The 57,671-nt window shown below is 44.3% G+C and carries 46 protein-coding genes, 1 tRNA gene, 6 pseudogenes and 1 CRISPR repeat array (1 of these 54 running past the window's edge); of the genes and pseudogenes, 29 read left to right on the forward strand and 24 right to left on the reverse strand.

Annotated elements, in window-relative coordinates:
- Positions 1-184 precede the first annotated feature (184 nt).
- Positions 185-487 (forward strand): hypothetical protein, encoded by a 303-nt coding sequence (locus ACVA54_RS00005; protein ID WP_446643119.1) that lies wholly within the window; start codon positions 185-187, stop codon positions 485-487.
- Positions 488-801: 314 nt separating this feature from the next.
- Here the strand turns inward: ACVA54_RS00005 and csx2 are convergent, their stop codons facing one another.
- The 6 genes from csx2 to cas1 all read right to left on the reverse strand — a co-directional run bounded on the left by csx2 (position 802) and on the right by cas1 (position 7,222).
- Entirely contained in the window at positions 802-1,986 is a 1,185-nt protein-coding gene (gene csx2 / locus ACVA54_RS00010; RefSeq protein WP_099078974.1) for a TIGR02221 family CRISPR-associated protein, read from the reverse strand.
- 8 nt (positions 1,987-1,994) lie between these two features.
- A complete protein-coding gene (locus tag ACVA54_RS00015; protein ID WP_099078973.1) occupies positions 1,995-3,209 on the reverse strand; it encodes a hypothetical protein in 1,215 nt (404 codons plus the stop codon).
- 16 nt (positions 3,210-3,225) lie between these two features.
- Positions 3,226-3,513: a CRISPR-associated protein Csx16 gene (gene csx16 / locus ACVA54_RS00020; RefSeq protein WP_099078972.1), complete on the reverse strand. Its 288-nt coding sequence runs from the start codon at positions 3,511-3,513 to the stop codon at positions 3,226-3,228.
- 159 nt (positions 3,514-3,672) lie between these two features.
- Positions 3,673-4,401: a CRISPR direct-repeat array (repeat unit 35 nt; unit sequence GTCTTAATCCCGTCTAAACCGGGCAGTCTTAATAG).
- A 174-nt stretch (positions 4,402-4,575) separates the two neighbouring features.
- Positions 4,576-4,854 (reverse strand): CRISPR-associated endonuclease Cas2, encoded by a 279-nt coding sequence (gene cas2 / locus ACVA54_RS00025; RefSeq protein ID WP_099078971.1) that lies wholly within the window; start codon positions 4,852-4,854, stop codon positions 4,576-4,578.
- Positions 4,855-4,862: 8 nt separating this feature from the next.
- Positions 4,863-5,150 carry a CRISPR-associated endonuclease Cas2 gene (cas2, locus tag ACVA54_RS00030; RefSeq protein ID WP_172438099.1) on the reverse strand — a complete coding sequence of 96 codons (288 nt, stop codon included), beginning with the start codon at positions 5,148-5,150 and terminating at the stop codon, positions 4,863-4,865.
- The gene (gene cas1, locus ACVA54_RS00035; RefSeq protein ID WP_446649282.1) at positions 5,150-7,222 is read right to left on the reverse strand and encodes a CRISPR-associated endonuclease Cas1; all 2,073 of its coding nucleotides are present in this window, start codon (positions 7,220-7,222) and stop codon (positions 5,150-5,152) included. Before cas1 ends, cas2 (ACVA54_RS00030) begins: the two co-directional genes overlap by 1 nt.
- A 497-nt stretch (positions 7,223-7,719) precedes the next feature.
- Between cas1 and ACVA54_RS00040 the strand changes: the two genes are divergently transcribed.
- The 8 genes from ACVA54_RS00040 (at position 7,720) to ACVA54_RS00075 (ending at position 17,878) form a co-directional block, all read left to right on the forward strand.
- Positions 7,720-9,669, forward strand: a complete 1,950-nt coding sequence (locus ACVA54_RS00040) for a hypothetical protein (protein WP_446649283.1) — start codon at positions 7,720-7,722, stop codon at positions 9,667-9,669.
- On the forward strand, positions 9,666-10,271 hold the full coding sequence (locus ACVA54_RS00045; protein WP_099078967.1) for an RAMP superfamily CRISPR-associated protein: 606 nt from the start codon (positions 9,666-9,668) through the stop codon (positions 10,269-10,271). The genes ACVA54_RS00040 and ACVA54_RS00045 overlap by 4 nt, the downstream gene beginning before the upstream one ends.
- 1 nt (position 10,272) lies before the next feature.
- Complete coding sequence (locus tag ACVA54_RS00050; RefSeq protein ID WP_099078966.1) at positions 10,273-11,967, forward strand: hypothetical protein; 1,695 nt, start codon at positions 10,273-10,275, stop codon at positions 11,965-11,967.
- Complete coding sequence (locus ACVA54_RS00055) at positions 11,964-13,427, forward strand: RAMP superfamily CRISPR-associated protein (RefSeq protein ID WP_446643890.1); 1,464 nt, start codon at positions 11,964-11,966, stop codon at positions 13,425-13,427. The genes ACVA54_RS00050 and ACVA54_RS00055 overlap by 4 nt, the downstream gene beginning before the upstream one ends.
- A complete protein-coding gene (locus tag ACVA54_RS00060; RefSeq protein ID WP_099078964.1) occupies positions 13,424-13,948 on the forward strand; it encodes a hypothetical protein in 525 nt (174 codons plus the stop codon). Before ACVA54_RS00055 ends, ACVA54_RS00060 begins: the two co-directional genes overlap by 4 nt.
- Positions 13,945-16,116 carry a TIGR03986 family type III CRISPR-associated RAMP protein gene (locus tag ACVA54_RS00065; protein WP_099078963.1) on the forward strand — a complete coding sequence of 724 codons (2,172 nt, stop codon included), beginning with the start codon at positions 13,945-13,947 and terminating at the stop codon, positions 16,114-16,116. Before ACVA54_RS00060 ends, ACVA54_RS00065 begins: the two co-directional genes overlap by 4 nt.
- A complete protein-coding gene (gene cas6 / locus ACVA54_RS00070; protein WP_446643122.1) occupies positions 16,116-17,003 on the forward strand; it encodes a CRISPR system precrRNA processing endoribonuclease RAMP protein Cas6 in 888 nt (295 codons plus the stop codon). The genes ACVA54_RS00065 and cas6 overlap by 1 nt, the downstream gene beginning before the upstream one ends.
- Before the next feature lie 641 nt (positions 17,004-17,644).
- On the forward strand, positions 17,645-17,878 hold the full coding sequence (locus ACVA54_RS00075; protein ID WP_099078961.1) for a helix-turn-helix domain-containing protein: 234 nt from the start codon (positions 17,645-17,647) through the stop codon (positions 17,876-17,878).
- A gap of 206 nt (positions 17,879-18,084) precedes the next feature.
- On the opposite strand, the gene ACVA54_RS00080 is transcribed toward ACVA54_RS00075, so the two are convergent.
- Positions 18,085-18,159: transfer RNA gene (locus ACVA54_RS00080), tRNA-Gly, on the reverse strand.
- Between the two features lie 279 nt (positions 18,160-18,438).
- Here ACVA54_RS00080 and ACVA54_RS00085 point away from each other — a divergent pair.
- Together ACVA54_RS00085 and ACVA54_RS00090 are read left to right on the forward strand one after the other, a co-directional pair.
- Positions 18,439-18,966: a DUF4136 domain-containing protein gene (locus ACVA54_RS00085; protein ID WP_099078960.1), complete on the forward strand. Its 528-nt coding sequence runs from the start codon at positions 18,439-18,441 to the stop codon at positions 18,964-18,966.
- 163 nt (positions 18,967-19,129) lie between these two features.
- Positions 19,130-19,471 carry a hypothetical protein gene (locus ACVA54_RS00090; protein WP_446608400.1) on the forward strand — a complete coding sequence of 114 codons (342 nt, stop codon included), beginning with the start codon at positions 19,130-19,132 and terminating at the stop codon, positions 19,469-19,471.
- 101 nt (positions 19,472-19,572) lie between these two features.
- On the opposite strand, the gene ACVA54_RS00095 is transcribed toward ACVA54_RS00090, so the two are convergent.
- On the reverse strand, positions 19,573-20,214 hold the full coding sequence (locus ACVA54_RS00095) for a murein L,D-transpeptidase catalytic domain family protein (RefSeq protein WP_099077918.1): 642 nt from the start codon (positions 20,212-20,214) through the stop codon (positions 19,573-19,575).
- A 477-nt stretch (positions 20,215-20,691) separates the two neighbouring features.
- Positions 20,692-21,609: pseudogene (locus ACVA54_RS00100) on the reverse strand (IS5 family transposase).
- A gap of 757 nt (positions 21,610-22,366) precedes the next feature.
- Here ACVA54_RS00100 and ACVA54_RS00105 point away from each other — a divergent pair.
- Positions 22,367-23,125: a 5'-methylthioadenosine/adenosylhomocysteine nucleosidase gene (locus ACVA54_RS00105; RefSeq protein WP_119463776.1), complete on the forward strand. Its 759-nt coding sequence runs from the start codon at positions 22,367-22,369 to the stop codon at positions 23,123-23,125.
- Between the two features lie 77 nt (positions 23,126-23,202).
- A pseudogene (locus ACVA54_RS00110) lies at positions 23,203-23,482 on the forward strand (transposase); the annotation flags it as partial.
- A gap of 43 nt (positions 23,483-23,525) precedes the next feature.
- On the opposite strand, the gene ACVA54_RS00115 reads toward ACVA54_RS00110, so the two are convergent.
- The 3 genes from ACVA54_RS00115 to ACVA54_RS00125 form a co-directional block, all read right to left on the reverse strand.
- Complete coding sequence (locus tag ACVA54_RS00115; RefSeq protein WP_099077916.1) at positions 23,526-23,681, reverse strand: DUF3012 domain-containing protein; 156 nt, start codon at positions 23,679-23,681, stop codon at positions 23,526-23,528.
- A 375-nt stretch (positions 23,682-24,056) separates the two neighbouring features.
- Complete coding sequence (cueR, locus tag ACVA54_RS00120) at positions 24,057-24,443, reverse strand: Cu(I)-responsive transcriptional regulator (RefSeq protein WP_446649284.1); 387 nt, start codon at positions 24,441-24,443, stop codon at positions 24,057-24,059.
- Positions 24,444-24,647: 204 nt separating this feature from the next.
- The gene (locus tag ACVA54_RS00125; RefSeq protein ID WP_099077914.1) at positions 24,648-24,890 is read right to left on the reverse strand and encodes a YgjV family protein; all 243 of its coding nucleotides are present in this window, start codon (positions 24,888-24,890) and stop codon (positions 24,648-24,650) included.
- A 338-nt stretch (positions 24,891-25,228) separates the two neighbouring features.
- Here ACVA54_RS00125 and ACVA54_RS00130 point away from each other — a divergent pair.
- Positions 25,229-25,450: pseudogene (locus ACVA54_RS00130) on the forward strand (hypothetical protein); the annotation flags it as partial.
- 230 nt (positions 25,451-25,680) lie between these two features.
- On the opposite strand, the gene ACVA54_RS00135 reads toward ACVA54_RS00130, so the two are convergent.
- Both ACVA54_RS00135 and yccS read right to left on the reverse strand, forming a co-directional pair.
- Positions 25,681-25,842, reverse strand: coding sequence for a hypothetical protein (locus ACVA54_RS00135; protein ID WP_172438033.1), 162 nt, complete (start codon positions 25,840-25,842; stop codon positions 25,681-25,683).
- Positions 25,843-25,994: 152 nt separating this feature from the next.
- Positions 25,995-28,148 (reverse strand): YccS family putative transporter, encoded by a 2,154-nt coding sequence (gene yccS / locus ACVA54_RS00140; protein WP_446649285.1) that lies wholly within the window; start codon positions 28,146-28,148, stop codon positions 25,995-25,997.
- 291 nt (positions 28,149-28,439) lie between these two features.
- Here yccS and helD point away from each other — a divergent pair, with 291 nt between their 5' ends.
- Entirely contained in the window at positions 28,440-30,509 is a 2,070-nt protein-coding gene (gene helD, locus ACVA54_RS00145) for a DNA helicase IV (protein ID WP_446597025.1), read from the forward strand.
- Positions 30,510-30,566: 57 nt separating this feature from the next.
- Here helD and ACVA54_RS00150 read toward each other — a convergent pair whose 3' ends face one another.
- The gene (locus ACVA54_RS00150) at positions 30,567-31,022 is read right to left on the reverse strand and encodes a methylglyoxal synthase (protein WP_099077910.1); all 456 of its coding nucleotides are present in this window, start codon (positions 31,020-31,022) and stop codon (positions 30,567-30,569) included.
- A 64-nt stretch (positions 31,023-31,086) separates the two neighbouring features.
- On the reverse strand, positions 31,087-32,130 hold the full coding sequence (gene torT, locus ACVA54_RS00155) for a TMAO reductase system periplasmic protein TorT (protein WP_446643314.1): 1,044 nt from the start codon (positions 32,128-32,130) through the stop codon (positions 31,087-31,089).
- A gap of 49 nt (positions 32,131-32,179) precedes the next feature.
- Here torT and torS point away from each other — a divergent pair, with 49 nt between their 5' ends.
- Entirely contained in the window at positions 32,180-35,143 is a 2,964-nt protein-coding gene (gene torS, locus ACVA54_RS00160) for a TMAO reductase system sensor histidine kinase/response regulator TorS (RefSeq protein ID WP_119463780.1), read from the forward strand.
- Positions 35,144-35,255: 112 nt separating this feature from the next.
- Here torS and ACVA54_RS00165 read toward each other — a convergent pair whose 3' ends face one another.
- From ACVA54_RS00165 to ACVA54_RS00180, 4 genes and pseudogenes are all read right to left on the reverse strand, one after another.
- A complete protein-coding gene (locus ACVA54_RS00165) occupies positions 35,256-35,447 on the reverse strand; it encodes a hypothetical protein (RefSeq protein ID WP_099077907.1) in 192 nt (63 codons plus the stop codon).
- An 18-nt stretch (positions 35,448-35,465) separates the two neighbouring features.
- Positions 35,466-35,860: pseudogene (locus ACVA54_RS00170) on the reverse strand (fatty acid cis/trans isomerase); the annotation flags it as partial.
- Positions 35,859-36,020 (reverse strand): annotated as a pseudogene (locus tag ACVA54_RS00175) (fatty acid cis/trans isomerase); the annotation flags it as partial. The pseudogenes ACVA54_RS00175 and ACVA54_RS00170, both read right to left, overlap by 2 nt.
- A gap of 279 nt (positions 36,021-36,299) precedes the next feature.
- Positions 36,300-37,871 carry an arylsulfatase gene (locus tag ACVA54_RS00180; RefSeq protein ID WP_099077905.1) on the reverse strand — a complete coding sequence of 524 codons (1,572 nt, stop codon included), beginning with the start codon at positions 37,869-37,871 and terminating at the stop codon, positions 36,300-36,302.
- A 344-nt stretch (positions 37,872-38,215) separates the two neighbouring features.
- On the opposite strand from ACVA54_RS00180, the gene ACVA54_RS00185 reads away from it, so the two are divergent.
- From ACVA54_RS00185 to ACVA54_RS00235, 11 genes and pseudogenes are all read left to right on the forward strand, one after another.
- Positions 38,216-39,763 carry an arylsulfatase gene (locus ACVA54_RS00185; RefSeq protein WP_099077904.1) on the forward strand — a complete coding sequence of 516 codons (1,548 nt, stop codon included), beginning with the start codon at positions 38,216-38,218 and terminating at the stop codon, positions 39,761-39,763.
- Between the two features lie 158 nt (positions 39,764-39,921).
- Positions 39,922-42,228, forward strand: a complete 2,307-nt coding sequence (locus ACVA54_RS00190; protein WP_446596273.1) for a multiheme c-type cytochrome — start codon at positions 39,922-39,924, stop codon at positions 42,226-42,228.
- Between the two features lie 99 nt (positions 42,229-42,327).
- Entirely contained in the window at positions 42,328-43,311 is a 984-nt protein-coding gene (locus tag ACVA54_RS00195) for an AAA family ATPase (RefSeq protein ID WP_099077902.1), read from the forward strand.
- 12 nt (positions 43,312-43,323) lie between these two features.
- A complete protein-coding gene (locus tag ACVA54_RS00200; protein WP_099077901.1) occupies positions 43,324-44,286 on the forward strand; it encodes a DUF58 domain-containing protein in 963 nt (320 codons plus the stop codon).
- Positions 44,287-44,838, forward strand: a complete 552-nt coding sequence (locus ACVA54_RS00205; protein WP_446608406.1) for a DUF4381 domain-containing protein — start codon at positions 44,287-44,289, stop codon at positions 44,836-44,838.
- Positions 44,831-45,922: a vWA domain-containing protein gene (locus ACVA54_RS00210; RefSeq protein ID WP_446581502.1), complete on the forward strand. Its 1,092-nt coding sequence runs from the start codon at positions 44,831-44,833 to the stop codon at positions 45,920-45,922. The genes ACVA54_RS00205 and ACVA54_RS00210 overlap by 8 nt, the downstream gene beginning before the upstream one ends.
- Complete coding sequence (locus tag ACVA54_RS00215; protein WP_099077898.1) at positions 45,915-47,666, forward strand: vWA domain-containing protein; 1,752 nt, start codon at positions 45,915-45,917, stop codon at positions 47,664-47,666. The genes ACVA54_RS00210 and ACVA54_RS00215 overlap by 8 nt, the downstream gene beginning before the upstream one ends.
- A complete protein-coding gene (locus tag ACVA54_RS00220; RefSeq protein ID WP_446649286.1) occupies positions 47,663-48,982 on the forward strand; it encodes a BatD family protein in 1,320 nt (439 codons plus the stop codon). The genes ACVA54_RS00215 and ACVA54_RS00220 overlap by 4 nt, the downstream gene beginning before the upstream one ends.
- Positions 48,983-49,116: 134 nt before the next feature.
- The gene (locus ACVA54_RS00225) at positions 49,117-49,542 is read left to right on the forward strand and encodes a bifunctional diaminohydroxyphosphoribosylaminopyrimidine deaminase/5-amino-6-(5-phosphoribosylamino)uracil reductase RibD (protein ID WP_099077896.1); all 426 of its coding nucleotides are present in this window, start codon (positions 49,117-49,119) and stop codon (positions 49,540-49,542) included.
- Between the two features lie 138 nt (positions 49,543-49,680).
- Positions 49,681-50,583 (forward strand): LysR family transcriptional regulator, encoded by a 903-nt coding sequence (locus ACVA54_RS00230; RefSeq protein ID WP_119463787.1) that lies wholly within the window; start codon positions 49,681-49,683, stop codon positions 50,581-50,583.
- A 52-nt stretch (positions 50,584-50,635) separates the two neighbouring features.
- Positions 50,636-50,797: pseudogene (locus ACVA54_RS00235) on the forward strand (lipid kinase YegS); the annotation flags it as partial.
- A 56-nt stretch (positions 50,798-50,853) separates the two neighbouring features.
- Here ACVA54_RS00235 and ACVA54_RS00240 read toward each other — a convergent pair.
- The 3 genes from ACVA54_RS00240 to ACVA54_RS00250 all read right to left on the reverse strand — a co-directional run bounded on the left by ACVA54_RS00240 (position 50,854) and on the right by ACVA54_RS00250 (position 53,874).
- Positions 50,854-51,189 (reverse strand): YgiW/YdeI family stress tolerance OB fold protein, encoded by a 336-nt coding sequence (locus ACVA54_RS00240; RefSeq protein ID WP_446596397.1) that lies wholly within the window; start codon positions 51,187-51,189, stop codon positions 50,854-50,856.
- A 159-nt stretch (positions 51,190-51,348) separates the two neighbouring features.
- Complete coding sequence (locus tag ACVA54_RS00245) at positions 51,349-53,046, reverse strand: alkaline phosphatase family protein (protein ID WP_099077894.1); 1,698 nt, start codon at positions 53,044-53,046, stop codon at positions 51,349-51,351.
- A 39-nt stretch (positions 53,047-53,085) separates the two neighbouring features.
- Positions 53,086-53,874, reverse strand: coding sequence for a formylglycine-generating enzyme family protein (locus ACVA54_RS00250; protein WP_119463789.1), 789 nt, complete (start codon positions 53,872-53,874; stop codon positions 53,086-53,088).
- Between the two features lie 176 nt (positions 53,875-54,050).
- Between ACVA54_RS00250 and ACVA54_RS00255 the strand changes: the two genes are divergently transcribed.
- Together ACVA54_RS00255 and ACVA54_RS00260 are read left to right on the forward strand one after the other, a co-directional pair.
- A complete protein-coding gene (locus tag ACVA54_RS00255; protein ID WP_446649287.1) occupies positions 54,051-55,373 on the forward strand; it encodes an anaerobic sulfatase maturase in 1,323 nt (440 codons plus the stop codon).
- A 10-nt stretch (positions 55,374-55,383) separates the two neighbouring features.
- Entirely contained in the window at positions 55,384-56,436 is a 1,053-nt protein-coding gene (locus tag ACVA54_RS00260; protein ID WP_446649288.1) for a tetratricopeptide repeat protein, read from the forward strand.
- Positions 56,437-56,438: 2 nt separating this feature from the next.
- On the opposite strand, the gene ACVA54_RS00265 is transcribed toward ACVA54_RS00260, so the two are convergent.
- Positions 56,439-57,671, reverse strand: partial view of a VRR-NUC domain-containing protein gene (locus tag ACVA54_RS00265; protein WP_446649289.1) — the 3' portion only. The gene runs 402 nt beyond the window's last position; the window shows 1,233 of its 1,635 coding nt (coding positions 403-1,635); the start codon falls outside the window, past its right edge; it ends in the stop codon at positions 56,439-56,441.

The following is a 57,671-nucleotide window of genomic DNA, read 5'->3' on the forward strand; positions in this document are numbered from 1 at the left end:
TCATGCGTTCTCCGTTTGTTTCAGTGTAAACGGAAAACCTCTAATTGCGAGCGACCAGTTTTTCGGGGAGGGTTACAGATGTACTTCATCGGGCGTTTTGTATTTTAAGGCTGTATGTGGCCTATACCGATTATAGATTTGTATTGATTCGGCTAATTCGGTCGAGTTGCCTCAAGAAGGTAATTTGGATGCCAATAAATTTGCATTTCACTTAGATATACTTGTTTTCGATGCTGAAGGTAATGTTAAAGGTGATCATATCAGTGATACAGGTGAAATGGGGGATGGCGCTTGGACAACTAAAGTTGGACTAAATGAAGATGGGTTGCTCATCGAAGTGGATGAAATAGCGGCAGTTGACGAGTTTGATTACTGCGCGATTAACCTCAGCCATGATTTGTTCGTATGTGCATATAATAATATGCAAGATGGTGTGGAAGTAGGGCAGGGTTTCGCTATTGGTGTAAAAGAGTTAACCGCTGAATAGAGTTGTCGCTGAAAGTACTTGTGGCGCAACATATTGCGATGCACGGAGGATATTGCGCTTCAAGAAATAGAATAACCCCGACCAATTGCGTTGGGGTTATCACTAATTTTAGTTTTCTAAAAGACGCTCACACTTAATGATCGACAAGAATGCAATAAGTCTAAAGTCGTCGATTAAAAATGAGAATGCTTGTTTATTCGGTTTCTTGCCGAAACAACCCCTGAAATGTAAGACTAGAATGCAAAAAAAAAGCAAGGACCCACTATTTAGAGAGTGGCAGCAATAAACAATGTGATTAACTCATTACCTTTTCACTACCCAATGTCTAATGACTTAAATAGAGACGCAATCAACGCTGGTAACATCTCGCTGTCAGTGAGCGCTTTGTTTACTTGTTCATGAATTTCACGGTTTTGCTTGCCCATCGTATTGGTTGGCTTGGTTCGCACGCCATGAACAAGATTGTTACGCAGTGCACGTAATACTTTATACTCGTTACCATAGAGCCCAGTTAAACTATTTTTACTCCATTCTCTGTCTGCATAATCATTGCTAGTGGCGTGGCGACTGACAAGTCCTTCGAAGCCATAAATAACCGCACGTAAATAATCGTGACGTTTTAGGTACTGAATGGCCAACAGACATTCACGAGAAGAACGGTCATCTTTGCGCACCCATTCAATTCTAGTTGCGAATTCAGATGACATAAGCTGACCAATGGTGGTTTTCCATGGTTCGTTTAAAACATCACTCAACGCAGCTTTAGCGATGCTGGAATTTGTCGTGCGTTCAAAAAATGCGCCTTTTTTAAGTTGATTTATCTTACTTTTCGGCCAGTCTTGAGCTTGTAACAATTCTGTAAATACGCCTAAGTCGCCACTGTGATCGTATTGACTGAGTGCATTCACCCATCTATCCAATTCAATACTTTGCTGTAGTGAAAAGATCAATGAGATATCTTGGTTTGGGGTATACATCGCGTAGAGTAAATTTTGGACTTTTACCTGTTTTACAAATTGCAAAAATTGTAAGGATGAAAATGCCAAAATAGGCATAAAGCGAAAACCATGTGTCACATCCAGAACGATAGACTCATTGGGATGCACGGCCGTAGTAAATGTGGCAAAAAATTCAGCTTGTTCATGTTCTGTCGCACCATCTGGCACCAATATAAGCGAGTAAGGAATCGAGCTTTGTTGATTTATTTTAGACTCTAACTTATGCAGTAATTTGCTATCGACACAATGTTGTTGGCAATGTTCAAGTAGCTCAATATGAAAATCATCCCCGATTTCGTTAAAGCAGATCTCATCCCACATGCTGCCAGGTGTGCCAATAATGACTACTCTCTCAGGCTTAAGTTTGTCAATAAGAACTCTACCCACGTAAGAGACAGGCTCAGAAAGACTACCATCAGGAAATTGGTAAGACGTTTTCCTATACCCAGAGCCATCACTGTTGTGAAAGCTTCGTCCAATAAAAGTGACGAGTGTCGTCATGATTATCCTTATTTATAACGAGCTGGTGACGCAGCTAGTTGCAAATCTTGCTGATAGATTTCGTTCTCACCAATGGTGCTAATATATTGAAACTTCGTATCGCGATGTATGGTTGCGAGCGCCGCTGCTGCACTCATTGCGGACGTGCCACCTGTGATGTCAAGGCATATATCTTTCTCTGAGAGGCCTTGATTAGTGACTAAATCGTCAAGTATCTCAGAAAGTCGATAATAAGTTTCTCCAACATCATTAGGATCTAAGTACGTGTGGCAAGCGCTAATCTGGCAATGTTCTGGATTGATGTAGAGATTCAAGAATTCGGTGATTGAATCGAGCTTATGCCGAGTTCCTCGAGTATCATCAGAGGTTCCGACATCTTCAGTCGATAACAGAATGATTTTCTTAACCTTGGGAAGATGTTTGCTCAACCCTCTCAGTAGTTGGGTACCATTCCAACGCTGGCCGTCAAGAAGCGTGATATCTTGCTCAATGGAGCCGGTGAGTTCAATAGTCGTGTTTTGACGATTTTGATAGATTGCCACTCCGTGCGCAATTGAAAGCCCCTCGATTTTTGAAACCGTCAGCAGCAAGATTTTCTTAGGCTTAGGATTGTTGGTGACATTGACTCTACGGAGTGATGGTAAAAATGCGCGTCCAAGCTTTATTAAAGAATACGAACAAAAGACATATACAGCGAATAGGATAAACGTTGGCGCTATTGCAATGGTTTCTGTTTGGCTTGGCTTTAGGTTTTCGGGTAACCAGGGAAATAAAGATTCCCCAGCTAAGAGATCCCCTAACCACGCAAAAGAGGCCAAGGATAAAGTGGTTAAAAGCCAGATCAACCAAGCAGAGGTTTTCCATTTTTGCCAGTTTTGCCGGATCACTTTTTTCATTACTTTATACCTATTGAACATATTGATTCTTAAAGGGATGCCGTGATCCTGAAATTGATGCTCACTGATATCAATATTGATACCATCGAGGTACTTCATTGTGACTTCATCAGGGGACAGATTGCTAGGTATAGAGGCTGTAATATGGAGGTAAGGGATACGTTTTTCCGACAAAACTCTACTGTCTTCAACTCTCAACTGACCGTAAATAACATCCGACCTAGTGTAAGACTCGGGTGAAAAACGATGGTGTACATGGTCAATAATGATCCCTTGTTTTTCTAGCTTATCTTTTAAAGCGGGGTAAGGTGATATAAGAATATTCAAAGCTCGAGACCTATCTTTAAAGTGGTTGAATATTGAACTCCTGCATTCTCACATGCGCTTTTTCCAACTGTTTTGCATCTAATTCTTGGCCTCGCAAGTGTTCTGGCATGTCTAGAATAAGATGAAAGTAGCGAGCGTCACGCTTGCAGACCTCTGCCGCAAGATGGACGGGCAAAGTGCCATACACAATATCTCCGGCATTGATGTCTTCAATATCAAGATGATCAACAAAGCGATCAATATAGGTATTGGTCGATTTAATCCAATTGATAGCCCCCACATGGCGAGAAACAAACCAACGCATTGCTACCTTCCCCCTAAATTGTACTGCACTAACCTTTGTTGTTGCTCGTCCCTTAGACGCCGACTCTAGGAGGCCAGTTTAACGTGCTTTCTTATGAAACAAGTTTAGTAAATTTAGCCTAGAAATTGAAAAATGCAAACAAGGTTTGATGAGCTAGTACACCTCCTCCGGTCTAAACCGGGCAGTCTTAATAGACATAAAGGAAGTGAGCACTACAACACCTACGCGTCTTAATCCCGTCTAAACCGGGCAGTCTTAATAGAATGCTCAACCGTTGTGACTGCCCTGCTAAGCTTGTCTTAATCCCGTCTAAACCGGGCAGTCTTAATAGGTACTTGAAAACAAAAAGGTCAGCCTCGACAAAGTCTTAATCCCGTCTAAACCGGGCAGTCTTAATAGAAGGAGGGGTACGATCTTCGCTACGGAGACGGAGAAGTCTTAATCCCGTCTAAACCGGGCAGTCTTAATAGCTGGGTTCAAAAGAGTTGTACAAAACTCTTAAGGTCTTAATCCCGTCTAAACCGGGCAGTCTTAATAGACCTGGGTCAGATGTGACCATGTCGGATATTACGAGTCTTAATCCCGTCTAAACCGGGCAGTCTTAATAGAAATCTCAGCGCGCGTATGGGGTGTCAACACCCTGTCTTAATCCCGTCTAAACCGGGCAGTCTTAATAGACCACCCCATGCACATGCATAAACACCGCCCACCCAAGTCTTAATCCCGTCTAAACCGGGCAGTCTTAATAGAAGTGAAGTGCGTAAAATAAAAGAGTTACTAAGAGTCTTAATCCCGTCTAAACCGGGCAGTCTTAATAGAACAAGTGACGGTAAAACTCTTGCAGAGTTCTTGCGTCTTAATCCCGTCTAAACCGGGCAGTCTTAATAGTCTAGTCGCTACAGCCCTTATGTTGCAAGCTCTCTGAGGGGGCTGTGCTGCAAAAATGTCAATGTCTGACTAATTATGTTGCATTGTAGCATATTAAATCATGTGGGTGGATTTTAGATTAGTGCAAAATGAACTAATGTATTGTTTTTCATGGTGTGCTTCAAAAATAGCGTATTATTCATCAATGATGTGTAATGCATCTGGCCAGTGCACTTCACCCTGCCCATCAGCATAACGCGTTAATACATCCTTTCCGCACAGCGGGTAGTACAGCACTCGATCTGTTGGTTCGATGATGTGCTTCAATTGGCGCTGTAAACGACGCAGTTCTTTCCGTCTTAACAAGCATTCAAATACGCTGTATTGTACTCGGTTACCATAGCCAAGTATCGTTTTAACCGCTCGCCTGCGGCGTTTATTATCACTGATGTCGAAACTGACTAGCCAGATCATTATGCGCCTTACCCATCAATATATTCATAAGGGGTACTTTGCCAAGCAATCATAGAGCCTTGGGTTAGGCGTCTTCGCTGGCAGTGGGAGCAAAGACGGTAGTAATTGATTTTGTCGCTATCAGCAATGTAGCTCACTAAGGTCGCTCGAAGCCTCAAAAATTCGGCTTGGCTTAATCGACACTCAAACACGCTATACTGAACGCGCTCACCGTAGCCAAGCAGCTCTTTTTCTACATGATAACGAGCTCGTCTGTCACTGATGTCATAGCAAATTACAAAATGCTCACCGCTCATTAACGAATCCTCTGTTGAGTTAAGCTCCATTGGCCTGTGAGTAATTGGTGCCGAAACTCAAGAATTTGAATGTCCATCAATCGCCTTACGTCAGCCTTAATTTTCAATGTGGGATGCTGATGTTCTGAAAGCATCTTTTGTTCAAATGATTGAATCAATACTCGGCGCCCATCACGGTTAAGCCAACAGCCAGACGAATTGTAGGCGAATTGTTCTGGTGTAATAAGTTTTTTGCTTGCAAGTTGTAATATGAGTTCATCGACTAACCAAGGACGATAGCCTTCCATTAAATCGAGAACCAGAGAGGGTTGGTTGGGTTGATCCCCATGTAAATAACCAATATGTGGCAAAAGACCTCGCGCCTCTAGCAACGCTCTCAAGTTATGAAACAGTAGGGTATAGCCATAGGAGAGCATCGCGTTGATCGGATCTTTAGGTGGTTGGCGATTGCGTGTTGTAAAGTTCCATTCGGCATCAAACTGCTGCTTATACCAGCTAAAGTATGCTCGGGCAGCCGCGCCTTCAGTGCCTCTAATGCTAGGCAGCGTGCCTTTCTTGTCGAGGCTGTCTCTTATGGCTACGATTTGCTTTTCACTACTTTTGTCTCTTTGTTGTTTTCTTCCAAAGCGACGCATGACCCCTAGGCTATTATTGATTTTGCTCCGTACGAAAAACTTACTGAGTTGAATTCTAACTTCGCTATTGGCTTGGCTGTATATTTGTGCTTGAGTTAACTTGGGATCGCCTTGGTATGGGGCAGCCAAGCAACCTAAGTATTGCCCTGATTGCGTTAGCCAGATAACCGTGATTTCATTTGTTAAGCAGAACCGTTGCACAGCGTGGGTAAGATGAATACTACCAAAGCAGAGGATCATATCTATCGTATTGGCGGGAATGGAAGAAAGCGGCTTGCCATTGAAAAAGATATTGAGCCGATTGCCACTTTTGTGTACGGCGGCTCCTTGTTTATGTAAGTAGACCAGTTTTAGCCGAGCAATGTGGTTTACAGCGAGTCGCTTCATCCGTTCGATATCCGGTTCTGTGGCAACAAAACTATCGTCATCGTAAATCGCTGCCTGTAAGCTTCGTAGCGCGGGTGGCAGGCTTGCATGCCAAAGTGTGGCATTCAAACTCTGATCTTCATCACTGCGGATCAGTTCTGCTTCATCTTCAGATAGCTCAAACTCATATTTGCCAAGGCTAACCAGCGATTTTTCGGTATGCGCTTTGAGTGGTAGTACCATATTGTCTAGAAACGTGACTCCAAGAAAGGTAAATCCTTGCTCAAAAGAGACAACTCTCGTTTTTTCAGCGTTCAAATTTAACTTTAATTTGGCTAAGTATTGGGTCACAAAATTGAGGCAACGTTGTGCTTTTTGCTCGTCTGCCACCAAGACGACAAAATCATCGGCGTAGCGAATAATTTGTTCACCTCGGTCGATCAATGCTTCATCAAAGCCATCAAGATATAAGTTCGCAAGCAGAGGCGATATAGGAGAGCCCTGTGGAATGCCAATACCGTTTTCTCTACCGAAGGCGAGTCGTGATTGCTCTTCTTGCTGAGTCAGGAGTAAGTTCAACAGAGAATCCGTCCAAGTATTCGAAAGGTATTTATTGAGGATCAGTTTGAGGATGTCATGGCAGATGTTATCGAAGTAGCCTTCAATATCGGCATCTAACACGAAGTAATAACCTTGGTTTCTTAACTGCTCTATATGTCGGATAGCATGGGTATAGGATCGATTGGGGCGATAGCCATAACTGATGGACTCGAACTCGGGTTCAAAATACTGCACCAGTTGCGTCGCGATAGCGGTGTGAAGGATGCGATCCCTAACTGTTGGTATCGCGAGCTTACGTGTGCGATTGTCAGATTTAGGAATGGTAACGACTTTGTAAGGGTGAGGGACAAAGTCACCTGAATTCCACTGGGTAAGCAAGCGCTTCAAGCGAGAGTCAACCCCCTGTTGGTAAGTCTGGACGCTGACACCATCTACACCCGGAGCCCCTTTATTAGCCGCGACCTTTTTCCAGCCGGCTTGCAAATCATCAAGCGTTAACGGAATCGTCATAATGGCTCCTGTGTATTATTTGGCGATGTCTTCTTGTTTTGTTGAAAAGCAATTGGGCTTAAATCTGACAGAGTGCACAGTGTTTTTTACGTCGCGAGCCACCTACCGAACATTTTGGATGCTGGTTCAGTAATTCGCTGAAATAGAGTAAAGAACGCTCGGTTCTTATTCGTTTTATACGGGACTGAAAATGTTACATTGAATTAAAAACACAGATGGACATGTGTGCTGTGTGTGTTTACGAATGTAGCGTTCAGTTATTGGATATATGTTAGGTAAAAATAGCCCATGAGTTGGAAAGTGCAAATAGCGAAAAATGGCATTAAAAAATTGAGTTTGTTTTGTTTATTTTCAGCACTTATTTAAATTAGCATTGGAGACAATAAAGTGTTTTTATCCGATTGTGGCAAATAGATTTATGAATTGGTTTCGCAGATCTTTGAAATTAAGTCTACGCTTATTTAATTCTTTTTATTTCAATGTCAGAAGGAGTTGGCATGTACTATTGTTATCTATTCGAAGCCAAGTCGATACAGGCTTACTTATTTAAAACGAATAAACTGCGTGATGTTATAGCTGCCAGTGAGCGTTTAGATAGATTGGTTGATTCGAATCACAATAGTGTGCTTGGGCAAGTACTGCAAAGTGCGGGCTTATCCTCTGATATTGATGATGAGCAAGAGAACGAAGCAGAATTAAGTTCAGCGTTGGATGTGCATTTTATCCGTTGTAAAGGTGGTGCGTTTTACGCTTATGCGAAATCAAAGCAACCACTGCTAATGCTCCGTTCTGCTTGGTCACTGACATTGAGCCAGCTATTTCCTTCTCTTGAGTATACTGATGCTTTTAGTGAAGGTGATGATCTGCAAGCAACCATTAGCGAAGCAATGGGGAAGCTACAAGCAGACCGCAATTTACCTAAATTGACGTTGCCATTGTCTACCACAATAATGGCAAGAAGTGAGCGTACGGGCCAAGCACAGATATTGACAAGCCAATTTGCTAAAGAGGGCAGCGGACCGGAACGGAATAACTTGGTTGTGGATGTTGATACAGAAAGGCATCGCCAAGCTTACCATTTATTCGGGTTAAACCAGACCCATTCGGCGGATGTTATTAGCGAAGGGGAATCCACGGTTAATGACGCGGATATATCGCCCCTTTTAAAGCGTTTCACGCCTGATCATTTGCTGCATTTGGTTCGGTACCCGCTCAATTTCGACACTCAATTTCCTTACCATGGTGACAAATCGAGACTCACCCGCTTTGAAGGCGAAGCCGTGAAGAATATGGCGATGATCCATATTGACGGGAATGGCTTGGGCATTTTGCTTCGTCAGCTAAAAGTGGTGATGGCTCAATTTAATAACAACGATGACACAGATGAAGCAATCTTCCGTACTACGTTTCGTCGTTTTTCCGATACCTTAGCTAAAGCGACGGAGGCCGCTGCGAAAATAGCGACCTTAAAAGTGTACAACCAAGTCGCGGCGGCAGAGCAACGTGAAGAAGTGGTCATGCCGATGCGTCCTATTGTGCTAGGTGGGGACGATTTAACGCTGTTCTGCCGAGCAGACATTGCGTTGGAATTTGCTGAAACCTTTTGCGAACAGTTTAAAGTGGAGTCCGAACATGCCCTTAAATCACTGTTTGATGAAAACCATAAGCTAGTCGAAGAAAGAAATTGTGGCCATGGTGACCAATCAGGGAAAACGTTAGTGAGTTTACGTGGCTCAGGCATCAAAGAATTTTTGACCGCCAGCGGAGGGATTTTGTATCACAAAGGGGGTCACCCCTTTGCGCAATCACATCATTTAGTTGAACAGCTCTGTGATCATGCTAAAGCGTTAACTAAAACCGTCTATGGCACTCAAAGTAAAAAGGTTGGACCTGCCGCATTAGCTTTTTACCGTGTCAGTAATGCTAGCCAAAGCGAGTTAACGACTTTGCTAGAACAAGCGCAGTCCTATCCTATCTCAGATGGTCGGATTGCAGAGCTAATGATGTCGAGTTACTTCGTCAATATGGATGAACACACGCGTCTAGCGTTGGAAAAAGAAACCGGAAATATTATTGAGCATCCTCGCTCAACCAATCAACTAAAAAACTTAGCGGCACTTTGCAAAGATGACGGTGTGATGCCAATGGCGAAGTGGCGTCAAATGGCAACGTTGATCTCGCAACGTGATTTTGCCGAAGCGGAGCATGTATATCAGCGTGCGCTGTCTCTTTGCGCAGACAAGAAGAAAATCCAGAATTTTTCACAGTGTATCAAAGCACTGTTCCCTACTCAGTGTGACATGATGTATGACTGGTATTGGCAACATGGTAATACGCTCAGCAGCTTTGTCAGTGATTTGTTGGTTTACGATCACTTCCGTGCGGTGGTTACGGGTAACGAGTTAGCCCCTAAACAATCGCAGTCAACACCGGAGGTGAGTGCATGAGCCGTTATGAAATGACGCTAGATATAAAAAGAGATTGGCACATCGGTTCGGGTGAAGAAGGTGGCGCGTACGCAGATGCCCTAATTTTGCGTGATGCGAAGCAACTTCCTTATGTGCCGGGAAAGTCGATAAAAGGACTATATCGGGAAGCGTTCAATCAAGCGCAAGAAAACGGTTGGTTTGAGCAAAAACTGACGCCTATGCTAATCAATTACTTGTTTGGACAATCAGGGCAGGGATTCGATACTCAAGGGATATTACACTTTGCTAACGCGGTGTTGCCTGTATCAGAGCAGGCATATTTTATTCAACACGCAGAGCAGACTCGCTACCTAACACGAGTCCTTGCTTTTACTGCAATTGATAGCCAAACGGGTGTGGCAAAAAACGCAAGCTTGCGCCAAATAGAAGTGGCGATACCCATGGTGTTATATGGGCAAATTAGCGTGATCAACCTAGATGATTCATACGTTCAGGCTAATGAACTCGAAGCGTGGCTTAAAGCCTGCGCAAATCTAATATTGTCTTTGGGGGCGAAGCGGCATCGTGGGTTAGGTGAAGTGCTGGTGACAGTGAATGAAATGCCATCGGGAGGAAACTAATATGAGGCTGTATTATTCGTTAACCACACTAGACCCGATCATTCTCAGTCAAACTACGGCCACGACCAACAATCACCAAGGACTGGATTGCATCCCAGGCAGTGCGATATTGGGAATGGTAGCGGCGCAGTGTTATAGCGAACTGACTCCGGATCAAAGCTGGAAGATGTTTCATTCTAGTGCAGTTAAGTATGGCCCGGCGTATGTTGCCCATGACGAGCAAATGACGCTACCAATCCCAGCCAGTTGGCATTTTCCAAAAGGCGAAGCGGTCTTTACAAAACAAGGCGGAGCACAAAACCTAACGCATGTTTTGCAAGCATGCGTTGAAAATCACGCTGTTTTAGGTGAGCGCAATGAGACGGTTCAGTATAAGCAATGCCGAACCGGATACATCACCGCAAACGGCAAACAAGGTGAAGTAAAGCAGGGGCGGATAACCAAAACGGCACTCAATCGCGACACGGGTGCGGTTGCAGATAGTCAACTTTTCTCGTACACCTATATCGAAAAGGATCAGACCTTTATTGGTTGGGTAACCTGTGAGACACCAGAACTTTATGATCTTTTAATCAATGCGCTACAAGGTGTGCATCGTATAGGTCGCTCGCGTGGAAGTGAATTTGGTCGAGTTGAAATCACGTTATTGTCAGGGCAGTCTGCATCAGCGCCCCGTGCCTCTAACCAGCTTACACTATGGTGTTTAAGCGATAGCCAATGTTTCGATGAGTTCGGTTTACCGACTTTAACGCCAACGTTAGCGAACGTACTTGCTGATTGTGGTTGTGAATACCATGGTTCTGCAATGCTTAATGCCCAGTTAAGCTTTATTCGTTCGCACACAACGACATTGTTCAATCAAAAGCGAGGTGGGCTAGATTCTGAACAATGGTTGATTAGCAAAGGCTCAGTATTGGTGTATGACGATGCTACATTGACGCAAACTCAGTTAGAGGCGTTGTCCAGTAAGGGGATTGGGATTAACCAACAACAAGGCTTAGGATGGGTCGCAGTGAACCCAACATGGGCACAGCAGCGTAAGTTAAATGTGAGTACTCTATTTGATGCCCATCAGTTTGATTTGCCGCAACGCGAGCAAGCGATAATCAAGCCCGCAACACCAGAAACAAGCCGTTTGATTGCGTGGGTAAGTGAGCAAGCTAAAGAGCAACGCGGTGCTCAGAAAATTGAAGATGGTGTAAAACGCGATCTCAACACTCTGTTTGTCGCCTACAAATCGGCGCGTCAATACAACCGCATTTTAAACGCTCATCAGGCTGGACCGTCGAGCAATCAATGGCGCCGGGTTGCTGAGTTGTTTCGCTACGACGAGCAAGATTGGATGAAAGCCCTATTCAAGGGGAAAAGCGCCATTTGTAAGGAGGAAAATGATCCTTTGGGCTGGGGGTTAGCTTGGGATAATGGGCAAGAATTTGTCACCTTTGCTGAACAGTTAAACGGGCTGATTAGTCATGCGTTAATTGAAAGTCGTAATGATGTTGCTACCGAACAAAAGGTAAGTGTTGATGTGACTCAATCGCGTCCTGATCTTAACGCAAAAGTGATGCAGCTTACTAAAGCTCGAATGAGTTTGATGATAGAGCGCTTATGCCGCTATGACGTGTCGGTATTCCAGGATTTAAACCGTTTTGCCAAACACAATCGCTTTCTAGCAGTCGAGGAGAGAACGTTATGAGCGTGATTCATGTAGTGAAATTGGTGGTGGAAACGGTAAGCCCTATGGCGATCAGTTCCGGACAAAGGGAAACTAACTTTGATACCGCGTTAGCGCGTGATGCCAATGGCCTGCCCACTATTCCGGCAACGGCAATTGCAGGGGTATGGAGCCATTTAACGGAACAATTTTACGGTAAAGCATGTCAACGTTTTTGGTTTGGCGAAGCGGCCAACAACAAAGAGCAAACGCAAGATAAAGATGGAACCGTCCTTCGCGTAAGCTCTCGTTTTTCTATCTCTAATGGTGTATTGCACGATCAAGACAACCGTCCTGCTATTGGTTTTATCGACCCAAAAACGTTTGAGCAAGACGAAGTGCTTAAACGCAGTATTTTGGCACGACCCCACCATCGTGAGCGAGTGTCGATTAACGACCGAGGAGTCGCTATTGATCAACATAAGTTTGATCAAATTGTGCTACCAACGGGGGCACGCTTTTCCATCACTATTCGTTGGGAGGCGGCAGATGCGAGGAACCCTCATGAGGTGCTATTGTTATGGAATCTGCGTCAGATGGCATTTGGTTCTTCGACACGTAACGGGCTAGGACAGATTAATCTAGTCGCATCCCAAGAGCGGGTGTTCGATCTCGCGTTAGGTGAAAAGAGTGGAGAGGCACTTAGCCAGTACATTAACGCACAGCATGTGCCAGAGCAAAACGAGTTGCGTCACCAAGTAGATATTCCAAATGCGTTGCTCGCAGAGTTGCCGCTCCAAGCATTAGATAATTGGCGCTGCGGAACCGGCACAGATTTACTCACAAAGAATTACAGTAGCGAGCAAAAGGTCGCTATTTTGACCTACTCAGAGCCGCGTTGGCAGTGGAGTGATAATCGCGCAAGTTGGCAAAAATCGGTGCCCGTTTTATGTGGTAGTAGCGTGAAAGGTTTGTTGGCACACCGTGTTGCATTCCATTACCGTAAACGAAACAAACAATGGGCAGAGGATATGGCACAAGCGAGTCACGAAGAATGGCAAACGAGACCGGAAGGGATTGAAGTGCTGTTTGGTCGTGCCGATGAAGCGAATCACCTTAATAGCTTTGCTGGCATGTTGATAGTGGACGACTGCGAATTGTCGTTTGATCCTGAGCACTTGGTGATTAGGCACCATAATGCGATTGACCGTTTCACCGGTGGCGTACGTAAAGGTGCCCTTTATAGTGAGGAATTACTTTATCAACCAAAATTTACCTTGCGAATTTGGTTTAATCCTCTAGCTCAGCAGCAAAAAGCATTGCAAAGCGATCCGAATGTTTTTCTTGCGCTTAAAGATACCATTAAAGACATAGAAATGGGGCTTTTACCTATGGGGGCGGGCAGCGGTCGTGGGAACAGCTTAGTGATCCGGGATAACGAAAAACAGTGGCAGGTTAACTTATCGAGTTGGTGTGCAGAGAATAAGGAGGTCGGTGCATGAGTTTAGAGCATTATAATGCGTTGCGTATAAAGAACGATGATCAGATCAGCGATCGCGCTATGACTTTAGGTATGGCGTTACCAACCATGCAAAAAGGAACCTTAAAGGTATGCTCGAAAAGGGTAACAAGCAAAGCGTTAATCGACTCTCTCACTAGTCACACGATAGCTTCGGGGTGGGCATGTTATCGCGATGGTGTTGAGCTAATCACATCAACACTCGGCCGAATCGATCTCATTGAGGCCGAGCTTGTTTGCTCAGATGGCTCTATAGTCGTGCGCTACCTTGGTGATGATACGTATCAGCTAACCCGGTTGATTACCCAATCAGACAGTGATGGTGGTGACTGTTATCGTGATGAAGTCATTTGGTTGCGTAACGATCTTAAAGTACAAGCACAAGGCGCACTGTACCGTTTTTGGTATCAATACCAAGAGGAGGGAGATCTACAAGGCCGTTGGTTGGCGCATGCACAGCAATTACTAGGGTTTACCAATGGCAAAGGAGAGCGCGTATTATGAATGCCAAAGTTCATACCCCTTACCATTTTGTTCCGCTTTCTAAATGGGTGTACATGCCAGATTGGGCGCATTTGGTTAGCCACGATGTCCCCTTTAAAGATGGCCTATCTGGCGTGTTGGAATACACTTTGACTAACCATACGCCGCTGTGTGTGGGGGCGGAGCAGGATAGGAAAAAAGGCGCTTCAACATTGGTGGAAATGGCGCGTGACCCTCTGCATTATCCAATTATTCCTGGATCGACCATGAAAGGGGCGATAAGAAGTGTGGTTGAAATCAGTTCATTTGGTAAGTTCAGCAATGTTGATGATCAGATATTCTCATTTCGTGACTTTAAAAATGAAAAATACAAGTCTATCGCGACGCGTAAGCTTAGTAATAATTGGTACGAAAGTTTAGCCAAGTCAGCTTGGTTAAAATTTAATCCAGAGAAATCCCAATGGGAGCTAAAAGTATGCAAGCATACGATTATATTCAACAAAGACCTAAATAACGCGTTTCCTAACAATATTGAGATAATTAATCAACCTACGGATAAAGATAAGGGGATGGAAGGGCAAACCGCCACTCATAAGTACAAAGCGTATCCACTTAATCAGCCAAGATCTCAATTATCTTTTGACGAGTACTGTATAGAAATTGAAGGGACTAAAGGAAAACCGGTGACCGTTGAGTGCGCTCACCGAATCGGTAGTGGCCAAGAAACGGGTAACTTAGTATTCACAGATTATCGATTTGGTAGCAAAACATATCGCGATACACGCCTCAATTTTAGTTATTTGTTTTTTGCTCCGGGGACTAAAACAGATGTGGTGAATCAAAATCTCGTGGATAGCTTGTTTGCAAACCACAACGAAGACCTAGTATTAACGTTACGTAAAAAACCTCATCCAGAATATGGTATTCCAGTCTTTGTTTTGTTTGACAGGGGGCAAGTACATTCTCTTGGCTTTGCCAAAATGCCTCGTATGACATATAAAAACTCAATACACGACATCATTTACAACACCAGTAATGCGCATTTTGAGAATGCCTATTTCGATATGGCTGAGTTGATGTTTGGTACGCTAAGAGATGGAGGGATTGGCCTTAAAAGTCGGGTGTCATTTTCTGATGCAACAATCGACAAGGATGCATTTGATGAAAACACATCGGTACAGCGCTTAAAACCGACAGTTTTAAATTCACCTAAGGCAACTTTTCTTGGTGCCTATCTTGAGCAACCTTTGCCTAGGAAATATTCAACATATGATAACGATCAAGCTCAGTTAAAAGGATGGAAGCGCTATCCAGTAAAAAGTCAATATCAGCATCATGAGCCAGAGAGCAAAAACCTAGATGTCTGTTCTTCATTAGAAACGCTTCGCCCGGGTCATTCTTTTTCAGGTAAAGTAGTATTTCATAACCTTCACCCTATAGAATTGGGCGCACTGTTGTGGGGTATTTCGTTAGGTGATTATAAAAATGCACGACACACTATCGGTCATGGCAAACCGTTAGGCGCAGGTGCGGTTTCTATCGAGATAGATGAAAGTCGCTCACTGGTTTTTACTCATCAAGATCGAACGAGTAAAGTCGATCTTCAGCGCTTAAAAACGCAATTTGTTGAGCATATGAACAGTCATTTCAAATCTCCTAAAGGCTGGCAAGAATCGCCTCAAATTCGATATTTAGTCGCGTTGACTGATAAGAATGTGGATCGTGGTAACACATTTAATTACATGAAATTGAGTGAGTTTTCTGATGTTAAAGAGAAAAAGCAATCAATACCTGATATTTCTTTTGATGGCGTATTATTGCCACGAAAGGAGGAAGAGACTCCAATTCGTAGCAGTCTAGCATTCAATAGCGGGCGGCTTAAAGTACTGTTTGATAATGAAAATAAGTACCATTGCCTCCAAGAAGAGTTGAAGCAAGCTTTACTAAACAGGGACTTGCCTTATGTTGAGCGTACAACTCAAATTCTTAAAGCTAAACTGGTGAATCAACATCAACTCACTAACTCGGCGAAAGATAAACTAAAAAGGGATATTTTGGCAGTAGTTAAGGAGTTAAAACAGCAGGAGATAACGCTAGGACAAGTTCAAGAGCTCATAGTAATTTTTAAACGATTTGAAGTTGCGAAAGAGGCATGTAAAAAAGCCATCAAGTATCTGGAAAAACTTTAATGAAAGCTCTTAAATTACTGACAGATCACTTCCCAGTTCTTAAGCTACATATCACGGTAAGGCTTAACCGGTCGGCACGCTTTCCGGCTTTTAAAGGCTCTATGCTGCATGGTTGGTTTGGACAAGTAGTCAAAAACTACGATGGCCGTCTTTACCATATTTTGTTTGGTGTACATGATAATCGTCAGCCTAAACCCTATGTGATTTGCCCAAGTGGGGATCACAAGCAGGAGTGGCAGCAAGGTGAGTTATTCAGCTTTGAACTTTCCTTGTTTGGTGAAGCGGTGCAATGTGGGGAGTCGGTCGTTGATGCAATAACTACGGCAGCCACGCACAAACACCTAGGCCTAGGGAAGCACAATGTCCCTTTTGAGTTGCTCTCCGTTGCGAGCGTTACACCTTATGGTTTGCGGCCGAACATTATTGTTAGCCAGCTTGGAGAATGGTTAACAACACTTCCACAAGCGAGCATCATAGAGCAAGAATGTTCGCTACTTTTTGAAACTCCAGTGCGAGTGAAATATCAAGGAAAGGTCTGCCATCATGCGGTACCGCATCTCGACTTTTGGTGTACACAGATAATGCGCCGTTTAACTGGGTTAAGCCGATTTTGGGTAGTAGAAGACGATGCCTTGTTTGATGCGATGTATATTGAAGCGCATAAAGCGCTAACAGGAACGCAGCAAGTGGCAGAACATTGCTATTGGGAGGATTGGCAGCGTTTTTCGTTTAAACATCAATCGCATTTGCCATTTGGCGGTATTAAAGGTCAACTAAGCTTTTATGGCGAGGTTTATGGTATTGTGCCACTGCTTAAGGTGGGGGAGTTGCTTCATATCGGGGGAAAAACCACCTTTGGATTAGGTAAGTATCAGCTTATTGTATAGTTCAATTCCCTAATTGCGAATGTTGCCAGTGCCTGTAAGTCTCGTATCGTCTTATGTTTCTGTGAGGCAACACGTGCTGAGCCATGTGAACCATGCTTAAAGGGACAGCTAACCCCTTAAGCATGGTTGTATAAGATAGTGCCGTCAGTGTAAGAAAGTATTTGGAGAGATGTAGTCAGCATGGAACTAGCTAATATTTATACTGGTAATCGCTATCTAGCTCCAAACATCGCACTATTCATGCGTTTGTGATGAATATGCTCAAGAAACACTGAAGTGGAGTTTTCAGACCAATTGTGGCTTTATGTTTTCCCCACCAGTTTGGGAACAACAAGTCGTTTAACGCTAGGCGTAAAATTCCTTTGAGAGCATTGATAACAGATAGGGAATGGAGATTATGTCAGAAGTATTTTGCTTGGGCGCACATCAAATAGTTGTACGAAAATGGCGTGTGTTCCCTCCGGTATATTAATGACCTTCTATAGGTACAATATAGGTATCACAAGAATCCCTTGTAAGTTCAATTTGTACCTATAGAGGTTCATTTTGGTAAGGTTTTGGCTAGAAAGTTAGCGTAAGGGATTGGAACTAAAGGAACAACATCAGCAATAATTGAGGAAAATAATTATCAGAGTTGAAAAATGATCAAGTGCCATCTATCTACCTTAATGGGAGCGAGGCGTTTAAAAATCTCAGATGTTGTACGGGTATCCGGAATTAACAGAAATACGATTACTCGCTTGTATCATGAAACAAATAACCGAATTGACTTTGATACGCTAGAAAGGCTGTGTCGCTATTTGGGCTGTGAAATTTCAGATCTGTTAGAGATTGTTGATGATGCAGATGAGAGCAAGGAAAGCGATGCTAGTTGATTCGCTTTAGTTATGTTGAGCTAGTGATTTGGAATACTTAGTAGCGGCGAGTAAAAATTTTGAGTGATGACTCGTGGTCTCTATTTGGTCCCCAAATGAGCCATGAAGCCAAAAAGATACAAGAAATTGATGTTAAAAAATTAAAATGAGATTCGCTAACAATTTGAAAATTAGAGATTGTTTAAGAAAAAAATAGAGAGAAGCTTTGGAGCGTACTGCGGGAATCGAACCCGCATCATCAGCTTGGAAGGCTGAGGTAATAGCCATTATACGAAGTACGCTTTATCGTGAAGGCACAGCTAATATGCCACATAAATTGAAAAAGAAAAGTCTTTTTTGATTAAGTGGTTGTTTAGTGTACGTTTATGGCATTTTGATTGAAATAGATTGTCCTCGATCACGTTTTTCTACCTTATATCGTTCAATTTGTAACTTCGAAATACCAAGTTTGAACACTGAGCGTTCATAGTCGAAACTCAATATTGAAATGATTTAATACTTTCTCACTAACGTACTAATACACGATGGTGGCATCAAACGGTGAAACAGGAGAACGGTGTATGTGGAGAGGCTTACTGGCAGCATTACTTGTAATGGTAACCACGGCTTGCACAACGATAACAACTGATGTTGATAGCCAAGCTGATTTTTCATCCTTTAAGACCTTTGATTTTGGGAAGCAATCCGATCTTCCAACCAGTTTAGATGCAAGACGAATCGAGCAGGCGATTGCTGCTCAGTTAGAGTCAAATGGACTATCGAGGGTGAGCAGTGGTGGGGATTTGTATGTTCACTATGACATCATTAAAGAGTCTGAGTTGGTTTCTACTGGTTCCTCTTTTAGCGTCGGTTATGGCCGCAATAGCTTTGGTGTGCTGACCACAAGCCCTGAACGTTACAAAGAAAGAAAATATGGCAAGTTGGTGGTTGAACTCGTTGACACTAAAGCTAACCAAGTCGTATGGAAGGGAGTATCAAATCGTAAGCTTACGGAGTCGATGAGCACCAAGAAACGTGAAGCGCTGATATTCGAAGAGATCGCAAAAATGTTTGAAAATTATCCTTACGGGGAAAAAGTAGCCTTTTAGATACAATCTAGCCAATGCCAGATATCCCCCTAACTCACGAGAACATTGAGAACATGTGGGGATAGGCTCTCAATCATTTCTTTTTATTCTCGATTGAGAATTTGAATTGCAAATTTATACGCATGGGGTTAAAGAGCATTTCGTTGTAGTTTAGGTGATTGTCGTGCGTTCTTACCTCGTTAGTGTACTAGGGCTTTTTGTTGCACTGATGGCTTTTGGGTTGAGTCAGGCACAGGCGTCACTAAACCATCTTCACGTTACCCGCCTCACTCCTGATATTGTTGACGCTCCGCTTCTTGAAGAAGCCCCGTCTTTACCTAGACGTAAGATGGCAGCGAGTCTGTTGGGGCGTAATACGTTACGGGTGCACTATTCTAGCTACGCGACAGATGCCGATGAGCCAGATACACTAATGATGCGGAGGTTCGCTGTTATGAGTTTTGTGATGATGAAAGATCGTAAGGCGTGGAATAAATCAAAGGCGACACCACAGATAGCATCATAAAGGGTATTCCTCAGACAACATTTGCAAAAAAGGCGCTATCACAGCGCCTTTTTATTCATCCTGTTTGCCTAGGTTTCTGACTTGATGACACGAGCCGAGGGTTAGGCGCTAGCGTAAATCACGCTGCCACCTTTGATGGTATCGATGATCTGGCGTGATAGATGTTCAGGTAATGCAGGGCAGCCCCAACTGCGGCCTAAATACCCATTCTTTTTAATAAATGACGGGTTGGCGTAATCCGCACCATGAACAACGATATAACGTTCACGAGCCTTATCGTTCACACCAGAAGTCAGACCGTCTAGGCGAAGTGAGTAGCCGTTAGAACCATAATAGGTGGTATCGGTCAAAAACGTACCTAACGAAGTTTTACGTGAATTCACAATGTTAGAAAACTTAGTAGCGGTCTTCAAACCACTGTTTACCCCATGAGAAACGTAAGTGTTATAGATCAGCTTATTTTTCTCAAGGTCGACCACGTAAAAGCGTTTTTCAGTCGATGGCTTGCTATAATCGATGATGGTTAGCACCTGCTTTTTTCGATTTGGTGTTTGGTTATAAGCCTTAAAAGCATCACTAAATAGCTCATAGTCAATGACACCGTTCAATTTGGCTTCTTTATATGTATTTTCAACAAGTTGTTGAGTGAGGTTATTTTCCGTCTGCTTCCCTGTCTGTTGCGCAAAAGCAAAAGGTGAAACTGATACTGATACCCATATCAATAATAAAAATAGCTTTTTCATTTTTACTAATATAACTCTTGGTGTTACAAACTTATCGATTGCTTCATGCATTCTTTAATACAACATGCACATCAAATTAATTTTATTCTCGGTGTTTCTTATCATCTGAACGCATAAATTCCACGATGGACAGAGTACTTTTGCTGTTCGTTGATTTAAATTACTGATTTTAATCAATATTGAGGCGTTAATCGAAGAATATAAAAACTTCAGAGCAAATACTATCTTATTTGGTTAATTAATAAAACTGTGTTTAACGACATTTACTTAAACTGACAGTTAATAAAACAATGTGTAATTAACATTTCGCCGGAAATTTCATTTTATTCCAAAGAGATTAGGGGTGATTTTTAAGGAAAAAATAATTTTCATCCCGCGATCTGACTTGTAACAAAATGTTGCATAAAAAAGAGGGGCTAAACAGGCTTTGTGGCGGAACTCAGCTTCAGAGCGAACGCTAGCTAATTCGTTTGCATTTTAAACGACATACTGAGTATCAGGCATGCCTATCCCAGTCATGTTGAGTGCGTTGATCATGGCGTAAGTCTCCCCAACTTATGCGTTGTAATTGCGAAGCGTGAGTGATGCCCGAGTAGCGGTTTTACACGATACATAGCGGTATCCGACAATGAACGGTTATGGTAACCATACTTCTGTTTCTACTTTTTGTTCGAGCCGTAGAGTTTTTGGCAGCCAACCGCTCGATTACGTGGATGCCCCTTTTCCCAGAAAGCTGCCCCTTCACGTGGAGGGATTTAGAGGTGTCGCTTTCTTAACCCTAATCGCCCTGTGGTACTCCCTTGTATCGTACGCACCATCTCCTGAAATTTCTTTGATGGTTCGGCGTGTTTGCTTAAGTAAATTAGGGAGTACTTCCACATCTGTCACGCCTGAAAGTGTCAGTTCCGCTGCGATAATTGCATGAGTACCAGTATCAACAGCAAGATGGAGTTTACGCCAGACTCGACGCTTACCATCGATTCCGTGCTTTTTTACTTTCCATTCACCCTCACCGTATACCTTGAGCCCAGTTGCATCGATAGCTAGGGGTTGGATAGCACCTCGTGATGAGGCTTTGAAATTAACCTCAACATCCTTAGCTCGGCGACGGATGCAAAAATAGTGGGGACAAACCAGTGGGACGTCTGCCAATCTAAAAACAGAATCGATGAAGCCTTGTAGGGCTCTTAAAGGTAAGGAAAGGACGCGCTTTACCATCAGAGCGGTTGTGATAGCGAGGTCACTAAACAATCGTGCTCGACCACGTCTATTCTGTCTGGGTTGCTTCCACTCAGCTATCGCTTCTTCGTCAATCCAAAAGGTGAGTGAGCCTCGGTTGACCAAGGCGTTATTGTACTTGCGCCAGTGATTGGTTTTGTCGCGAGGCTTCGGCATGAAATCAACGTCAGTGAATGAATGTTACTGATCTGATCGTAATATTCTGATTTAGTTCATTCGATTTCTGCAACAAAGCTCCATTGCGTTGCTAAATCAAAAAAATGGATATTGGAGTGATATTATTTTTCTTGATTGAAATTAGTAAGAGGTGTCCAATGATGAATGTTATATTTCACACCTAAATAAATTATATCAATGAAATTAATGGTCAGTGCTTATTGAATTGGAATTGGGGTGGTGAAATTTAAAAAACAATATTAACGCTTAAACTTATTAAGTATGACTTTTTATTAATTAATAGGTTTGCAGTTGGTTTAGTTATTATTGTGCATTGTTATTTTATGATTCAAGTTCAATTGGTTTTTAAAATTATACTAATTTTCATATTTTTCATGTTCTTATGGGAATGGTTAGATTGATAAGAAAGATGCACGCGGATAAACTAAAATATTCACGATTTGAGCGTTCTGAGTGGAGTCCTGAGATGTTTATAAGACGTGACTTTACTAGGAGTGGGCAGTTATCGCTTATGTATGCGTCAATAAAGTGAGGCTGAAAATATCACCAATGCAACGCAGTGTACAGAGCTGTTTTTAAATCAAGAGCGATGGTGATTAAATAATCATCATGGATTGAAAGTTATTTAATCAATCAGTCTTGAATATTCAAAGCAAACGATTGCTCTTGTTTTGGGGTGTTGTATAATCTGAGCTGCGTCACAAATTGGTGGCTCGTATTACATTTCAGGACTCATATGTTGAAGAAATCACTTGCTCTTATGCTTGCAGCTTACTCTCTACCTTCCATTGCAGCATCAACCATTGGTATCGTCGGTGCAATGGATGTAGAAGTTGAAGCTCTATTACCAAAAATCCAAAATCAACAAGTAAAACAAATTGGTAGGCACAGTTTTTACACGGGTGAGTTAGAAGGCAAATCAGTAGTCGTAACTAAGTCTGGCGTTGGTAAAGTGAATGCCGCTATGACAACCACATTGCTTATTGAGTCATTCGGTGTAGACCAACTGATTTTTACTGGTATTGCAGGTGCAAGCGATCCTAAATTGGATCCGTTGGATGTGGTGGTATCAACACGCCTTGTTCAACATGATGTCGATTTAACACCTTTTAATATGCCGAAAGGTCTATTACCAGACTATCAAGAGCGTTACTTCTACGCAGATAAAACGCTACAAAAATACGCGTTTGAAGCTGCGGTCGATACGTTAGGTAAAGAGAGTGTTTATCGAGGCATTATCGCTTCAGGTGACCAGTTCATAGCAAGTAAGGTAAAAGTGACCGGAATATATCAAGAGTACAATGCCATGGCGGTGGAAATGGAAGGGGCCGCACTTGGTCAAGTCGCAGATGCATTTAAAGTTCCATACGTCGTGATCCGTACGATTTCGGACAAAGCGGATGGATCTGCAGAGATGGTATACTCTGATTTGAAGAAAGCCACGGCTGACAACTCAGCGAACATTACATTGAATATGCTAAAACGCATGCAGTAGCATTACAAATCAAAGCAGCGCCAAGAGTGCTGCTTTGTTCTGCAAGGACAAAGATTGCGGGCTTCTATTCTCTTTTTTGGAGAACGCATTGGGAGAACCTTAATACCCTGTTTAACTACCCAGAGGATATACGTCGAGCGATTTACACGACTAACGCCATTGAGTCACTCAACAGCGTTATTAGAAAAGCGATTAAGAAACAAAAAACTGTTCCCAACAGGTTAGTCAGCTCGAAAGGTGATTTACCTAGCGAAACGAGATACCTCCAAGAAGTGGACAATGCCGATTAGAAACTGGCGACAAGCACTGAACCGCTTTATGATTATGTTCGAAGACCGACTCACTGAATATAGGTAACGCCGACAGTTACACAGAATTATTTACAGGGTCTAAGGTATTGTTAGAACACGCAATGTTTAGCGAAGTCTGACGCTTCGTTGGCCGTCCATTCGCCTTTTGGTTTTTCTTTCATATCGTTACACCATGCTTCGCTGCCTACTTCAGTACACGCCATCAGTTGAGCTGTAACAAACACGATCAATGCTAACTTTTTCATTTTCCATACCTTTTAAAGTTGTCCTTTTCATGAAGTATAAACATTCAGTTACTGAAGTAATGTCAAAATTAAAAATTTGAGCGAATGATCTCACTTTAGAAGGACGTGCAACTTGAAACTTTGAAGGTGTGGAGAAGCCTCGAAACAGGCCGGTTTTGATTGCTCGGATGATGGTTTTTTAACCTCAACTCGGGACAAGAAAGTCTACATAGCCCAATTCATGAGTCACTTAAGCTGATATAGGAGTCAGTACAGTTATTTTAGATGAATAACAAGGCAAAATGACAAGTCAATAGTGAGTCTATTGCGGTCATTTTAACGACGTTAGGCGCTAAAAGCGCTGTGCTGAATGGCTTAGATTGTCTCGAGCTGAGGTTATTTAGTGAGCTCATCAATAATTGGGCAACAGCTTGTGGCGTCACCAGGGCAGGAAGTAACCCAACTCTCAAGTTGCTTTTTGATTTCGACAAGGTGAGCTATCTTGTTTTCAACTTCTTGTAGTTTCCCCATGGTTCGAGCTTTACCTTCTCTGCTTTTTCGGTTTGGATTATGCGCCAACTGCACAAACTCTTTACATTCTTGAAGAGAGAATCCTGCATTTTTTGCTCGAGAAATTAGATTTAACTCTTGGATGTGCTTGTCTGAATACTCTCGATAACCCGAGTCATTGCGTGCTGGCGGTGTGATGATGCCTTTATCTTCATAAAGTCGGATAGATTTGGAAGAAAGCCCTGTCAATTCAGCAGCCACACCAATATTCATAGATAGCCTCTACATTCGAGATGATGTTATCGCGAGTATATACCGAACGGGCGTTAAGGTGCAGTACTGAAGAGACTTTTACTTATCCGTGTTCGTGTTCATGACCTTTCATATCTAAGTTGTGTTAAGTAAGTTTTTGAATAATTAAGAAAAAGCCCGAAAGAACAGTACTTTCGGGCTTTCGTTATTCAATATATTTAGACATTACTCAGTGGCGAAACTTTTTTTTTCACGCTGCATTTTTGCTAGGAAATACACGTTTACACAAGCAATAAACCCGTTAGTTAGCACAACTGGCCATGAGTCAATCATCAGACCGTATGCAGTGAACAGACCACAGCCGATAAAGTTAAGAATACGTAGCTTAACGATATCTTTCATTGTAAGTGAAATCGCGACCATGATTGAGGCAGCGTAGCCTAGGATTTCAACCATATTCATCTCCATAATTTGACCCTCTTAAATCTGCCGATTGTTGTCGGTACCAATTCTTCTCTTCTTGAGATTAGTGAGGAAGCTCCATGCCTCGAATGGTCTTTTTCGTTTTGATGGGTTAACTATATCAATGGAAAAACCGTGATGAAAGCCTCAAAACAAGGTTAAGAGAAGGTTAGCGATTACGCAAACGTTTAGGTCGCCAATTGTTGAAAATTTACTTATAAGTCTGATTGATGATAACGATGATATTGATGGGCAAACGCGGACGGACGAGCGCATGGAATGGCATGCCATAATAAGGATAATCGTTACTGTTGGGCAAGGCTTTGCTTGGTGTCTCTTTCCAAATCATGGACTTGAACGACTCAGCGATCGATATGGATGAGTTACTGATTCAAATTAAGGTAGATTATGACCCATCAATGGAGGCTGTTTCATTAAATATCACGACTGATGTCAATGTGCATCAAACGATTTTGGTTGAGAACTATTTCAACGGTATGTCATCAAATGATATTGCGGAGTCGCAATTGCATAATAACGTTATAGCTAATGGTGAGTTTGGCTAAGCAAGCCTGAACTGACATTCAAAAAACGTGGCAGTCTATCAACTGTCGCGCTTTTTTACAGTGCCTTGTTGAATGTCATGCGCAGCATCGTCAGCCACCTTCTGTGATAACTGAATCCGTTGATACCCAGACCGAATTCCAGACATAGACATGGCATTACACTCTTCATTATGCTTTCTTGAGCATAAAAGTGTTGAAAAATGTTCGAGTGTTTTTGTTCAACGGCTTGACTAAGTAAACAGTTTTGACAACATTTCTTGTTCTTCACTCGACAAAATTGGCGCACTCTTCTTGCTGAGTGTTTGGCTAATTTGCCCTTGCAACGAACGCAGTTGGCTTGCCGTTAACTCATTGATTTTTTCTTTTAAGTCGTTAAATTGCTGAGCAGTCATTGTTATCTCCGCATCTTGATTGGGCTTTTCCATCATTAACCCGCTGCGCGGCTCTCATCGCCACTGAAAACCCGATACGTCTAGCTTAGATTTTGACTGGTGTTTTTTTGTCCGAGTAATGTCAGTTAGTGTTTAACAATTGGTAAGAGCTTCTAGTTTACGCGGACTGCAAATTTGGAAGCCAGTGAATGGAGTTCTGGCAACATGCGATAGATCAGATGAAGCTGCTGCAGTACCATCCTAGCTGAGTGATCATCTTCTTCACGCCATTCATTCAGTCTTTGTTCCAGATCAGCATCATCCATTGACGATAAATCATACTCTTCACAATGAGGGTGTAGCTGACGATGCAGTACATCCAAATGTTGATGAATACAGCGATGTGCATCAAGTACGAGTTGGTGAATCGCTTCGTCCTCAATTCTCGTACGGTGAGCGCCAAGCGCAGAGATGTAGCTCAACATTGCGTGGTTAAGGGTTAAAAAACGGAAGCTTTCATCCACCGCAGTACGATATTTACCAGGCTCAGCCAACATAGTACTGATTGCTAAAGATAGGTTCGCATCATTGTTGTGTGCCTGACGTCGAGCGATACGATAGCTTAGATTATCTTTCTTGCCGATACGGTATTGACCGATGATTTGCGCAAGATACTGTTTGTTAGCGTCAATCGCATCAGACATCACTTTGTGCAATCGTTTAGATTGCCAATCGGGCAATATCACCATCACTGCCGCAACAGCTAACACACAACCAATTAAGGTATCGGCTAAACGAGGTAATACGACGGCATGGCCTTCTCCTAATTGGTTAAATAGAAACAGAACCAGTAGTGTGATAAAGCCCGTAGCATAACCGTAATTGTTGATTCTAAATGCAAAAAACATGACACCAGAGAGGACGATAAATACTAGCTGACTTTCTTGAGAAGGGAAGAAGGTCAGTAAGGGAACACCAATTAACAGGCCGGCTAAGGTGCCGATAACACGCGCCGTTAATTTTTGTCTGGTAGCGCTGTAGTTGGGCTGACATACAAATAGGGTGGTGAGCAAAATCCAATATCCACGGTCGATATCAAACATCTGAATGATACCGTAGCCTACGGTCAGCGCGATGGACATGCGCAGGGCGTGACGGAACAGCATTGAGTCTTTGTTTAGATTTGCTGTTATTCGTTGCCACATCGCTTTGAGTGTGTGTGGATTGGTGTCGTCAAGTGTCCCTTCTTCTAAACGCTCTGCGTCCGGGTTGTTGATGTTACTCAACTGCTTTTCTACCGTTGCTAGGTTATTGAAGAGGTAAGTCAGTTGCGTGAGCAGGCGTTTCCAATGGTTTTGTTGCTGCTCTTCTAAATAGGCTAGTGAGTTTTGCAGTTCGGCCAAAGCAAGAATGGATTGATCCGTATGGATATATTCATTTCCAAGACGAATTGCATGCGCGATATCACGACAAGCTTGCGCTTGTGATTCAAGCAAATATTTAAAGCGAAATAGCACATCAGAGCGTTCAAACTCGGTGGCGAGATCTTGATAGCGGTAGTGACTTGAACTGACACGCTCATGAATATCTTGAGCAATAAAGTAGATATTCAGGAATCGGTCACTTGGGCCATCGATATGGCCACGTTTAGAGCGGCTGAGTAGGGTTGCTTTACAAGCGTTCAACGAATTCACTGTCGCAGCATTGAGTTTGGCGGCTTCAATACGAATGGGTTGAGGCACCAAATTCGTCACCGGGTGAAATAGCTTTGCTTTCGCATCAAGATAATTAGCGATCTGGAGGAATACGGCTGCAAGACTCTGTTGAACGGGTTGTAGCGGCCAAAATATCTGCCATATCATCGACATGAAGTAGTACCACGCCGCCCCTGCGAGCAACAGTGCGGGTTGGAACCAAAGGTTAGTACTCTCATGGGCGCCCAGCATGGCATAAATCGCGATGAGTAATGATCCAAAAGCGATGCTAGCATATTTAGGGCCGATGGCGCCGAGCATAATAAAACCAAAGGTAGAAATGAACAGCCCGATAGCGAACGCCCAAGGAATGTTAAATAAGATTTCTATCGAAAGTGCGGCAACGGCAAAGCAGAGAAAAGTGAGGAACAGTGCTTTGATGCGTCCTGTGAAACTGTCATCACTTTCAGCCAATGCAGCAGCGATTACACCTAAAATTAAAGGGGTAATTAACGTATTTTGTTCAAAATACCAAGCCGGGACGACTACGCCTAGTAAGGTGATCAAAATGAGAATACTGTATTTGATGGTCTTGTTTGCCCAATAGAGGCGAAGTTTTAAAGCAGCTTGCACAGTGCGCCTTTCGTTGCCAGTAAAAACGACAGAATTTTAACAAACTCACTATAGCGCGTTTATGACCTAATTTAATAAATATTGTCATTTGGTTAGAAATTAAACAGGTGCGTCATTGACTTACAGTGAGTGTACTCATTAGATCGCAAATTATTGTTTGCAAATTCAACAGTAATGTAATTTTTAATTGAGAATACCGAAAGAAGCGCATTTTGTCTCAATCCCCTGCTACAACTTGGCCGTCTAAAATGATATAAAATGAGAACTTCTCTATCAAAAGGCGCCTCTTTCATGCTGCTCACAGCCTCTAATAAAGCACAGTTTTTTATTCAAAATGAGTATTTCCAAGTTGAAATAAAAGAAAACAGCGTTTTATTAACATCAATTGGCAGCGAAGAGCACATTCCGTTCACGATTTGGAACGGAAAAGTGAGCGTTAAGCGTGGTTTACTTTGGAGCTCGCTGCAGTTTTTTGCTCACGAACAAGGTGGCAAGCAGCAAAGCTGGTTAGTACAAGGTTTGCCATGGCCCCAGTGTCGTAAGTTTGCACTTGAAGCCGTACGCCAGTATCAAGATTGGCACAATAGCCAGTGTCGTAAACTCGCTGAATATTTACCTCGGTGGGAAGATGAGCTGTATCAGCTCAAACATCTACCAGCTTATTTATCTCACTCAAAAGTTCAAAGCTGGGCTGACCAACTTAATAGTGAACTTTTTGACATCAAAACCAGTTTGGCTGAAGCAAAAATGCGTATGCCGAATCGTATGGCTGAGATAGAACCTTGGTTGTCGGAGACTTCGGCAACACTGGCTGAACGTAATCATGAGTGGCTGGAAAATGAGCGTCCGAACTGGGAAGTGCTATTTAATCGTATTGAATCTTCTCCATTGAACCTTTCGCAGCAGCATGCGGTGCTACTTAATGACGATCATAATTTAGTGTTAGCAGGTGCAGGCTCGGGTAAAACGAGTGTTTTGACTGCGCGGGTGGCCTATTTACTTCAAAGCCATCAGGCTCAGTCGGAAGAGCTGCTGTTGCTGGCGTTTGGCCGCGATGCAGCAACCGAGATGAAAGATCGATTAGTAGACAAAGTGGGTATGGCTGCGGAAGGCGTACGTGTAAATACCTTCCATCAACTTGGCCTACGCATTTTGAACCAAGTTGAACCACAAGCCGTAGAAATTAGCCCGGTCGCTTTGGATGACAACCAACGTACTGCTTGGTGCATTGATTGGTTGAAAAAACATTGGATGACGCCGACTAACTTTAAACGTTGGCAGAAACATTTGGATAAGTGGCCTATCGCGTACTTAAAAGGGGATGACGAGCTTGGCAGTCACTCAGAGAACCCCAAGCTGATTGCATGGTTAGATTCACAGATATCTCAACTGGCCTTGGTCGGGTTAACCAAGAAACAAGTACAGGAAAAGTTGGTTAATCATCAAGATTACACACGCTTGAATAGTGAACTTGCGTTGTGTTGGCCGTGCTATAGCGCTTGGCAAAAAATGCTAAAAGACAGTAACCAAGTGGACTTTCCAACCATGATCAGTCGCGCGACAGATTATGTGAAATCTGGAAAGTTTGTTTCACCATGGCGTTTTGTGATGGTTGATGAATATCAAGATATTTCGCCAGATCGTTTGGCTTTAATTGAAGCACTGTGCGAATCGACAGACAAGCAGTTAGGAGCAACCTTGTTCGCTGTAGGGGATGACTGGCAGGCGATTTACCAGTTTGCCGGGGCAGACGTAGATCTGACCACCGGTTTCCAAACGCGTTTTCAACACTCGACGGTTCATTATCTCGATACCACTTACCGTTTTAATAATCAGATTGGTGAGGTAGCGAATACCTTTGTGCAGCAAAACCCTTCGCAGTTGCCAAAAATATTGAATAGTCATAAGCAACGTAAGCAGAAGAGTGTGCATACTGCGCCAAGCAATCAGGTTGAGAAAATCCTTGATCAGTTGAACCAACAGGCGAAGAAAATTAAGTCTGTTCTGCTACTTGGTCGCAATCATTACCATAAGCCAGATTTGTATGATGACTGGGTGAAGCGTTTCCCAAATCTGGACATTCGCTTTATGACTTGCCATGCGAGTAAGGGAAGGGAGGCAGATTTTGTTATTGTACTCTCTGTAGATGAAGGGCAATTCCCAGCGAAGAAGAAGCATGCACACATTGATGGAGCCTTGACTGAGTCGAAAGACAAATTCCCATATGCAGAAGAGCGTCGGTTATTCTATGTTGCAATGACACGAGCAAAAGAGAAAGTGTGGATTACGCACACGGGGGCAGGATCTGGTTTTGTTCAAGAATTGGTCAGCGGTGATTATCCAATCGTTAGCTCAAAATAAGCACAACAAAGGCGATACAGGGTATCGCCTTTGTTTTCTATGCTTTACACACCAAGATCAAGTGCGCTCGGCTAAGTAAGCTTGATAGTCAGGTACTTCAATATCGACTTCTTGATCAATCAGCGGAGAGGCGAAAAGAAATTTTGCACTTGCGCGGTTTGTCGCGACTGGAATGTTCCAAACACTGGCGATGCGAAGCAGTGCTTTTACATCGGGGTCATGTGGAACGGCGTTAAGAGGATCCCAGAAAAACACCAAAACATCGATATCGCCTTCAGAAATCAGGGCGCCAAGTTGTTGATCGCCGCCCATTGGGCCGCTTATCAAACTCTTAATGGCTAAGCCCGTTTCTTTGCTTAGCATGTGACCTGTTGTACCTGTCGCGTATAAGAAATGGCTTTGTAGCTTTTCTTTGTTCTCTTTAACCCAACGAAGTAGTTCGGGTTTACAGTTATCGTGGGCAACCAATGCCACATGTTTGTGCGCTGGCATGGTACGGGTTGTTTTTTGCATCAAGTGATTTCCGTTTTTATGATTTTAAAGTAGCGATCATCCAATAAAATACGTTTTTTATTGATCAATCAACAGCCTTAACACTGAATGTCGGTCTATATTTTGATGGAGATAACGATTCTTGAATTGTGCCATCATGAAGCGTGCTAGGTGTCAGTGGTTTAATGCCTGGAGACGCGTGCTTTTCGTATGGTAGTTGACGTAAATAGTGAACGGCTTGTCTCACAGATAAACGGCCTTGTTGAACCATTTTGTCGGTTGGGGCGAACAATACCTTGTGGCGAAGTAAGCCTCGGTAAACGCCATGACTGAGATAAATAGAAACCAAGCCGATTTCTTTCGTTTTACCAACACTGCGCAATTCACTGATAGCCGCTTCAATAGCAACAGCGTTACCTACGATATAGTCAATATTATCCAAATCAATGACACGCTGAATAAGGTTTCGCTGTAACTCCTTGTCATTGTCGGCCCAGAATGAGTCAACAATGTGAATGTCGCTACCTTTGATGGCATCGTAAAATCCCGTAGTGACCGGTTTTGTTCCGCCACTGGTACGTGGGCCAAGTAGTAGAGCAATATTGGTTTTACCAGATCCTTTAGGGTGCTTCTCTGCTAAGAATTTCCCCGCTTCATATCCCATCCAGTACCAATCAACCCCAACGACACCTTTGAGCAATTCGTTTTGCTCTTTATCGAGATCAAGTTGATTTACCGTTGCAAACACCGGGGTGTTACCCACCCAGTTCTTGAGGTTGTGCTCGTAAGCTTGCGGCTCTACCGTACCAAGAATGATGGCATTGGCTCCCCATTGAGTACACAGAGCCAGTTGTTGCTTTTGGCGGTCATTATTTAAATAACCACCAGTCTCAAGAACGCGCAGATTAACACCGAGTTTTTTCGCTTCGGAAACCATTCCATAGTTTACTGATAGCCAATAGGAGTCCTTAAGGTGGGGGTAAATGGCACAGATTTTCTCTGCCGCAAAAGATGGCACTGAAGCGAAAAGTGACATTGTGAGTACAGAGCGCTTGAAAATTGTACGAAATGAACGCTGATTTATAACCATGAATAAAGTTCGTTGGCATAGATTAAGTAAACACTGCAAAATATAACGTAATATGTCGCAGAACACGAATATTAAGGTTAGGAAAAATATGTTGCTAGCTACCGCAAGCATCGGGCGAAAACTGTTGTTGTCTTTTATTGCCATGGCAATGTTGGTTATGTTGTCGGTGCTTATCGGTGTATCAGGCTTTTCACTGGTAGCAAAAACAGAAAGGAATGTTGTGGATTCAGCCATCCCGGCAATGATTGAAGCAAGGCAAGTTTCCGAGCTAAGTACACGCATTATTTCCTCAGTCCAGATGCTATTAAACGCTCAGAACGAACTTGAGCGCAAAGAGGCGGGCCGTATACTGTTTGAACAACTGGAATCTCTGCTTGCCCACATAAAAGCGCTAGGAGGAGAGTCGTTCGATTCTAAGTTACTTGAAACTTTGGAAAACAATGTTCAGAACGTGATCAACAACTTAGCTGAGTTGGGGGTAACGGTTGAGCGGAAGCTATGGTTAGCAAAAGAGATCGATACACGTGTCGAAGAGATGCGTTTGTTGAGTGAAGAACTAGAGCAACTCACGCGGACTCAAGTGCAGAATACCGCCACCATTGCGGTCGCTAATGTCACACACATATACGATCTATTGGAAACGGATAAAAAAAATCAAGTATATCAAGCGCTCGATGGGTTAGTGGAAGTCGATCTCGATCTGATCGAAAGGCTCCATGAATTACATCTCCTTGCGTTTAAAATGCTCAACCAAATTGAAGAAGCACGCACGTTGAGCAACGTAGAGCGTATCCAGCAAATCCAAACCGCATTTGAAGATAACCTTAGGATAATGAAACGTCGGGTGTTGGCAGTAGAGGATCCAACTCGTTCAAAACAGATGGGCCAGTTATTGACCGAGCTTGGCAAACGCCAAGTGGTTTTTACGATTTTGCTTCAACAGCAAGAAAACAATGAACAGTCACAAGAACTCATGCATGAGACGTTAAATCTGTTTTCTGGATTAAATAGTACGGTAAACAAGCTCGTTGATGACTCAAACAAGACGACACATGTTGCGGTTGATCAGCTCACCAGTACCTTGAAGTTTGCTCAATGGTCACTGACTCTTATTTCCATTATAGGTTTAGTGGTTGTGGTCTTGATCTTATGGCGTGTGGTTTACGTGTCGGTGGTGAAGCGTTTGGGGGAATACTCTGCAGCGTTGCTTTCTGTGGCTCAAGGTAACCTTGCTGTGGAGCTTGAAGTGAAAGGGAAAGATGAACTGGCTCATATGGGGCAGGCCATTATTACCGCGCGCAACACCGCACAAGCGTTAAAAGTTGTTGCCGAAGGTGAAGCACAAGCGAAGCGTGATCTTGAAGAACACAAAGAACACCTAGAAGAGCAGATAGAAAGACGCACATCTCAGTTAAAACAAGCAAACCGTCGACTCAATGAAGAGGTCCTTAACCACGCGGAAGCACGAAAACAAGCGGAACAAGCGAATCGTGCTAAATCGGCGTTTTTAGCAACGATGAGCCATGAAATCCGTACACCGATGAATGGGGTTCTGGGTACAGCCCGTTTACTGATTGATTCTGGTTTGAATTCAACACAGAAGCGCTATGCCGAAATCATAAATCGTAGTGGTAAAAACCTATTAGCGATTTTGAATGATGTATTGGATTACTCGAAAATTGAGGCCGGTCATTTGGAAATTCGTAACTTGGGGTTCGATTTGCACCAAATGACCGAAGACACCTTCCAGCTCATGAATGGTAAAGCGCAAGAGAAAGCATTGTTGTTCTCTTACCACATTGAAAGTGATGTAGGGCGCTACTGGAAAGGTGATGTGACCCGAATCAGTCAAGTACTTAATAACCTGGTTGGTAACGCAATTAAGTTTACCGACGAAGGTGAAATTGATATCTATGTCAGCCTAAATCCAGAGGATGAATCGCAAGTGCTGTTTGAGGTATCGGATACGGGCATTGGCATTGCGAAGCATGATCAAAAACGCCTGTTTGATGCTTTTACGCAAGCAGAAAGCGGGCTAAGTCAAGCTGGTGGGACAGGCCTAGGCTTGGCGATCAGTCGCCGTATTATTGAAGCAATGGGTGGACAATTGGATGTGGATTCTGATGAGGGCGATGGCAGTCGCTTTTGGTTCTCAATTCCGCTGGAGGAAAGCGAACCTGTGGAAACCGTTTCGATTGCGAGTGCACGCTGCAAAATAAAAGTTAAAGTACTGCTTGTCGAAGATAATCCGGTAAACCAACTGGTGGCGGAAGGTTTCTTAGAAAGCATGGGACATGAAGTCGTGATCGCCGAAGACGGTCGACAAGCTGAACACATTATCGACAGGCAAGATTTTGATATCGCCTTGGTTGACATTAACCTGCCTGACTGTAACGGTGTGGATTTGATTCATCGCTTAAAATCTATTGAACTCAAAAAATCTGCAGATAAAGGATTGATGCCAACCCCAATGATAGCGGTCTCTGCACACGTATTTGCTGAAGAAGTTGAAAGCTATTTAGCTGCCGGTTTTGATGGTTATCTACCCAAGCCAATGGAAAAAGAAGCACTAGCCGCGATAATCCTAGACATGTTAGACGGAAAGCAACTTTTGTTGCCACAAAATGAACAGCGTGTACTGCAAGAAGAAACAATGACCACGAGTCAAACTAGTGAAACGTTGGTCGAGAAGGGAGAGAGAGCAGAGGAGCCAGTAATGGTTATCATCAACCCGAGTGTGATTCAATCTGACATGAAGATTCTAGGCAGAGAAAAAATGCTGTATATCATTAACTTATTCAGACAAACCAGTGCTGAGGTACTAGAGCAGATGGAAGCAAACGCAAAGCGAGGGGATAGTCGCGAGATTAAGAGCCTAGCGCATAAGCTAAAAGGCAGTGCCGGGAGTTTGGGATTACCTGCTTTGATGGATACTTGTCAAAATATTGAGATTGCACCGGAGCCATTAGATATTTACTCGCAGAATCAACTTACGCTCAAAGAGCAAGTGAGTGACTCGGTGAAAGCCCTTGATAATCTGATGAATGTGTAAGCATTTTGACTCGATATCCAAGCCATTCCCCCTGAATCAAACATCTTGAGGTTACTTGGGTATACTCTCATTTAATTAAACAAAAACCTCCGAATTAAGCCGGAGGTTTTTTCTATCGGGTCGTATCGTCTTCCCACTCGAACCGAGTGTCTAGCGCATAAGGATCATCATCTAAAGGATGCTCAACCCTGCCACGTAAGTATTCGAGTTGGTGTTCAAGCATATTGACTGTATCGTAGTCTCCCTCTGAGCAAGCGACATAAATTTGTTGCTCAAGAGCGGCAATGTTGTCTCGGATACTCATGAGAACCCCCTTCAATCATCATCGATTCTCAAAACGATTATAGTCAAGTAAACCAAATTCGATCGGTTGTTTTTTACGATACCAATCGTGGACGCGCTCGCTAAATGGCCAAAACATTTCAGAGCTTCGACGAATTGCAAAACTATCCAACAACTTAACGTAATCGGACTCTGTCCTAAAGGTAGTAAACTGAGTGACAAAATCTTTTACTGTGTTACTTCTATCGAAAACAATGCGACGGGATAACTTCCAACCACGCCTCGAACAATGGTGATGCCATCTTTAGCAAAGTCGCGATTGCTCTCTTCATTGAATAAGCTCGAGATATTGGTATGAGCGTTATTGTGCAGCAGGGTAAACAGCTCATCCTTACCTGACTTACTGCGTACCATTAGCATGTTGATCTGAGAAATCAATAAACGCTGTCATTGGGCTCGCGGCGACTTCAGGTTCATAGTTTGGTAGGTTTTCAACTTGATAATCGGCTTCGATAAACCATTTCTTCCAGTTGGTGATACGTGTCACATCAAGCGTAAGCGGCATATGAGTCTTGTCCACAATCGTACCTTGCTCAGTCGGTGGCAAGTGCGCATTCACGTACGTATTCGGGGCCAAACGGTGAAACGTAGTTTAGTCCTGCGTATGCAGCGCAACCCGCAAATATAGAGGCCATACATACAAAGAAAATTAATTACAAAATCATAGGGTTATTTTAAGTAAATTGAATTTACTTTAATTAAAGCAAAATAAGTCGACAAATACCAAACAAAGGTCAACACGGCCGGGTGGCGAACAGATAAAGGAAACCCACCAAGGCTGGCTGGTGGGCTTTTTCGGTAGCTGAAAAAGAAACTATTTCATTTTATTCACTTCTTGTTGAAGTTGATTGAGCTGTTGCATCTTTCCTTGGAGACCAAGTGACTGGTAGTTTATGCCCGCTGGGTTTATCTGAAGACCTTCTTGCATTGGGTACTGATGAATGGTGCTGAAAAAGTTGGCCAGAACATCCTGAACAGGTACGAACAACCACATATTGTCGGCCATCCAACGCAGATACATGCCTGATTCGTGTGGCGCTTTCTCGAATGGGTCAGCTCGTAAATGGATGATTTGAGGCCAGTTTGGTTCGAAGCGAACGGCATCGGTGATGTTGCCTTCAAATGTAGCGAAGTGTAGCTTCCAATCGTTCCAGCGAATCGCGTTCAACTCACCATTGGCTGTAAAGTACATGAGTTCTTCGCGTGGACCATTTTCTGTCTTACCTTCGAAGTAAGGTAGGAAATTGTGCCCATCAATGTGCACGCGCCAATCTTTTCCGTTAGCGTGGTAACCTTTGTCCGACGCGAGTTTTTCTTTGATGTTCGGTTCACCAGCGGCTGCCAATAGCGTTGGTAGCCAGTCTTGGTGTGCCATCATGTCATTGATGCGAGTGTTCGGCTCAATAACGCCAGGCCATTTTACTAACTGAGGTACACGGAAGCCACCCTCCCAAGTTGTACCTTTCTCGCCGTGGAATGGTGTCGCCCCACCATCTGGCCATGATACGGTTTCCGCACCATTGTCGGTTGTGTAGATAACGATGGTGTTATCAGCGATTTTTAGTTCATCAAGCTTGTCGAGAAGTATTCCGACATGTTCATCGTGCTCTAACATTCCGTCAGCATAGATGCTGATCCCCGATGCGCCTTGCCATTTCTCTTGTAAGCGAGTCCAGACGTGCATACGCGTTGAGTTGTGCCAGATAAAGAACGGCTTATCAGCTGCGACTGCGCGCTCCATGAAGTTCAGTGTGGATTCGAGAAATTCTTCATCCGCCGTTTCCATGCGCTTACGAGTCATTGGACCCGTATCTTCGATCTTGCCATCAGCATAAGACTTGATGACGCCACGTGGACCGTAGTTTTTACGGAATTCAGGGTCTTTAGGGTAGTAGTAAGTCTCTGGTTCTTCTTCAGCGTTTAAGTGATAAAGATTGCCAAAGAACTCATCAAAGCCATGCTCAGTAGGTAGATGTTGGTCTTGATCACCAAGGTGGTTTTTACCAAACTGACCAGTCATGTAACCTTGTTCACGTAGTAGATCAGCGAGAGTTGGTGCCCAATCAGGAATGCCATGTGTTGACCCCGGTAGGCCGACAGTGAGTAGACCAGTTCGAAATGGCTCTTGGCCTAAAATGAATGCTGACCGACCGGCTGTACATGATTGCTGGCCGTAATGGTCAGTAAATAATGCCCCCTCGTTTGCGATACGGTCGATGTTCGGGGTTTCGTAACCCATCATACCTTGGTTGTATGCACTAATATTCCAGTACCCAACGTCATCACCAAAAATTGCTAAAATGTTTGGTTTGTCTGCCGCCGTCACTGCGCTAGAGGTTGCCAGTACGCCGAGACCGACAGCCAGCTTACTCATTTGGTTAGCCATAAAAACTCCAAATTGATTGAAAGTTGGAAGAGAAGCAAAGAGACCGCCTACGCTTCGTTGGTTATTAAGTTAATGATGTACCTGAAGAATGTCGCTTTATAGTGTTTATAACCATAAGTTATGTGGCGACTTAATTTATTGTTTTGTATGGATTTTCATTAAGTTTTTATCAATGAAAGAAAAACTGAAGGGAGACTCAGGCCACGTTAATTCATCACTGCTTTGTGGATGCAAGGCATTAGTTTTTTGCGTGATTTATTTATGCATATTGATTCGCATTAAACTGTTTTGTGAGCTATACGTTTTTGTGCAGGAAGCACTTTTTAATACAGACAGAGGTTTATATGACAGCGAATTATGGCGTGAAACGCCGTCTAGCGATTCTTGCCGCTGCTTTAGTTGGCGCGACAAGTACTACTGTCGCAGCAGAAAAACCGAATATTCTGGTCATCTGGGGGGATGACATTGGCCAATCCAACTTAAGCGCTTATACCTTCGGCCTAATGGGGTATAAGACCCCAAATATAGATAGCATTGCGAAAGAAGGTATGATGTTTACCGATTACTATGGGGAACAATCTTGTACGGCAGGGCGTTCAACGTTTATTACGGGTCAGTCGGTCTTGAGAACGGGTTTGAGTAAGGTTGGCCTTCCCGGTGCCGATCTTGGTTTGCAAGCCGAAGACGTAACGATTGCTGAACTTTTGAAGCCTTTGGGTTATATGACAGGGCAGTTCGGGAAAAATCACTTGGGTGACAAGGATGAACACCTTCCAACCAACCACGGTTTCGACGAATTTTTTGGCAACCTTTATCACTTGAATGCCGAGGAAGAACCTGAGAATGTGGATTACCCTAAGGATCCGGAATTCCGCAAGAAATTTGGCCCACGAGGTGTTATTAAATCTTATGCTGATGGCAAGATCGAAGATACGGGTCCGCTGACACGTAAGCGTATGGAAACGGTCGATGAAGAAACGTTAGATGCGGCACTGGACTTTATGGAGCGTGCGGTGAAAGCAGATAAACCATTTTTTGTCTGGTGGAATGCAACGCGAATGCATTTTCGTACACACGTGAAAGAAGAAAACTTAGGCAAGACGGGCATCAGTTACTACGCAGATGCAATGGTTGAACACGATAACCAAGTTGGTCAATTGTTGAAGAAAGTCGATGAGCTAGGCGTAGAAGATAATACGATTGTCTTTTATTCGACGGATAATGGTCCTCACATGAACACTTGGCCAGATGCAGGGTTGACGCCATTCCGTGGTGAAAAGAACACCAATTGGGAAGGCGCTTACCGAGTGCCTGCGATGGTTCGTTGGCCAGGTAAGATTGCGGCGGGTTCAGTCTCCAATGAAATCATGCACCATATGGACTGGTTACCAACGCTGCTAGCGGCAGCGGGCGACGACAAAGTAAAAGAGAAACTGTTTAAAGGCGAATCAGTTAATGGTACAGATTACAAAGTGCACCTAGATGGTTACAACTTCTTGCCATATCTCACAGGTAAGGAAGAGAAAGGCCCTCGTGAAGAGATATTCTACTTTTCCGATGATGGTGACTTGACGGCGTTACGTTATAACAATTGGAAAATTGTTTTTATGGAGCAGCGTGCTGAAGGGACGTTACGCATTTGGGCCGAACCTTTTACTGAACTTCGCTTACCAAAAATTTTCAATTTGCGTATGGACCCGTATGAAGTGGCAGATATTACATCAAATACCTACTATGACTGGATGTTAGACCGTGCTTACATGCTGGTTCCTGCACAGGCTTATGTTGGTCAGTTTTTGGAAACATTTAAAGAGTTCCCACCAAGACAGAAAGCCGCGAGTTTTTCTCTTGAGCAAGTAATGGAAAAACTACAAGAGAATCCAAATAAGTAACTGGAATTGAATTGATTGCAACTAAACGTGGGGCTCTTCGGAGCCTCTTTTTTGCGCCTCGTTTCAGTTTTTCTTAAAACTCATGTAATTGCTTGTCTAAAAAGAAAAAAGACTTCTATCTTTGAACAGAGAATAAAAAGAATCACACAAGGACAGTTATGACTCACTGGGCAAGTTGGCAGCAAACCTTAATTGGTCTTGCAGCGCTCGTCAGTTTTTCTCTGTTTGCGCAGGAAACGCCGCAATCAACCGAATCATCAATGCTGACTTACGTAGGCAGTGAAGCTTGCGTAGATTGTCACCAAAAAGAAACCGAAGCATGGCAAGGATCTCATCATGATATGGCGATGAGACATGCTGATGTAGAGTCTGTATTGGGTGACTTTAACGATTACACGTTTACATTCAAAGGAAAGCCAAACCGTTTTTACCGAAAAGGGGACGAGTATTGGGTCAATATCCAGGGCCCAGATAGTGAATGGCATGACTACAAAATCAGCTACACCTTTGCGTGGGAGCCGCTTCAACAATATATGGTTGAGTTTGAAGATGGACGACTCCAACTCATTCCTTTTGCATGGGATTCCAGAGCCAAAGAACAAGGCGGTCAACGCTGGTTCCACCTTTATCCAGACACCACGCCAACCGACGAATTCTACTGGACCAATACCGGTCAAAACTGGAACTTCATGTGTGCCGATTGCCACTCAACCAATCTAGAAAAGAACTACGACGCCAAAGCGAATACGTATTCGACGACTTGGTCTGAAATCAATGTCGGTTGCGAAGCGTGCCATGGCCCGGCCAGTGAACACGCAGAGCTTGCCAAACAAGCGGAAAAATCTGGGAATGCCTTCGCCGCAACGAACCATTATGGTTTTGACCGAGATATTGGCATGGCAGTAAAAGAGTGGATCTACCAAGAAGGGCACAGCACGCTCCAGCCAAAAGAAATTGCGATGACTCATCAAGTTCAGACTTGTGCGCAGTGCCATAGTCGTCGTACACAATTAAATGAAAGTGCAGACCACGTTAAAGGCTCTTTCCTAGATAAATACCGCCTCAGCTTAATCACTCCAGAACTCTATTATCATGATGGTCAGATTTACGATGAAGACTACGTTTACGGTTCATTTTTGCAGTCTGACATGGCAGAAAAAGGTGTAACTTGTACCAACTGTCATGACCCTCATACCGCAGAGTTAAAAATTTCTGAAGAAGCCGTTTGCGCGCAGTGCCATATTGCGTCTGACTACATGCCAGAGAATCACACTTTCCATGAGGCAAATACCGAGGCATCCAAGTGCACCACTTGTCATATGCCAGAAACGACTTACATGCAAGTTGACCCACGTCGTGACCACAGTTGGCACGTGCCGCGTCCAGATTTGAGTCAGCACATTAATACGCCAAACGTCTGCACGTCTTGCCATGAAGATGAAGCTAACCAATGGGCAGATAAGAAGATAAGCGAATGGTTCCCGAATTCGAAATACCGTAATCAACAACACTTTGCTGTCGCGTTTTATGCCGATGCCATTGGTCACCGCGGCGCGCCTGATGCCTTGGCGTATACTGGTCAAGACGCATCGCTAAGTGACATTGTTCGTGCCTCTGCGTTAGAGCGCATGGGCGGCAATACTGGACAAAACACCTTGGTATCACTAGCTCGCGCAGGAAAGCATGAGAGCGACATGATTCGTCTGGGCTCAATCGCAGGATCTTCTGGCTATGACTTCAGTGACCGTTGGCAAATTCTTGAACCATTACTAAATGACCCAGTGTTATCCGTTCGCGCCGAAACTGCGGGTGCTTTGGTTCGCCACTACTCGGAAATGAATCCGCTGCAACGTGACAAGATTAAAAAGCCGTTGGAAGACTATATGGAAATCCAGCGTTTCAATGCGGATCGAGGCTTTGGGCGAACCAATATCGCCAACGTGTATCGAGACTTAGGCGAAACGGACAAAGCAATAACCTCTTACCAAAAGGCAATAGAGATTGAGCCTTATTTCGAGAACAGCTACGCTAACTTGGCGGATTTATATCGTGTGCAAGGCAATGACATTAAAGCGTTGGAAACGTTGATGGTTGGTATTGAAGCGCAACCGAAATCCAGTGCTTTGCCATATAGTGCGGGGTTAGCTTGGCTTCGGGTGGGTAATAACGTTAAAGCGAATCAATACCTGAAAAAAGCGGCCGAAACGGCAGAGCGCAATCCGCAGTATTGGTATGTTTATGGCCTGGCGTTAGAGAAGACCGATACTCTTGCCGCTAGCAAGGCTCTAAACATGGCGTATACCGTGGGTGGAAATCCGCAGCATTTATACGCCGAGTGTGAGGTGTTGGCGCGTAACTACCAGCAAGGATCAATCGCATTCGCGTTTGAACAGTGCGTTGAGCAGTTAAAGCAAGTGGCGCCAGATGAAGTGATTCAACAATTAAGAACTCAGATCAGACGTTAATACTTGTCGCTATGCCTAGGCATGAAGTCTATAACCAATAGTTATGGTGTTTATGGGTAGGATGTATAAAGCAATAGATTGAACCTTTGAGGAAACCTTATGAACCATGCACAGCAGGCAATCAATGAGCTCATTAGACAAACAGAACAGAGTGTTATCGGTCAAAGTCATGTGGTTCAGGCGTTAGTTGTAGGCCTGTTGACCAATGGTCATGTTTTGCTAGAAGGCTTACCGGGTACGGCGAAAACCCGCTCAGTGAAGTCGCTTGCCAACCTACTTAACACCAGCTTTGGTCGTATTCAGTTTACTCCCGACTTATTACCTTCAGACGTAACGGGCACCGAAGTGTACCAAGAGTTAGATGGTAAGCCACAGCTTCACTTCCAACCGGGTCCAATCTTCAACAGCATTGTATTGGCGGATGAGGTGAACCGTGCTCCAGCAAAAGTACAAGCCGCACTGCTAGAAGCCATGGCAGAAGGTACGATTACGGTAGGTGATAAGACGCATGTATTGCCTGAGTTGTTCATGGTGCTTGCAACGCAAAACCCAGTTGAACAAGAGGGTACTTACCCACTGCCAGAAGCGCAGATGGACCGCTTTATTATGAAAGTGACCGTCGACTATCCAGAAGATGAAGCGGAACGTGACATCATTCGTCTTGTTCGTAGCGAAGAGTTGGGTTCAGAAACCAGCAGCGAATTGGTCACGCCAAAACACATTGAGCCAGAGCTTGTGATTGAAGCTCGACGTCAGTTACCGAACATCATAGTCTCTGATTTGGTAGAGAGCTACATCGTGGCACTTGTCATGGCGACACGTAAACCAGAGCGTTACGCAGATTCTCAGCTGCAAAAATGGATTGAAATTGGCTCAAGTCCTCGAGCATCAATTTCGTTAGACAAATGTGCTCGTGCTTATGCGTGGTTACAAGGGCGTGACTATGTAACGCCTGATGATGTGCGTGCAATGGTGCCATCGGTGCTGGGACATCGCTTCTCACTTTCTTACGATGCACTTGCTGATGGTGTCGATCACCAACGTGTGGTGCAAGAGCTGCTTGATTGTGTAGAAATCGGATAAATAGGAGGGACGATGGCAAAGCCAACGCTTGCTCCTAAATCCCAAGGGCTCGACCCTCGCTTGTATTGCGATTACTCCCGCTTAGTACGTTTACAAGCGCAAGCCGAATCCTTCAGTTTACTGCCTCATCTAAAAGCGGGCAGTGTACTTTCTGGTCGTCATAACTCATTATTTCGTGGGCGTGGCTTGAACTTTGAAGAACTACGTCATTACCAACTAGGGGACGACATTCGAAACCTAGATTGGAAAGTCACCATGCGCACAGGCAAGCCTCATGTGCGCAGTTACACCGAAGAGAAAGACCGCAATGTGATTGTATGTGTTGATCAGCGCAGTGCGATGTTTTTCGCCTCTACCGAGGTCATGAAATCCGTAGTCGCTGCGGAAGTCGCGGCTATGTGCGGCTGGCGAGTATTGAAAGACGGTGACCGGGTTGGATTTGTTATCGCATCTGACGCTGCTCTATACCACAGCAAAGCCCAGCGTTCGCAAAACGATCTACTCGCTCAACTGAAACGACTCTCTCAAGCTAACCAGCGCTTGAATGCGGACTCGTTGGATTCAGACAAAGTAACGTTCAGTAAATGGATTGAACTCATCAAACGCATGAAGCTAAAACAATCCACGCTGATTTTCATCAGTGATTGGCGCGATTGTGAAGAACACCACCTTGATCATCTCAAGCAACTTCAACAACACAACGATCTGCTTGCGGTGATGGTGAGCGATCCGTTAGAGCAGTCGCTTCCTCAAGATTTAGCGAAAGTGAAATGGGTGATTGGTGACGGCCGTTACCAGCTCAACTTAGACAGTAAAGCCAAAGTCGATGCAGCCAGTGCTAGCTTGGTTGAGAAAGCGCAGTTAAAACGTCAATCACTGGCTCAGTTAATGGCAATCAAAAAGCTCCCTCACATCGAAATCGATACATCAGGTGACCACATTACCCAATTCCAAAAACTCGTTGGAGGTCGATAAATGACAGACTTACACACGCCTCCAAGCACGTATATTCTGCGTGAGCTGCATGACGTCGCGGTGCCAGAAAGCGTAAGTTGGGTACCACAAACCATTGGTTGGAAGATCCTTGCCGTCATTGGTGCGATTGTACTTATGTATCTGGGCTATCGACTGGTGCACCATTGGTGGGATAACCGCTACCGTAAAGAAGCTATTGAAGCCATTTCTCGCTTGAATCCAGATGACGCGAGTATGCCCAAAGCACTGTTCTCGATTTTGAAAATGGTATTGATTCATCTCGATAGCCGTACTGCTCGCTTGTTTGATACGGCGTTTCTGCGCAAGTTAGATGCGCTTAATCCCAAGCATAAAATGTTTGATGACGAAGTCTCCAAGCGATGGCTGCAAAGTATCGTTGACCCAAGTGTTGAACTGGAAAAAAAAGAGCGTTTACAACTGATTGAGCGCGCCACTAAGTGGGTGACAGAGCACGACGAGAACGCTCACAACATTGAGAAGCGCACGCTTGCCTACAAAGCGCGCGCGTTAAAAGGAGGTCGCCATGGGTGATCTTCTTGCTTCATGGCTTGGCATGAGCCGTTTTGAGTTTGAACATCCGCTGTGGTTCATCATCTTGCCGCTGCCTTTAGTGGTGTATTTCGTCGTACCTGCTTACCGCACTAAGCAAATGGCCATCAAAGTGCCTTTCTTTAGTCAGCTTGTGGATGCCATCGGTGAAACGCCATCAGAAGGTGCAAGCCAACTGACTCCGAACTGGTGGCAGCGCGCGACGCTGATTATTTCTTGGCTTTTGGTCGTGACCGCAATGGCAAAGCCGACAGTACTTGGCGAGCCACAGGTGCGTGAAAGCTTAGGGCGTGATGTCATGGTTGTGGTCGATTTGTCTGGCTCAATGGCAGAGCAAGATTTTACTTCCAAAACCGGAGAAAAGATCACTCGCCTTGATGCAGCCAAAGAAGTGTTGAGCGACTTTGCTAAAACGCGCAAAGGCGACCGTTTAGGTCTGATTTTGTTTGGCGATGCGGCATTTGTGCAAACCCCATTCACGCCCGATCAAAAAGTGTGGTTAGCGCTCCTTAACCAGACGGATGTGGCGATGGCAGGGCAAAGCACTCACTTAGGTGATGCAATTGGCTTGGCGATTAAAGTGTTTGAGCAAAGCGAACAGTCACGTACCGACGTAGAAGAGAGCAAAGAGAAAGTCGCCATTGTGCTAACGGATGGCAATGACACGGGAAGTTTCGTGGAGCCGATTGATGCTGCGAAAGTCGCGAAAGCGAAAGATATACGTATCCACGTGATTGCCATGGGTGATCCACAAACGGTGGGTGAAACCGCACTCGATATGGGTACTATAAAACGCATTGCGAAAGAGTCCGGTGGGTCGGCGTTTGAAGCGTTGAACCGTGACGAACTTGCTCAAGCCTATGATGAGATTGGTAAGTTGGAGCCACAGCTTTATGAAAGCACCACGTACCGTCCGAAGCAAAGCTTGCATCATTATTTAATGGCTTTGGTCGTTGCGATGTACTTAACCGCGTTCACGTTGGCGACATTTAAGCGTCGTCGACTATCAGTAACCAGTGAAGCTTCTACACAAGCAGAAAACGGAAAAGGAGAGCGCCATGTTTGATTCTCCTTTCTCTAGTATGGGTCTTGAACAGTTTTTCACACAGTTCCATTTCATTCGTCCAATGTGGCTATTGGCGTTCATCCCAATGTTTCTTTTGCTTTGGTTAAGATGGCGAGAAGAATCCAAACCAAGCTGGAAAGACATTCTTCCAGAGCACTTACGTAAAGCCCTTACGATTGGCGACTATGGTTGGCGAAAGCAACTGCCGCTCAAGCTACTTATGGTGATAGTGGCGATTGCCATCATCATCTGTGCAGGACCTTCGTGGGAGCGCCAAGCTTCTCCATTTGGCGAGGATAAAGCCTCCATGCTGGTGGTGTTGGATAACAACGATTCGATGTTGCAAAAAGACCTTCCGCCAAGCCGTTTGGAACGCTCTAAGCAAAAGATCCGCGACCTCTTGGCAGCAAGAAAAGGCGGCAGCACTGGGTTGGTTGTCTATGCGGGCTCTGCACATGTAGCGATGCCTGTGACGCAAGACAGTAAAGTATTCGAACCGTTTCTTGCGGCGATAACACCAGAAATCATGCCGGTTGAAGGTAAACTTGCTGAAACGGCGCTGCCTTTGATTGACCAACAATTACAAGGTCAACCGGGCTCTACGGTTCTGTTGGTCACGGATGGGGTTAATCCTGCAACCATCATCGCTTACAAACACTACTTTGCAGACAAGCCGTATCAATTATTGATCTTGGCCGCGGGTAACTCGAGCATTGTTTCTGATAACCCTGTCAATTTGGATTCGTTGAACAATCTTGCCAATGCGACAGGAGGACGCCTTGTTGAAGTGACGGTAGACAATAGTGACATAGAGAAGCTGAATCGCTTTGTTGAGCGAAACATGCAACTCAATGGCGAATCATCAATGCCTTGGAAAGACATGGGCTATCAACTGTTGTTCCCAATTGCTCTCATCATGATGCTTTGGTTCCGCAAAGGGTGGCTAGTGCAATGGTGTGTTGTCGCGATGGTGTCAACGTCTTTGTTTATGACGCCAAAAGCAATGGCGGAAACCGTCTCGCTCAAAGCGGATAAGTCTGAAGTGGTGCAAGAGGTCACGGTTTGGGATAAAGCGTCTCAATGGTGGTGGGATCTGTGGCTCACGCCAAATCAGCAAGGTCAGCGCCTGTTCAACAAAAACGAATACCTTGAGGCAGCAAAGCACTTTACGGAGCCGTTGCGAAAAGGGACGGCTTATTACTACGCAGGCGAATACAAACTGGCTCATACGGCTTTCTTGGAGATGCAAAACGATCCATCAGATGCGGTAAAAGACTATGGCTTGTACAACGCTGCGAGTGCGTTGGCGCGTCAACGTGAATACCTGGCGGCGCGTAATTTGTTGCAAACACTAGCAGACAAAGACACCTTGAGCGAGCAATTGCGACCAGACGTTGAACATAACCTAAAAGTCATCGGCAGCATTGTTGAAGAGATTAACCGCACCAGTGAAAGTCAAGCAGGGACAACAGATGGACCCGAAGAGTCGTTTGAACTGGGTGACAACCCGCAAACGGCAGATGGAGCGGACGAAAAAACCGCCGCTGAATTAATGCTGAAAGAGAAGCTCAATGCGAACGAAATCCTCGGCAGTCAAGAACTGGCGGATAAGTGGTTAAAACGCGTAGAGGCCGATCCTAAGTACTTCTTGCGCGCTAAATTCCAAATTCAACTGCGTGAGCCTGTGAAAACGGAGCCGAAGCCACAACCGCAACTACAACAAGAAGAGGAGCAAGCACAATGATGAATGTATTCAAACTTGGCGCTGACTCTATGATTGGGCGTCTGAGCACTATATTGATGATGTTCGCTTTGTTTTTTACTGGTTTGGTGAACGCACAAGATATTCAAGACTTGCAGCGCAGCAATAACGTTGAGCTGTTAGCGTGGGTTGGCAAGCAGGGTGTAGATGCAGATACGAAAGAAGCGCCTAAGTTCAGCGTGAATGAACAGGTGATGTTGTACATCGAAGTCGCAACGCCTCGCTGGTTCACAGGTGGTACACGCATTGGCAGCGTAGAAGTCCCCAACGTGATTGCGAAGCAGCGTAACCAATTAGCGACCAACTATACTGAGCGCAAAGGGGGGCAAACGTGGTCTCGGCAGCGCTGGGAAGTTACCTTGTATCCGCAAGTATCAGGGCAATTCGTGATTCCACCTGTCGCTGTAGGTGTGCAAGTTTCTGCGCCGGATGGTTCGACAGTGGCTGGTACGCTTTATACACCGCCAATTAAGTTCGGAGCGTCTATACCTTCTGGCTTGCTCAGTGATGAGTCTGCATGGTTTACCGCGACGAAAGTGAGTGTGGATCAGAAATGGACAACGTCTAACGATGAACTGAAAGTGGGTGATGCAATCACTCGCACCATAACGATCAATGCACAAGACAGTTTGTCAGTATTGCTTCCAGACTTGTTATCCAATGATTCTACTGCCAGTTATCAAGCATACCCTCAACCAAACCGCTTAGACGATAAGCAAACGCGTGGCGATTACCAATCGAGTCGCATTGAAGAAAGCGTGTACGTTATCCAACAGGGCGGTGAGTTCACCTTGCCTGAACACAAGTTCCAATGGTGGAATAGCAAGAATAAACAGCTGGAAACGGTGGTAATTGAGGGTAAGAGCTTCAAAGCCAAGCATACATTTCAATCGTTTGTTAGAGCTTATTCTGGCTGGTTGATTGGCAGCGCAGCGACGCTATTGGTTCTCGTTATCGCCGCCTTGAGCATTCACCGTTATTATCGTTCTCGTCCTTCGCCGCCATGGTTGGTGTTCAGAAAAATGGTGAAAGCGAAACGATGGGGCGCAGCTCGAGCAAGCTTGTATAAGCAGTTGAGGAGTAACACAGGCAAGCTCGAAATGAGTAAAGCAAGTAGCTCTGACGTTTGGCAGAAGCGTTCTCAGCGATTGCAAGAGGGACAGGAGGACGCAAGCTTGATGAACGCATTGTGGAGAGCGATACAAGCATTTAAGTCTAAACGCTTCAAGTGGGGGATACCCAAAACGCTACCGCAATTGGATGAGCAGCGAAGTAGGAAGTCAACACAGGCTAGATAAACACTAGTAAGAAGAATCAGCTCAGCTCTCTGCATTTTACAACGTGAAGTCATTTGTCAATCTTTGTATGGAAGCGCAAGCATGCTAGCGCTAGAATCGACTATCAAAATTTTTTAAATTGAGAATCCTAGCCAATGAATGAAAAATTTATGCTGCGTGCGTTGGAAGTATCACGTAATGCGCTTCCTGCTTGTCAACCAAATCCACCCGTCGGCTGCGTACTTGTCAAAGATGGTCAAATCGTATCAGAAGGGCATACGCAAGCCATTGGCGGTAACCATGCAGAAGTCGAAGCACTAAATGCTTATGTTGGTGATATGAGTGAAGTGACGGCGTATGTGACATTGGAGCCGTGCTCGTTTGTTGGTCGTACGCCAGCTTGTGCTAAAACCTTGGTCACTTACGGAATTAAAAAAGTGGTCGTAGCGATGCTGGATCCAGATCCTCGTAACGCTGGTCGTGGTATCGATATCCTCCAAGAAGGAGGTGTTGAGGTGGAAGTCGGCTTGTGTGTTGAAGAGGTGAGCGCATTTTTAACCCCTTACTTAGGAAAATCCTGAGTTGTTTTGACACACTTCTCGTCAGTATAAGGTCAATTCTCACGAAAACATGCATTGACGCTCAAATCCGATGTTCTGAGTCGTTAAAGATCAAACTGTTAGCTAAAATAGTCTCATCTCCTGTTTTATGTGAACAAAATGAAGAGCACCGACTTAAACCTCATCCCGATTTTTGTGGCGATTTACGAAGAGCAGAACCTATCTAAGGCGGCTGCTCGTCTTGATATTAGCCAGCCAGCTGTGAGCAAAGCACTTGCTCGTTTGCGTGATATCTATGACGAACCACTGTTTCACCGCAGCACATCGGGCGTAGAGCCAACCAGTTTTGCCATAGATATCTATCCGGCGATGGTCGCAGCACTGAAAAACTTCACGTCTACTTTATCCGCTTCTAGTAGCTTCGATCCTAAAGTGTCTAATCGTATTTTTTCGATTGCTTGCGTCTCGCTGGCGAGCTATGAGTTTATGCCTCAACTTCTGCGTCGAATCCGCAAGATAGCACCAAATATTGGGTTGGAAGTACACCCCTTATTTACCGAAGATTATGAAAGTGATCTGCGTTTGCAAAGGTACGACTTGATCATTGATATGGCACCGCGAGGACGAACGGTATTGAAAGTGGAACCAGTGTTTTCTGAGCGTCTTATGGTGGTGTGCAGTGCGGACCATCCTCGCATTCATGACACCTGTTCTGTCGAGCAATTCTTGGCAGAAGAGCATGTGGTAGTCTCGCGTTGGCATGCACGTAAGAGCCTGATGAGTGAAGAAGATATCGAAGATCTAGCGAAACGTAACATCGTTTATCGAGCGTCCGGGGCGATGGAAATGTTACCTGTGATACACGATAGTGACTATATCGCCATGCTACCATTTTCCACCATCAAGCACTTCTCTAAAACGTATAATATTAAAGCGGTGCCGCTTCCTTTCAGTGACAAAATTCATGATCTTTGCGCGATTTGGCACTCTAGCCGTCACAATGAAAGTGCTCATCAATGGTTAAGAACGCAAATCAAGCTAGTAGGTAAAGCGATTAATTAAACGGGAGCCGGTATGAAGACAATGCGCACTATTCAAGACGGTAAGAAAGCGGGAGTATACTCAGGCAAGTTGGTTGGAAATTGATTTCCCCAAAACATTGCTGTTGAATCTAGATGGTGAACCGTATCGTTCCAATAAGATCCGCTTTGAGGTTCAACCAAAGCGCATACGTTTGTTTCTTCCTCCAAACTGCCCTTGCTTAACGGTACATTAACCTCATACAGAAAAGCCACCAAATATGTGGTGGCTTTTGTTTAATAGATATCTCTATTACAGTTTTTGAACGGTATCAGCATCGATTTGTGTTGTTGTCCACTCTGAATCGACTTCACCACGGATGACGACTTTATCTTGTGGGGAGACTTCTTGCCCCTTCCAGTCTTCGTTGTCGATTTCAACTTCGATTGCACCAGTATCATCTTTAAACAGGTAAGTTTCGTTACCCAAGGATTGCACAATATTGCCTGTCAAAAGAACAAAACTATCATCTGACGCGTTTTGTGCTTCTTTCACTGAGCTAATTGCAGCGGTTTCTGGGCCATTAAAAGCGGCCAATGCTGAGCCTGAAAGTAGGGTAAGCATGGACGCAAGAATCAGTTTGTTCAAGCTTGCTGCTAGGGCTGATTTGTTCATTTAATTATTACCTCTTGGAGTTGATGAGAGGCATTTTGAGCGTAGAGCCGTGAAGCAATCGTGAAAAATCGAGGACAAATTGAGAAAACTAATAAAAACTCCCCGTGTTGGGGAGCTTTAATAGCCTGAATTTTAGTGGGTTGACTGAACGATTTCTCTTAGTACATCCCCGGTTGCTCCGCTTGGTTGGGTGATACCGAGCTTGTTGGATAGTGTAGGAGCGATGTCGTATGGAGTAATAGGGCGAGCGGTTTTCTTCGCTTTAATATCAAACCCAGCAAAGAGTACAGGCACATGCGTGTCGTAACGCCATGGTGAGCCATGAGTTGAAGCTATGGTAAGCCCATCCATATCATTGATATATGAACGAGGCCCAAAGATCACATAGACATCCCCGGAACGCTGAGGGTGATAGTTGTTTTCAACCAATTTCATTACACGAGTGTTTTGAATGCGGTTGTGTTGAACATCAGCACTTGTTACCGCATAAGCTACCCCTTCTACTTTTGACACTTCATCAGCAATTACCGATTGTACGGCATCGAGGTCGATCTTTTTCTCTGCGATGAGTTCATGGTTGAGATAGATATAAGGCTGAGCGTAGAGGCGAATTACTTCTTTATCCAAACCAAACTCGGTTTTTAGTCTTTGTTCTAAGCCTTGGGATAGCAGTGTATTTACATCGAAGTATTTTGCTTGTCGTAAACCAAGTTTGTTGGCTACGGGAGAGGCTTCTGGAACACCATGGTCTGCCGAAAGCACAATCAGAGTGTTCTCTAAACCAACCTCCTGATCGACAGACTTAAATAAATTGGCTAACGTTTTGTCCAAACGAATCAAGTTGTCTTCGGTTTCTAAGCTATTTGAGCCGTACATGTGGATAACATAGTCATTTGAAGAGAAGCTCACTGCGAGATAATCGGTGAATTTGCCTTTGCCTAGCTGTTCTTGTTTAAGTAAGGTTTGAGCGAAGTCTGCAGTGATTTCGTCGCCTGCCGGGCTGAGTGTTAACATGGTCGAATAGTACTTAAAGCTCGACGGACCATACGGGTGGGGGAAAGTTCGAGCGAAACCAGCAAGATCAACTTTATAGTCTTCACCAATCTCTTTCAAAGTGTATTGCTCACGAGGAAGTGATAGCTCCCAGCGCTGTCCGGAGTATTGATTCGGAATCTTTTTTTCGTTCCAGCGCATCACCCAGTTTGGATATTTATCGTAATAGTAATCACTTGTGGCAAATTCTGAAGTCGCTTTAGAGAACCAAAATGCCTTACCGGAATGACCACCAAGAGAGATCGCACCACGATCTTTTACTGAAACTGAGAAGATTTTCGATTTACCATTGCTGGCCATTGCCAGCTCATCACTAAATGTCGTGGTGAGAATGGGGGCAGGTGAACGCCCATCCTTTTGTGCCGTTTTTTGTGTTGGGTCTATTTCGGTCGATTTATCTACCCCTGCACCACTGGTCAACATGGTGTAGTTTTCATCTTCTACGTTATAAACCAAGCGTTCTTTTGCTCTGTCATACCAAACATTTCCTACCATACCATGTACAGCTGGCGGGGCGCCTGTTGCCAGGGATACATGTCCAACAATCGTTTCGGTATTTCCATGCTGGTAGTTGGCATTGGTATAGTAGACCCCTTGTTCCATGAGATATCGAAATCCATCATCACCAAAATTATGTTTATAGCGTTCGAGCAGATCTGCGCGCAATCCGTCAACGGTGATTTGAAGAATAAGGGTCGGTTTAGATTGCTCTGCAGCAAAAGAAACCGGTGTAACCAAGCATAAAAGTGTGGCACTTGCTAGCCAGACTGACTTCATATTTCATCCTTCTTATTTTTGGTTCGGGATAAGAACTGGTTATTGCGAATCTTTGGCGAGTCGAAGCCCCATGTCCGACATAATTATAGACTGGCTGGCGAAGTCTCGACGGAAATTCTCTGATTCATCAGAGTGATAGGCAAAACTGCCGCCTCGAACTGACTTGTGCGCCAAACCTGTTTTTTCATCTTTTGCGTTATTTGGATTATCGGTTGGACCGAAGCGGTAGAAGGTGTCGTCGTAAGCGTCGATAACGAACTCACCGACGTTACCCGTCATGTCATAAAGACCAAGTTCGTTAGGTTGCTTTTGACCCACAGGGTGCGCTTGGTTCTTTGAGTTGTCGGCGTACCAAGCAACATCAGCAATGTTGTTTGAGCCTGCGTAAGTAAAACCTTGGCTCTTATTTCCGCCTTTTGCAGCAAACTCCCATTCAGCTTCTGTTGGTAAGCGGTAGCGCTCACCAGTAAGTTCGTTCAACTTCTCGACGAAGTAGTTCGCCTGTTGCCAACTCAAATTATTAACCGGAATGTCTGCGCCTTGGAAATAACTCATCGAAGAGCCCATGACCGATTCAAACAACGCTTGAGTGACTTCAAATTTGGAGATGTAGAAGCCGTTTACGGTGACTTCGCGTGCCGGAGTTTCTGCCTTCTTGGCGGAGTCGCTGTTTGATCCCATGATAAATGAACCACCTTCAACCAACACCATGTCTTGATTAATATCGAGCGCGATAGGGTGAGGTGATTGAGTCGCACAACCACTCATTAATACACTGAATGATAGAATGGAAAGTGCAGATAACGATTTGCTTTTAAATGATTTCATCCATAGTTTCTCGCCAAAAAAGTCACGGAATAGATTAGCAAAGATCGTTATGAAAAAAGGTTATAAATGGTATAACAAGCCACAGTCATTAATGAGATTTATGATTGAGTAATCAAGATGGGAATGGCACTACTATAGTCAGATTCAGCGAAATTCTACTCACGAAAAGGTGACTTATGCATATTACTCAAGGTCCTCAATTCAATGGTAAAGCGTCTAAGCGTTTACATGTCATGGCAAAGCCTATCGGGGCGGCCTGTAACATTGATTGCACTTACTGCTACTACCTCAGCAAACAGGATTTACTTGAGTACAAAAAAGGCTGCACGCCAGTGATGGATGAAGAAACACTGGAAACCTACATTCGTCAGTACATTGAAGGGCAGAATACACCGGAAATCATCTTCTCATGGCAGGGAGGTGAACCAACCATGTTGGGTTTGGAGTACTTTCAGAAAATTGTCGAATTTCAAACCAAGTACAAGCCTGAAGGCGTGATCATTTCTAACGACTTACAAACCAATGGTACATTGCTTAATGACGATTGGTGTGCATTTCTCAAAACGAACAATTTCTTGGTCGGGCTGAGTATCGACGGGCCAGAAATGATGCACAATGCCTACCGAACCAACCGCGCAGGTCGTGGAACGTTTAACCAAGTGATGAAGGCTGTTGAGTTGCTACACAAGCATGAAGTGAAGTTCGCAACACTGACCTGTATAAACAACCTGACCAGCCGTAATCCACTTGAGGTGTACCGATTCCTGCGTGATGAAGTGCGATCACCACAAATGCAGTTTATTCCCATTGTGGAACAGAAAACTTTCCGCACGACTGCGCCGCAAACATGGCAACCACAAGAGCAGTTAAAGCAGGGGGACAAGCGCCTGACCCCCGGGCATAAAGAATCAGTCGTTGAGCCTTGGTGCGTGGCTGATGAGGCATGGGGTAACTTCCTTATCGCGATTTTTGATGAGTGGATTCAGCACGATATTGGCAAAGTCTTTGTTCAATATTTTGAAGCGAGCGTAGAAACTTGGATGGGGCGAAAGAACCCGCTTTGTACGCTGGGCGAGATTTGCGGGAAGGGCTTGGCAATGGAGCCAAATGGCGATGTATTTGCCTGTGACCACTACGTTTACCCTGAATACAAGATTGGCAACATTCATCATGAAAAGCTCGATGACTTAGCGTATAGCCCAGAGCAGAAAAAGTTTGGTTTTGCAAAAACGCGCACTCTGACCAAGCAGTGTCAACAATGCGAATATCAGTTCGCTTGTTACGGCGAGTGTCCGAAAAACCGTTTTATTCGCACTAAAGATGGCGAGCCGGGTTTGAACTATTTGTGCGCAGGTTGGAAAAAGTTCTTCTCTCATGCTGATAAGGCAATGGCATACATTCTTCGTGTAACGGGTAACCCCGTCGCACATGGCAAATACAGTGATGCGGTGTTACGCCAGCAAGCGGCGAAGCGTCCTGTGTTCGACACTAAATTTTAAGGGGATTGATATGACATTCTCAAAAACGTTATTGGCAATCGCATTCGGATTAACCGTAAGCAATTCTGTTGTGGCGCAAGACCAAGTTTCTGACGCAAGTGTGGCTAATGATCAGGAAGTGAATTCCGCTCAGATGTCGCCACAACAAGTGGTTGCAAAGCTGTCTTATCAAGCCCAAGACATCAAACAACCAACAGAAAATCGTATTCAAGCCCTGCATGAATTAGCTAACTATCCAAGCCAAAATGCGTTGGTGGCTGTAGCGCGGAGTCTTCAAGATCAAGATCCTGCGATTCGTAAAGCGGCTGTTGTGGGTGCTGAACCGTACAACATTGAGCACCGTTGGCGCATGATTGAGCCGCTTTTAAGTGATTCTGAGCCCATGATTCGTATCACCGCGGCAACTAATTTGGTGAGAGATTTTTCTAATGTGAGCAGCAAGCAACAACAAGCATTAGCAGCGCCTATCTCTGAGCTGATCAGTTTTCTACAAGCCAAGCAAGATAATGACTCGAAACTGCTGTTGGCGGATGTATACCGTTGGCACTATGAGTGGGAAAAGGCCGATAAGCTATACCAAGCTTTGATCACTCAAGCACCAGATAACCTGCAAATTTGGTTGAGTTTAGCGGACAACTACCGAGCGCAGCAACGCGACGCTGAAGCCGTAAATACGTTAGATACGGCAATAAAACTGCATCAAGATAACGCTACTCTGCATTACTCGAAAGCACTGACGCTTGTGCGTTTGGATGACAAGGAGAACGCTGCATCAGAAATCGAGAAAGCAGCCAACATGGCGAAAGACAACAGCTACTTCTGGTATCTCAATGGTGTACTGCAAGAAGACTACAACTTAGGCAAATCAGTGAAGTCTTTTGAGCAAGCGTATTTGATTTCTGGCGCGCCAGAGCAGCTCTACGCGGTGTGTGATATCTACGTTCGTTACGATAACCTAAAAACGGATGAGTGCTTGGACGAGTTAAAGAAAGTCGCACCAAGCTACGTGATTGATCAACTTAAAGAGAAGAAAGGGCAGAAGAACGCCAAAGTGAGCAGCTAAGACTATTTCGATGCTCGTTCTAAATCTTGTGCCGTTACATAACACACTGAAAACGGCACATTGAGGCGATTGAACTCCTTGATCCAACGCCATTGGTTATCTTGAAGTTTATCGCCCGGACCTTTCACTTCTATCCATTCAAACTTCCCATCTTTAAATGCAATTAAGTCCGGCATGCCGTTTCGGTAGAGTTTCAGGTCGCTTAACTGCACGTTAAACAGCTCGACTAACAGTTTATTAGGGATGTGTTTAAGTGCTAGGGTTAATAACTCTTCACTGACGTGCGTCCAGCTGACGAAGGGATTACTGATCCCAACTTTGTTTCTGTAGGTATCAAACAACGCCTGCGTGTTGCCTTGTTGAACTTGCTCAAGAATGTTACCGATAAGTTGCTTTCTCTTATCGGTAAAATCTGCGTGATACAAATCCAAAGGTCGATGTTGATAAGCGTTGATGAATGCGCCTTCTATTGGTGCAAATATCGCATCCCACAAGGTTAAGCCCAACAAGCTGTTGAGTAGGGTATTCTCGGAGTAGAAAACGGTCCAACCTAAACTTTCGAAATGTACTTTGGTTGCTAGTTCGACACGTTGCTGGGATAGATCCAACTCGATGTGATATTCACTGCACTTAGGTTTAGTTGTTCTTGGGGCTTTTAAGCCTTGTTTACGCTTTAAGCGTTGTTCGAGCTTTTGTGCCACTTCAAGCTCGGAGGCATCAAGAGGGTAAACTAGCATATCAGTGACGGTGTCACTAAATAAATTGTTTTGTTCTAGCTTGTCGTAGATGCGAGCACGACGTTCTCGGCTTGGGGCGAGTGTCGTTGTCTTAAACAATGAAATCGCAGTCTCAAGCTCGTTTAAGCGTTCGTAATCTCGAGCAATGTCGTTAATCATGTGCTCACGTTTACGGTCGACGTAATCATGCTCAACGCGCTCTGGCATTTCTGTGATAAGCATATCGAGGTTGGCTTTTTGCTTTCTATCGCACTGCCAATAGAGATTGGAGAGCTGGCCGAGCGCGATAAGGCGATCGATTTGCTCTCTGCTCTCAAAGAATCGACGGGCTTTACTTAACTGGTATTGTTCGAACTGGTGTAAGCCTAAATCGTCTAGTACAAATTGGCTGAGGTCTTGATGGGTATTGGCGAAAAACAGCGTCAGCAAAACATCAATCATGTGTGACGAGTTAAGTTGAATCACCGTGAAATCCAGAGCCTCAAATTGATCAAAACT

The sequence above is a fragment of the Vibrio sp. PNB23_22_6 genome, assembly GCF_052877535.1.

Bases quoted from the DNA above. Each gene is read 5' to 3' on its own strand.
- ACVA54_RS00250 (WP_119463789.1), bottom strand. From the start codon at position 53,874: ATGAAATCATTTAAAAGCAAATCGTTATCTGCACTTTCCATTCTATCA.
- ACVA54_RS00050 (WP_099078966.1), top strand. From the start codon at position 10,273: ATGAGGCTGTATTATTCGTTAACCACACTAGACCCGATCATTCTCAGT.
- ACVA54_RS00150 (WP_099077910.1), bottom strand. From the start codon at position 31,022: ATGCAAAAAACAACCCGTACCATGCCAGCGCACAAACATGTGGCATTG.
- ACVA54_RS00220 (WP_446649286.1), top strand. From the start codon at position 47,663: ATGATGAATGTATTCAAACTTGGCGCTGACTCTATGATTGGGCGTCTG.
- csx16 (WP_099078972.1), bottom strand. From the start codon at position 3,513: ATGCGTTGGTTTGTTTCTCGCCATGTGGGGGCTATCAATTGGATTAAA.
- cas2 (WP_172438099.1), bottom strand. From the start codon at position 5,150: ATGAGCGGTGAGCATTTTGTAATTTGCTATGACATCAGTGACAGACGA.
- ACVA54_RS00180 (WP_099077905.1), bottom strand. From the start codon at position 37,871: ATGGCTAACCAAATGAGTAAGCTGGCTGTCGGTCTCGGCGTACTGGCA.
- ACVA54_RS00060 (WP_099078964.1), top strand. From the start codon at position 13,424: ATGAGTTTAGAGCATTATAATGCGTTGCGTATAAAGAACGATGATCAG.
- ACVA54_RS00205 (WP_446608406.1), top strand. From the start codon at position 44,287: ATGACAGACTTACACACGCCTCCAAGCACGTATATTCTGCGTGAGCTG.
- cas2 (WP_099078971.1), bottom strand. From the start codon at position 4,854: ATGATCTGGCTAGTCAGTTTCGACATCAGTGATAATAAACGCCGCAGG.
- cas1 (WP_446649282.1), bottom strand. From the start codon at position 7,222: ATGACGATTCCGTTAACGCTTGATGATTTGCAAGCCGGCTGGAAAAAG.
- ACVA54_RS00185 (WP_099077904.1), top strand. From the start codon at position 38,216: ATGACAGCGAATTATGGCGTGAAACGCCGTCTAGCGATTCTTGCCGCT.
- ACVA54_RS00260 (WP_446649288.1), top strand. From the start codon at position 55,384: ATGACATTCTCAAAAACGTTATTGGCAATCGCATTCGGATTAACCGTA.
- ACVA54_RS00255 (WP_446649287.1), top strand. From the start codon at position 54,051: ATGCATATTACTCAAGGTCCTCAATTCAATGGTAAAGCGTCTAAGCGT.
- ACVA54_RS00065 (WP_099078963.1), top strand. From the start codon at position 13,945: ATGAATGCCAAAGTTCATACCCCTTACCATTTTGTTCCGCTTTCTAAA.
- ACVA54_RS00085 (WP_099078960.1), top strand. From the start codon at position 18,439: ATGTGGAGAGGCTTACTGGCAGCATTACTTGTAATGGTAACCACGGCT.
- ACVA54_RS00075 (WP_099078961.1), top strand. From the start codon at position 17,645: ATGATCAAGTGCCATCTATCTACCTTAATGGGAGCGAGGCGTTTAAAA.
- ACVA54_RS00245 (WP_099077894.1), bottom strand. From the start codon at position 53,046: ATGAAGTCAGTCTGGCTAGCAAGTGCCACACTTTTATGCTTGGTTACA.
- ACVA54_RS00040 (WP_446649283.1), top strand. From the start codon at position 7,720: ATGTACTATTGTTATCTATTCGAAGCCAAGTCGATACAGGCTTACTTA.
- ACVA54_RS00225 (WP_099077896.1), top strand. From the start codon at position 49,117: ATGAATGAAAAATTTATGCTGCGTGCGTTGGAAGTATCACGTAATGCG.
- helD (WP_446597025.1), top strand. From the start codon at position 28,440: ATGCTGCTCACAGCCTCTAATAAAGCACAGTTTTTTATTCAAAATGAG.
- torS (WP_119463780.1), top strand. From the start codon at position 32,180: ATGTTGCTAGCTACCGCAAGCATCGGGCGAAAACTGTTGTTGTCTTTT.
- ACVA54_RS00125 (WP_099077914.1), bottom strand. From the start codon at position 24,890: ATGGAGATGAATATGGTTGAAATCCTAGGCTACGCTGCCTCAATCATG.
- ACVA54_RS00230 (WP_119463787.1), top strand. From the start codon at position 49,681: ATGAAGAGCACCGACTTAAACCTCATCCCGATTTTTGTGGCGATTTAC.
- ACVA54_RS00115 (WP_099077916.1), bottom strand. From the start codon at position 23,681: ATGAAAAAGTTAGCATTGATCGTGTTTGTTACAGCTCAACTGATGGCG.
- ACVA54_RS00045 (WP_099078967.1), top strand. From the start codon at position 9,666: ATGAGCCGTTATGAAATGACGCTAGATATAAAAAGAGATTGGCACATC.
- ACVA54_RS00215 (WP_099077898.1), top strand. From the start codon at position 45,915: ATGTTTGATTCTCCTTTCTCTAGTATGGGTCTTGAACAGTTTTTCACA.
- cas6 (WP_446643122.1), top strand. From the start codon at position 16,116: ATGAAAGCTCTTAAATTACTGACAGATCACTTCCCAGTTCTTAAGCTA.
- ACVA54_RS00105 (WP_119463776.1), top strand. From the start codon at position 22,367: ATGTTGAAGAAATCACTTGCTCTTATGCTTGCAGCTTACTCTCTACCT.
- ACVA54_RS00165 (WP_099077907.1), bottom strand. From the start codon at position 35,447: ATGAGTATCCGAGACAACATTGCCGCTCTTGAGCAACAAATTTATGTC.
- ACVA54_RS00195 (WP_099077902.1), top strand. From the start codon at position 42,328: ATGAACCATGCACAGCAGGCAATCAATGAGCTCATTAGACAAACAGAA.
- ACVA54_RS00200 (WP_099077901.1), top strand. From the start codon at position 43,324: ATGGCAAAGCCAACGCTTGCTCCTAAATCCCAAGGGCTCGACCCTCGC.
- ACVA54_RS00210 (WP_446581502.1), top strand. From the start codon at position 44,831: ATGGGTGATCTTCTTGCTTCATGGCTTGGCATGAGCCGTTTTGAGTTT.
- ACVA54_RS00190 (WP_446596273.1), top strand. From the start codon at position 39,922: ATGACTCACTGGGCAAGTTGGCAGCAAACCTTAATTGGTCTTGCAGCG.
- cueR (WP_446649284.1), bottom strand. From the start codon at position 24,443: ATGAATATTGGTGTGGCTGCTGAATTGACAGGGCTTTCTTCCAAATCT.
- ACVA54_RS00095 (WP_099077918.1), bottom strand. From the start codon at position 20,214: ATGAAAAAGCTATTTTTATTATTGATATGGGTATCAGTATCAGTTTCA.
- csx2 (WP_099078974.1), bottom strand. From the start codon at position 1,986: ATGACGACACTCGTCACTTTTATTGGACGAAGCTTTCACAACAGTGAT.
- ACVA54_RS00055 (WP_446643890.1), top strand. From the start codon at position 11,964: ATGAGCGTGATTCATGTAGTGAAATTGGTGGTGGAAACGGTAAGCCCT.
- ACVA54_RS00135 (WP_172438033.1), bottom strand. From the start codon at position 25,842: ATGACTGCTCAGCAATTTAACGACTTAAAAGAAAAAATCAATGAGTTA.